This is a genomic window from Aeromicrobium sp. PE09-221 (assembly GCF_002174305.1).
In the GTDB taxonomy this organism is placed as follows: domain Bacteria; phylum Actinomycetota; class Actinomycetes; order Propionibacteriales; family Nocardioidaceae; genus Aeromicrobium.
In genome coordinates this window covers 173,015-230,685 of record NZ_MIJB01000009.1, presented here as the reverse complement: position 1 = coordinate 230,685, position 57,671 = coordinate 173,015, and the positions used below count along the sequence as shown (strand labels likewise).

General features: G+C 68.0%; 54 protein-coding genes (2 of these 54 running past the window's edge). 13 read left to right on the top strand and 41 right to left on the bottom strand.

The features are described from left to right. Positions 1 to 124 carry the end of a hypothetical protein gene (locus BHE97_RS05650; protein WP_087623033.1) on the top strand. 599 nt of this gene lie to the left of the window's left edge, so 124 of the gene's 723 nt are visible here — the last part of the coding sequence; its start codon lies off the left edge, out of view; its stop codon occupies positions 122 to 124. A gap of 169 nt (positions 125 to 293) precedes the next feature. Next, entirely contained in the window at positions 294 to 1,166 is an 873-nt protein-coding gene (locus BHE97_RS19710) for a hypothetical protein (RefSeq protein ID WP_140399984.1), read from the top strand. A 316-nt stretch (positions 1,167 to 1,482) separates the two neighbouring features. Here the strand turns inward: BHE97_RS19710 and BHE97_RS05640 are convergent, their stop codons facing one another. From BHE97_RS05640 to BHE97_RS20065, 10 genes are all read right to left on the bottom strand, one after another. Further along, positions 1,483 to 4,125 carry a hypothetical protein gene (locus BHE97_RS05640; RefSeq protein ID WP_140399982.1) on the bottom strand — a complete coding sequence of 881 codons (2,643 nt, stop codon included), beginning with the start codon at positions 4,123 to 4,125 and terminating at the stop codon, positions 1,483 to 1,485. An 11-nt stretch (positions 4,126 to 4,136) separates the two neighbouring features. Then, positions 4,137 to 4,538 (bottom strand): pilus assembly protein TadG-related protein, encoded by a 402-nt coding sequence (locus BHE97_RS05635; protein ID WP_087623030.1) that lies wholly within the window; start codon positions 4,536 to 4,538, stop codon positions 4,137 to 4,139. Next, entirely contained in the window at positions 4,535 to 4,909 is a 375-nt protein-coding gene (locus tag BHE97_RS05630) for a TadE/TadG family type IV pilus assembly protein (RefSeq protein ID WP_236757538.1), read from the bottom strand. The genes BHE97_RS05635 and BHE97_RS05630 overlap by 4 nt, the downstream gene beginning before the upstream one ends. Positions 4,910 to 4,929: 20 nt before the next feature. Next, positions 4,930 to 5,328 carry a TadE/TadG family type IV pilus assembly protein gene (locus BHE97_RS05625; protein ID WP_236757537.1) on the bottom strand — a complete coding sequence of 133 codons (399 nt, stop codon included), beginning with the start codon at positions 5,326 to 5,328 and terminating at the stop codon, positions 4,930 to 4,932. A 4-nt stretch (positions 5,329 to 5,332) separates the two neighbouring features. Beyond that, positions 5,333 to 5,545: a hypothetical protein gene (locus tag BHE97_RS05620; RefSeq protein ID WP_087623028.1), complete on the bottom strand. Its 213-nt coding sequence runs from the start codon at positions 5,543 to 5,545 to the stop codon at positions 5,333 to 5,335. An 18-nt stretch (positions 5,546 to 5,563) separates the two neighbouring features. Continuing rightward, positions 5,564 to 6,472 carry a type II secretion system F family protein gene (locus BHE97_RS05615; protein WP_087623027.1) on the bottom strand — a complete coding sequence of 303 codons (909 nt, stop codon included), beginning with the start codon at positions 6,470 to 6,472 and terminating at the stop codon, positions 5,564 to 5,566. Next, positions 6,469 to 7,338 (bottom strand): type II secretion system F family protein, encoded by an 870-nt coding sequence (locus BHE97_RS05610; protein ID WP_087623026.1) that lies wholly within the window; start codon positions 7,336 to 7,338, stop codon positions 6,469 to 6,471. Before BHE97_RS05610 ends, BHE97_RS05615 begins: the two co-directional genes overlap by 4 nt. Next, positions 7,335 to 8,642, bottom strand: coding sequence for an ATPase, T2SS/T4P/T4SS family (locus tag BHE97_RS05605; RefSeq protein WP_087623025.1), 1,308 nt, complete (start codon positions 8,640 to 8,642; stop codon positions 7,335 to 7,337). Before BHE97_RS05605 ends, BHE97_RS05610 begins: the two co-directional genes overlap by 4 nt. Continuing rightward, positions 8,642 to 9,421, bottom strand: coding sequence for a hypothetical protein (locus BHE97_RS05600; protein WP_087623024.1), 780 nt, complete (start codon positions 9,419 to 9,421; stop codon positions 8,642 to 8,644). The genes BHE97_RS05605 and BHE97_RS05600 overlap by 1 nt, the downstream gene beginning before the upstream one ends. 79 nt (positions 9,422 to 9,500) lie before the next feature. Further along, entirely contained in the window at positions 9,501 to 10,265 is a 765-nt protein-coding gene (locus tag BHE97_RS20065) for an SAF domain-containing protein (RefSeq protein WP_170931286.1), read from the bottom strand. A gap of 129 nt (positions 10,266 to 10,394) precedes the next feature. Here BHE97_RS20065 and BHE97_RS05590 point away from each other — a divergent pair, with 129 nt between their 5' ends. Both BHE97_RS05590 and BHE97_RS05585 read left to right on the top strand, forming a co-directional pair. Continuing rightward, positions 10,395 to 14,936, top strand: coding sequence for an FtsK/SpoIIIE domain-containing protein (locus BHE97_RS05590; RefSeq protein ID WP_170931285.1), 4,542 nt, complete (start codon positions 10,395 to 10,397; stop codon positions 14,934 to 14,936). A 209-nt stretch (positions 14,937 to 15,145) separates the two neighbouring features. Then, positions 15,146 to 16,447 (top strand): HNH endonuclease signature motif containing protein, encoded by a 1,302-nt coding sequence (locus BHE97_RS05585; protein ID WP_087623022.1) that lies wholly within the window; start codon positions 15,146 to 15,148, stop codon positions 16,445 to 16,447. 139 nt (positions 16,448 to 16,586) lie between these two features. On the opposite strand, the gene BHE97_RS05580 is transcribed toward BHE97_RS05585, so the two are convergent. Genes BHE97_RS05580 through BHE97_RS05570 form a run of 3 tightly spaced genes read right to left on the bottom strand, consistent with a single transcriptional unit; the run spans position 16,587 to position 18,405 of the window. After that, positions 16,587 to 17,477 carry a hypothetical protein gene (locus tag BHE97_RS05580; RefSeq protein ID WP_087623021.1) on the bottom strand — a complete coding sequence of 297 codons (891 nt, stop codon included), beginning with the start codon at positions 17,475 to 17,477 and terminating at the stop codon, positions 16,587 to 16,589. 4 nt (positions 17,478 to 17,481) lie between these two features. Continuing rightward, positions 17,482 to 18,093, bottom strand: coding sequence for a DUF6318 family protein (locus BHE97_RS05575; protein ID WP_087623020.1), 612 nt, complete (start codon positions 18,091 to 18,093; stop codon positions 17,482 to 17,484). Between the two features lie 6 nt (positions 18,094 to 18,099). Continuing rightward, on the bottom strand, positions 18,100 to 18,405 hold the full coding sequence (locus BHE97_RS05570; protein WP_087623019.1) for a WXG100 family type VII secretion target: 306 nt from the start codon (positions 18,403 to 18,405) through the stop codon (positions 18,100 to 18,102). Between the two features lie 189 nt (positions 18,406 to 18,594). Here BHE97_RS05570 and BHE97_RS05565 point away from each other — a divergent pair, with 189 nt between their 5' ends. The 3 genes from BHE97_RS05565 to BHE97_RS05555 are packed head-to-tail and all read left to right on the top strand — an operon-like array spanning position 18,595 to position 21,384. After that, a complete protein-coding gene (locus tag BHE97_RS05565) occupies positions 18,595 to 18,927 on the top strand; it encodes a hypothetical protein (protein ID WP_087623018.1) in 333 nt (110 codons plus the stop codon). A gap of 1 nt (position 18,928) precedes the next feature. Then, on the top strand, positions 18,929 to 20,887 hold the full coding sequence (locus tag BHE97_RS05560; protein ID WP_087623017.1) for a hypothetical protein: 1,959 nt from the start codon (positions 18,929 to 18,931) through the stop codon (positions 20,885 to 20,887). Further along, positions 20,887 to 21,384 carry a hypothetical protein gene (locus BHE97_RS05555; protein WP_087623016.1) on the top strand — a complete coding sequence of 166 codons (498 nt, stop codon included), beginning with the start codon at positions 20,887 to 20,889 and terminating at the stop codon, positions 21,382 to 21,384. Before BHE97_RS05560 ends, BHE97_RS05555 begins: the two co-directional genes overlap by 1 nt. 44 nt (positions 21,385 to 21,428) lie before the next feature. On the opposite strand, the gene BHE97_RS05550 is transcribed toward BHE97_RS05555, so the two are convergent. Genes BHE97_RS05550 through BHE97_RS05530 form a run of 5 tightly spaced genes read right to left on the bottom strand, consistent with a single transcriptional unit; the run spans position 21,429 to position 26,841 of the window. Further along, positions 21,429 to 22,544: a cysteine desulfurase family protein gene (locus BHE97_RS05550; RefSeq protein ID WP_201791322.1), complete on the bottom strand. Its 1,116-nt coding sequence runs from the start codon at positions 22,542 to 22,544 to the stop codon at positions 21,429 to 21,431. Positions 22,545 to 22,546: 2 nt separating this feature from the next. Then, positions 22,547 to 23,383, bottom strand: coding sequence for a carboxylating nicotinate-nucleotide diphosphorylase (gene nadC / locus BHE97_RS05545; RefSeq protein WP_087623015.1), 837 nt, complete (start codon positions 23,381 to 23,383; stop codon positions 22,547 to 22,549). Continuing rightward, the gene (gene nadB / locus BHE97_RS05540) at positions 23,383 to 24,882 is read right to left on the bottom strand and encodes an L-aspartate oxidase (protein WP_201791321.1); all 1,500 of its coding nucleotides are present in this window, start codon (positions 24,880 to 24,882) and stop codon (positions 23,383 to 23,385) included. Before nadB ends, nadC begins: the two co-directional genes overlap by 1 nt. A gap of 10 nt (positions 24,883 to 24,892) precedes the next feature. Continuing rightward, complete coding sequence (gene nadA / locus BHE97_RS05535) at positions 24,893 to 26,152, bottom strand: quinolinate synthase NadA (protein ID WP_087623014.1); 1,260 nt, start codon at positions 26,150 to 26,152, stop codon at positions 24,893 to 24,895. Next, the gene (locus BHE97_RS05530; protein WP_087623013.1) at positions 26,149 to 26,841 is read right to left on the bottom strand and encodes an NUDIX domain-containing protein; all 693 of its coding nucleotides are present in this window, start codon (positions 26,839 to 26,841) and stop codon (positions 26,149 to 26,151) included. Before BHE97_RS05530 ends, nadA begins: the two co-directional genes overlap by 4 nt. 166 nt (positions 26,842 to 27,007) lie before the next feature. On the opposite strand from BHE97_RS05530, the gene BHE97_RS05525 reads away from it, so the two are divergent. Continuing rightward, a complete protein-coding gene (locus BHE97_RS05525) occupies positions 27,008 to 28,171 on the top strand; it encodes a GNAT family N-acetyltransferase (RefSeq protein WP_087623012.1) in 1,164 nt (387 codons plus the stop codon). A 77-nt stretch (positions 28,172 to 28,248) separates the two neighbouring features. Here BHE97_RS05525 and BHE97_RS05520 read toward each other — a convergent pair whose 3' ends face one another. The 11 genes from BHE97_RS05520 to BHE97_RS05470 all read right to left on the bottom strand — a co-directional run bounded on the left by BHE97_RS05520 (position 28,249) and on the right by BHE97_RS05470 (position 43,241). Beyond that, positions 28,249 to 31,656, bottom strand: a complete 3,408-nt coding sequence (locus BHE97_RS05520) for an error-prone DNA polymerase (RefSeq protein WP_087623011.1) — start codon at positions 31,654 to 31,656, stop codon at positions 28,249 to 28,251. Positions 31,657 to 31,760: 104 nt separating this feature from the next. Continuing rightward, complete coding sequence (locus BHE97_RS05515) at positions 31,761 to 33,278, bottom strand: DNA polymerase Y family protein (protein WP_087623010.1); 1,518 nt, start codon at positions 33,276 to 33,278, stop codon at positions 31,761 to 31,763. Then, the gene (locus BHE97_RS05510; protein WP_087623009.1) at positions 33,278 to 33,919 is read right to left on the bottom strand and encodes a hypothetical protein; all 642 of its coding nucleotides are present in this window, start codon (positions 33,917 to 33,919) and stop codon (positions 33,278 to 33,280) included. The genes BHE97_RS05515 and BHE97_RS05510 overlap by 1 nt, the downstream gene beginning before the upstream one ends. Positions 33,920 to 33,983: 64 nt before the next feature. Continuing rightward, on the bottom strand, positions 33,984 to 35,705 hold the full coding sequence (locus BHE97_RS05505; RefSeq protein ID WP_087623008.1) for an ABC transporter ATP-binding protein: 1,722 nt from the start codon (positions 35,703 to 35,705) through the stop codon (positions 33,984 to 33,986). Positions 35,706 to 35,784: 79 nt separating this feature from the next. Further along, complete coding sequence (locus tag BHE97_RS05500) at positions 35,785 to 36,759, bottom strand: ABC transporter permease (protein ID WP_087623007.1); 975 nt, start codon at positions 36,757 to 36,759, stop codon at positions 35,785 to 35,787. Continuing rightward, on the bottom strand, positions 36,752 to 37,678 hold the full coding sequence (locus BHE97_RS05495; protein ID WP_087623006.1) for an ABC transporter permease: 927 nt from the start codon (positions 37,676 to 37,678) through the stop codon (positions 36,752 to 36,754). The genes BHE97_RS05500 and BHE97_RS05495 overlap by 8 nt, the downstream gene beginning before the upstream one ends. A gap of 118 nt (positions 37,679 to 37,796) precedes the next feature. Next, the gene (locus BHE97_RS05490; protein ID WP_087623005.1) at positions 37,797 to 39,407 is read right to left on the bottom strand and encodes an ABC transporter substrate-binding protein; all 1,611 of its coding nucleotides are present in this window, start codon (positions 39,405 to 39,407) and stop codon (positions 37,797 to 37,799) included. 203 nt (positions 39,408 to 39,610) lie between these two features. Next, positions 39,611 to 40,558 (bottom strand): electron transfer flavoprotein subunit alpha/FixB family protein, encoded by a 948-nt coding sequence (locus tag BHE97_RS05485; RefSeq protein WP_087623004.1) that lies wholly within the window; start codon positions 40,556 to 40,558, stop codon positions 39,611 to 39,613. 15 nt (positions 40,559 to 40,573) lie between these two features. After that, a complete protein-coding gene (locus BHE97_RS05480) occupies positions 40,574 to 41,356 on the bottom strand; it encodes an electron transfer flavoprotein subunit beta/FixA family protein (RefSeq protein ID WP_170931284.1) in 783 nt (260 codons plus the stop codon). Between the two features lie 173 nt (positions 41,357 to 41,529). After that, positions 41,530 to 42,459: a hypothetical protein gene (locus BHE97_RS05475; protein WP_140399978.1), complete on the bottom strand. Its 930-nt coding sequence runs from the start codon at positions 42,457 to 42,459 to the stop codon at positions 41,530 to 41,532. Between the two features lie 2 nt (positions 42,460 to 42,461). Further along, complete coding sequence (locus BHE97_RS05470; protein ID WP_087623002.1) at positions 42,462 to 43,241, bottom strand: enoyl-CoA hydratase-related protein; 780 nt, start codon at positions 43,239 to 43,241, stop codon at positions 42,462 to 42,464. Positions 43,242 to 43,407: 166 nt separating this feature from the next. On the opposite strand from BHE97_RS05470, the gene BHE97_RS05465 reads away from it, so the two are divergent. Beyond that, complete coding sequence (locus BHE97_RS05465) at positions 43,408 to 45,420, top strand: fructose-specific PTS transporter subunit EIIC (RefSeq protein WP_087623001.1); 2,013 nt, start codon at positions 43,408 to 43,410, stop codon at positions 45,418 to 45,420. A 30-nt stretch (positions 45,421 to 45,450) separates the two neighbouring features. Next, positions 45,451 to 45,708, top strand: a complete 258-nt coding sequence (locus BHE97_RS05460; RefSeq protein ID WP_087623000.1) for an HPr family phosphocarrier protein — start codon at positions 45,451 to 45,453, stop codon at positions 45,706 to 45,708. A 102-nt stretch (positions 45,709 to 45,810) separates the two neighbouring features. Here the strand turns inward: BHE97_RS05460 and BHE97_RS05455 are convergent, their stop codons facing one another. Next, positions 45,811 to 46,830: a DUF418 domain-containing protein gene (locus tag BHE97_RS05455; RefSeq protein WP_087622999.1), complete on the bottom strand. Its 1,020-nt coding sequence runs from the start codon at positions 46,828 to 46,830 to the stop codon at positions 45,811 to 45,813. Further along, on the bottom strand, positions 46,827 to 47,312 hold the full coding sequence (locus tag BHE97_RS05450; RefSeq protein ID WP_087622998.1) for a GNAT family N-acetyltransferase: 486 nt from the start codon (positions 47,310 to 47,312) through the stop codon (positions 46,827 to 46,829). Before BHE97_RS05450 ends, BHE97_RS05455 begins: the two co-directional genes overlap by 4 nt. Before the next feature lie 60 nt (positions 47,313 to 47,372). Here BHE97_RS05450 and BHE97_RS20350 point away from each other — a divergent pair, with 60 nt between their 5' ends. Next, positions 47,373 to 48,233, top strand: coding sequence for an NUDIX hydrolase (locus tag BHE97_RS20350; protein WP_201791319.1), 861 nt, complete (start codon positions 47,373 to 47,375; stop codon positions 48,231 to 48,233). A gap of 80 nt (positions 48,234 to 48,313) precedes the next feature. On the opposite strand, the gene BHE97_RS05440 is transcribed toward BHE97_RS20350, so the two are convergent. The 8 genes from BHE97_RS05440 to BHE97_RS05410 form a co-directional block, all read right to left on the bottom strand. Then, positions 48,314 to 49,273 carry a hypothetical protein gene (locus tag BHE97_RS05440; protein WP_087622997.1) on the bottom strand — a complete coding sequence of 320 codons (960 nt, stop codon included), beginning with the start codon at positions 49,271 to 49,273 and terminating at the stop codon, positions 48,314 to 48,316. After that, the gene (locus tag BHE97_RS05435) at positions 49,270 to 50,001 is read right to left on the bottom strand and encodes a hypothetical protein (protein WP_087622996.1); all 732 of its coding nucleotides are present in this window, start codon (positions 49,999 to 50,001) and stop codon (positions 49,270 to 49,272) included. The genes BHE97_RS05440 and BHE97_RS05435 overlap by 4 nt, the downstream gene beginning before the upstream one ends. Positions 50,002 to 50,055: 54 nt before the next feature. Next, a complete protein-coding gene (locus BHE97_RS05430; protein WP_087622995.1) occupies positions 50,056 to 50,976 on the bottom strand; it encodes a tetratricopeptide repeat protein in 921 nt (306 codons plus the stop codon). Between the two features lie 58 nt (positions 50,977 to 51,034). Continuing rightward, complete coding sequence (locus BHE97_RS05425; RefSeq protein ID WP_236757536.1) at positions 51,035 to 51,574, bottom strand: PH domain-containing protein; 540 nt, start codon at positions 51,572 to 51,574, stop codon at positions 51,035 to 51,037. 7 nt (positions 51,575 to 51,581) lie between these two features. Next, positions 51,582 to 51,743, bottom strand: coding sequence for a hypothetical protein (locus tag BHE97_RS20060; protein ID WP_170931283.1), 162 nt, complete (start codon positions 51,741 to 51,743; stop codon positions 51,582 to 51,584). Next, positions 51,737 to 52,762 carry a methylmalonyl Co-A mutase-associated GTPase MeaB gene (gene meaB / locus BHE97_RS05420; RefSeq protein WP_087622994.1) on the bottom strand — a complete coding sequence of 342 codons (1,026 nt, stop codon included), beginning with the start codon at positions 52,760 to 52,762 and terminating at the stop codon, positions 51,737 to 51,739. Before meaB ends, BHE97_RS20060 begins: the two co-directional genes overlap by 7 nt. 6 nt (positions 52,763 to 52,768) lie before the next feature. Further along, positions 52,769 to 53,959, bottom strand: a complete 1,191-nt coding sequence (locus BHE97_RS05415) for an acetyl-CoA C-acetyltransferase (RefSeq protein WP_087622993.1) — start codon at positions 53,957 to 53,959, stop codon at positions 52,769 to 52,771. Between the two features lie 82 nt (positions 53,960 to 54,041). Continuing rightward, entirely contained in the window at positions 54,042 to 54,467 is a 426-nt protein-coding gene (locus BHE97_RS05410; RefSeq protein WP_087623102.1) for a pyridoxamine 5'-phosphate oxidase family protein, read from the bottom strand. Between the two features lie 57 nt (positions 54,468 to 54,524). Between BHE97_RS05410 and mce the strand changes: the two genes are divergently transcribed. Together mce and ccrA are read left to right on the top strand one after the other, a co-directional pair. Beyond that, entirely contained in the window at positions 54,525 to 54,974 is a 450-nt protein-coding gene (mce, locus tag BHE97_RS05405; protein ID WP_087622992.1) for a methylmalonyl-CoA epimerase, read from the top strand. Positions 54,975 to 55,065: 91 nt separating this feature from the next. Continuing rightward, positions 55,066 to 56,403, top strand: coding sequence for a crotonyl-CoA carboxylase/reductase (gene ccrA / locus BHE97_RS05400; protein ID WP_087622991.1), 1,338 nt, complete (start codon positions 55,066 to 55,068; stop codon positions 56,401 to 56,403). A gap of 153 nt (positions 56,404 to 56,556) precedes the next feature. On the opposite strand, the gene BHE97_RS20585 is transcribed toward ccrA, so the two are convergent. Then, complete coding sequence (locus BHE97_RS20585) at positions 56,557 to 56,844, bottom strand: hypothetical protein (RefSeq protein ID WP_087623101.1); 288 nt, start codon at positions 56,842 to 56,844, stop codon at positions 56,557 to 56,559. A gap of 134 nt (positions 56,845 to 56,978) precedes the next feature. Continuing rightward, positions 56,979 to 57,671: the 3' portion of a 3-hydroxyacyl-CoA dehydrogenase family protein gene (locus BHE97_RS05390; RefSeq protein ID WP_087622990.1), read on the bottom strand. It continues 501 nt past the right edge of the window; the window shows 693 of its 1,194 coding nt (coding positions 502-1,194); the start codon falls outside the window, past its right edge; the stop codon is at positions 56,979 to 56,981.

Here is a 57,671-nt window from a genome sequence, read left to right as displayed (position 1 = left end):
GGCGCGCGGCGCCGAACTGCCAGGCACGCGCCTCAACAAGATCGCCTTTCTCGTCGAGCGCTGCCGGCGTACCTCGGAGTTCCCGCCGCACGTCCTCGATGAGGTGCGGCGGCGCCTGCGCTGACGTTTCGTTTCGACTCGGCGGCTCAACCGAGTCCACCGATCGCCAAAGGACTCAGAACGAATAGCTTGCAATCATCAAGAATCACAGTTAATATAACGTTTTACAAAATCACGGGGGAGAAATGCCAGGTTTACGCAAAGTCATCATTTCGGCTACTGCTTTTTCGATCTTGACGCTGCCAACATCAGCCGCCGGAGCCTCAGTAGACGATTCACCTCCCAGAATTGTACTAAGTTCGGGAAGTTACATTTTCGGTGGCGCAGTCGGAGGCGTTGAGGCTCATGGACTTTTTCGAAATAGGCCACCAGAGATCTTATATGTAGACGATAGCGTCGAATCTTTCACTGCTACCGTATATTTTACGAACACTCCAAGTTACGGGATTGACGGACACCCCATCACGGGCACTGCTTCTCTGGAGTATAGGTGGATAGCCCTCGATTGCGAGAGCGGCGGGTTCACTCGTCCTATCTCGGACTGGACATCTGTGACAATACCAGTCTCTCCAAACGCACATATTACTAATGTTCCGCCCCCTACTGCTACTCACTCAGCAGAAATTTCTAGAACCTCCGTCTCCGACTGTTCGCTGCTAAAGACCGAATTACGAGAGACCGACCCCGACACCACGCTGGGCTCGTCCAGCCCGCTCATACAGCTGAACTTCGAAGCTCTGGGCGATCTTCCCAATTTCGATCCAGAAACCGAGCCGGATGGCCGCATCGCAATGTATACCCTGGCTGACTCCGGTGAGCTTGAGGACGTGAAGACCACAGGCAAGATAGAGGAGCTGGGATCCGGAGCCGTTAGGTACTTCTTCACTCGTTGCAGCCTCGCGCGGGAGGCGCTCGGTTTAGTCGACAGCCCTGGAGCCGGGGTGGTTAAGATCCGGACCAGTCTCGAGGGGGTTCTCGGCGAGCTGACCGGAGTGCTCGCGAAGCATTCTGACGCGAACGACATTACCGCCTGGGCGGCTAGTGAGCTCTCGGAAGAAATGATCGGCAATGCGGAAGCAGTTCCTGAAGATGATCTTTGTAGCTGATCACCAAATATCACTCATCCGGTGATATCTTTCAATCAGTCACTCAGAGCTGTCTTCGTGATGTCGGATGCGGTCAGGCTCGAGAACGATCCTGACCGCATCCGACATCACGCAATAGTCAAATATCGCTCATGCGCCTAGCTATCGACCGACTAGGCAATCTTGCATTTCCATGAAGCAACGCCCTAAGCACTCTCTCAATGGAACCGACCGATCGCGTCTTTAGCGAGTGAACTGCGGATACATCTCGCCGCAGGTCAAGTCCGACCGTGAGGGTCCTACAGCATATCATCGTCAGTGATGCCTTCAGCCCGACTCAGGCGAGGTCGAGGTGCTGGCGCGGGTTCAGCTCGGCGATGAGCTCCTCGGTGGGGGCCTCCAACGGCTCGCCGCCCAGCGCTTCACGGAGACGCGCGACCGCGGCTGCCACTCCCCCGGCACCGTCGCGCGCGTGTCGCTGGCGGATGACATCGCGCCACAAGCCCTGATGGGCGGGCACCAGGCCCAAGCCGACCTCGGCTGCTGCGATGGCACCGTCGGGGTCGCCATCGTCTCCGAGCAGCTCGACCAGACGTTCCGCCGAGTCGACGATGAGCGCCGTCATCTCGTGCACGGTGCCCTCGCGGTGCGCCCAGGCGTAGGTGCCGGGACCAGCGTGGCGCAGCGGAACCCCTCGGACGATATGGAGCGCACGCTTCAGACCATCGATCTCGTCGCGCGCGTTCGCGGCACGACGCGCGTCGCGCACCAGGGTGCGGAAGGCATCCCAGTCCAGCACGACCTCCGGACCCAGCAGCAGACGGCCGTCGGCATCCTCGGCCAGCAGAGGGGCATCCTGCGCATCCGTGCCCAGCCAGCGACGCGCGCGTTCGATATTGGCATCGCGCACATCGGCGGATATCCCGCGCGGCCAGACCGCCCCGGCCAGCACCGTGGGATGGACTCCTCCCGGGTGGAGGGCGAGGTACGCGAGGATCTCGGCAAGCAACTCGCTGCGTCCGTCCGTCGGCCCATCGGCACCGGCCACCTCGACCGAACCGAGGAGCATGACGCGTTGCTGCGCCGCAGCCCAGGCCGCGGCATCCACCCGACGCGGGGGCTCGGAGACCGGCAGCCGGTCGTCATCGCCACCCAGGCCGCGATCGGTCTCCCGCGCGGCGGACACGAGTTCCAGCACCCCGGCGACCTCCCGCTCGGAGAGGCGATGCGCACTCACGGTGATGCCCAACTGGGGCGCGCTCAACGTGCCGTTCTCGTCGATGCTGAGGCGCCAACGGGCTGCCGGATGGTCCCCGACGGTCACCATGGAGACCGCGCGACGCTCTCCACCGGTCAGGCGCCCCATCGTGGCGGCGACATCCTCCGAGAGCGGATACGACGATGCGATGAGATAGGAGGAGCCGAGCGGCCGACGGGACGTGCGGCCCACGAGCGGCTCGCCCTCGGCACCGACCACATGGGCGACCTCGTCGACCACCGACGCGAGATCATCCGTGAGCGTCACCCGTTCGTCATCGAGGGCCTGCAGGCCGTCCGGCAGCCCAGCTCCGACGACCACCATCGACCCCGACCAGGGCGACGTGGCGGCCTGTACCGCGATCGCATTGGTGACCTGTGCCGCGAGGGCATCATCGCCTCCGACGGAGACGATGCCTCCCGCCGCTTCGAGGTCGATGAGGACGTCACGGCCCAGGTCGTCGAGACCGAGCGAGACGAGGGCCGGATAGGGGCTGGTGCCGGGCTCGAGCTCGCGGCGGTCCTCCGCCACGTACCGCCACCGCTCACCGCCCTCATGCGCCTCCCAGCCGGGCAGCGCCTCCGGCATCGCCGGGGCGAGGCGCAGGTCGACGTTCTCGTCATCGACGGTGACCGAATAGACGGACGGCAGCGTGCTTCCCTGGCTCTCCGCGGCCCGGGCAAGCTGGGCTAGGGCGGCCTCCAGCAGGGCCGATCTCGCCTGGCTCGCGGCGACGCGCAGCAGCGCCTCCGTGTCGAGTGCATCGTCATCGGGACGGCGCCCGATACCGGAGCGTCGCGCCACCGCAACAGCACCGAGCACCCCGGCGGCGAGCAGGCCGGCACCGGTCCACCAGGCGGTGGAGGAGTCGGCAGCGTCGGCGGCGGTCGCCGACGCCTGGTCCGCCCCTTGTACATCCGCCGTCGCTGGTGTGGCGCTGGGAGCGGCTACCCGTTCAAGCCCCGATGCGTCCTCGGGCATGATGAAATCCCACCCAGGCTGGATCAGCCGGGCGAGCTCCAGGCGGCCGCCGTCGGGCTGCAGCCGATCCTTGTTGAGCTCGTAGATCTCCTTGTAGCGGAAGCCGTCCCCGAGATGCCGCTCCGCGATATCCCAGAGATTGTCGTGATATCCGTTGACGGGCGCCTGGACGGTGTAGACCTTCTTGCCGACCAGGCTGTCGTCGGCCGAGGCCACCGGTGCCTCCGGCACGTCCTCGACGAGGTCGAGCTGTTGTTCGGCCATCACGCTGGCGGCGACCGTCGGTTGAGCAGCGGTATCGACGGCGGTGGCCGCCTGGGCCGGACCGGCGACGAGACCCGTCACCAGGAGGCCACCGACCAGGATGCGGGCCAGATGCTGCAACGGTCCGGCACCGGGGACGCGTGAGGCGAGGCCTCCGCGCCGCGCCGCGATGATCTCCATCACGACGCACACGATGAACAGCAGCCAGACCAGCCACACCACCGCGACGAGCACCGTGATCAGGTCTTCCACGCCCAACTGCCGGGCGAAATCACCCAGCGACGGCACACTCGTGGGGATCGGCGGCGGGGCGCCCAGCACGAGCAGGAGCACCGGCAACCCGATGACGAGTGCGAGCAGGCCGACCGCCGAGAAGGCCTTCTCACGCGGGGACGGCTCGTGGACCGGCCGATCGTCGACGAGTCGCTCGAATCGTGACGCGTCGGGGGCGGTGTCGTGTGTCGTCTTGTCGTCCATCGGGTAACCCATCAGTTCATGGCGGCGACGGCGGTCGCTCCGGCGCTCACCGGGTAGGAGTCGATGTTGATGATCGAGAGGATGATCGTGTCGGTCGAGTCTCGCACGTCAACCGAGACTTCCGTGCCGTCCACGGAGACGCTGTACTGGCCGGCGCTGTAACCACGCCCTGCGAGGAAGCCTGCGGCCGCCTGGCGGGCCTGTACCGGGTCGATCGAGACAACACCGGAGGATCTCAGGCGAGCCACGTCGACGGCATTCGCGCCAGCACGGGCAGCCTGCTCGGCATCGTCGGCCACGCGCATCCGGGTATTGATGCCGACACCGCCGTCGATCGCCAGACCGGCACACAACAGCAGGACGACGGACATGCCGACCACGAAGACCGAGGCGGCCCCTCGCTCATCCCTCATCCGGTCCTCCTGTACTGATCGATCGGCGCACTGGACTGGCCGGTGAAGCGGCGTTCGCCCGAAAGCCCGATCATGCCCAGACCGGTATTGCTGACCAGACACGAGATGGTGATGTCGACCTGTCCCCCGGCGACGAAGCTGCCGCCGAAGCGCTCGAGCTCGCAGCGCGAGAGATTGTTATCGGCACGTTCGGCCGCGGAGATGGCGGCTGCCCGAGCCGAGGAGGCATCGCGTTCGAAGGAGGCCGCGCGGGCGGCGTCACGGGCGGCGGACTCGATATCGGCCTTGACGGAGACGTAACGTCCACCGGCGACAACGAGCAGCATCAGCATGACGAGTATCGGGATGGCCAGTACCACCTCGACCGACATCGAGCCCCTTTCGTGCCGACTCATGGGGTGTCCTGTTCGAACTGCTCGATCCGGCCCTCGGAGGATTCGGAGACCCGGGGGGCGATCTCATAGGGCAGCAGCTGGTTGGCGCGGCCGGTGACGGTCGCGCGCATGCTGGTGCCGTCGACGATCTCGACCGTCACCTCGATATCGCGCAGGGTGCCACCACCGAGGTCGGCGGCGAACTCATTGCCGCGTTGTATCCCCTGGTCGGGGTCACCGGTCACGCGAGCCACCCGAGCGGCCTCGCGGGCTGCCGAGGAGGCCGCGGACTGCGCGAGGTACACGAGGGAGAACTGGACGGCCAGCACGATCACGAGCATGAGCAGCGGCATGTAGAGGACCAGCTCGATCGCGCTGACCCCCCGTTCGTCCTCTCGTCGCCGCTGCTTGATCACGAGATCAGGAGCCCTCGATCTCGTTACCGACCTCCTGCGCCTTACCGCGGATGATAGGCACGAGGATACCGGCGATGATGCCCACAAGTCCGACAACAATGGCGGCGATGATCACCCATTCCACCGCGGAGGCCCCGCGTTCCTTCGAACGGGCTCGCTCATAGTGCAGTCCGAGAAGTGTGACGAGAAACTGTAGAACGATCCGATGCTGAATCATGATCTCTCCTTGAGGGGGTTACAGCCCGAGAATGCCCGCGAGCGCGGGGTATATCAGGAAGACGAGGAAGCCCGCGCACAGCAGCAGCTGTGCCACGAGCATGGACTGGGACTTGGCCGAGGCCTGGCTCTCGGCATCGGCGAGCTCGCGCTGGCGCATCGAGGCCGCCCGGGCGGTGAGCGACTCGCGCACCTTGGCGCCGTCCTCGGCAACCAGGGCGAGAGCCGCGGCGAGGTCGCGGAGCTCTTCGACACCGAGCTCATCGCCCAGGTCTCCGAGCGCGGCCCACGGGGTCATGCCCTGTAATCGGGCGCGTCCCATGGTGTCGCGGATGAGCACCATCGCCCAGCTGTCGCTGAGCTCGGAGGCTCCCTTCAGCGCCTCGGGCACGCCTCGGCCGCCCGCGAGGCTCATCGAGACGAGGTCGAGGAAGGAGCTGAGGACGTGCCGGAAGTCCTGGCGTCGTTCTTTCGCCGTGGACGACAGTTGGAGCTGGTTGACCACCACACCCAGCACGAAGCCGAAGAGCGCACCCCACAGCGGGATAGAGAGGTCCATGCCACCGAGGAGGATCACCGGTGAGAGCGCTACTGCCGGGGCGAAGATGCCCGCGACGCCCGCCAGGACCGTCATACCGAGGTGGGTCTCCAGCGTGCGGCCGGTGACCGCGAGGTCCGCGCGCATCCCCTTGGGCAGCTCGTAACCCCGGGTAGCCATCCACGCGTTGATCCGCACACCGATGCGCCGGGCGCGCTCGGACTGGCGGTCGGCGAGCCTGTCGGCGACCGCGTCGCGACGCGAGCGGTTGCGGTCGGCGTCCAGGCGGGCCAGCTGGACGGCGGCCGAGGTGGAGAAGGCCGGCCGGCGGCTGACGAGCAGCAGCACACCGAGACCGACGAGCGCGCCGGAGAGCAGGATGAGGGTCATCGGCCGGCTCCCGCCTTGCCGAGCAGGAAGCGATCCGGCAGCTGGAAGTCCGAGAGCCGGCGCATCCAGGCGAAGCCGATCGCGAAGAGCCCGACCACCACCGCCAGCACCAGCTGGCCGATGGGAGTGGAGTAGGGCTCGACATAGGTGCGGTTGAAGACCGCGAGTCCGAGCACGAAGGCGACCGAGACACCGACGACGATCTGCACGCTGCGGCGGGTGGAGGCACGTCCCGAGGTGATGCGGCGACGCATCTCCAGTTCCTCGCGAGCCGATGCCGCGAGCGAGGTCAGCACCTCGCGCAGACCCGGGCCGCGCAGCCGCGAGTTGAGCATCAGGGCCGCCACGATGATGTCGGCGCTGGGATCGTCGAGGTCGTCGGCGAACTCCTGCAGGGCGACCGGCAGGGGTGTGCGGACGCGCAGCCGGTCCGAGAGGGTCCGCAGCTGCGGGGCGATGGATGGTGCGGCGGCGTAGGCGGTGGCGGGGATCGCCTGTTCGAGGCCGACGGCACCCGCGATGGTGTCGCGCAACGACTCGGTCCAGCCGGCGAGTCCCTCCAGCCGGGCGATCGCCCGGCGCTCGGCCCGCAGCCCGCCGAACAGCAGCGGCGCGAAGAAGGCCAGCAGGCCGACGGCAACGGCCATCACCGGCCAGCGGGTCAGCACCAGGGCGAGCAGACCCGCGCCGATCGCGATCGGCCCGCGCGTGCCGAGGGCCTTGAGCCGCGGCCCGAGCGAGGACGGCGCCTTGACCACCCGTCGTTCGTCGTGTTCCTGCAGGCCCCACCAGACGAGCAGCCCGCCGAGGCCGATCACCGCACCGAGCACGATGATCGCCAGCAGCTGGACCGGGAGCCAGCTCACAGCGTCTGCTCCTCGTAGTAGGCAGGACGGTAGCCGTGGAGCTCCAGTTCGTCGACACAGCTGACGGCGGCGGCCGGCACCGCGAGCCCATCGGGCCCTTCGGCGAAGACCTCGCTCGACAATACCCGGCCGTCGACACCGTTGACCTCGCGCACCGAGGTGATCAGGCGTCGCAGTCCTCCGCCGGTCGCGTACTCATTGCGACGCTCGACGAAGATCACGAAGTCGATCGCTCCCGCGATCAACATCATCGTGGCGTCGGCGGGAAGCCGCTCCGCGGACTGGATCGCATAGGTGCAGATGCGGTTGAAGACCTCGAGCGAGGAATTCGCATGGATTGTGGAGAGCGAACCGTCATTGCCCTGGCTCATCGCATTGAGCATCGTCACGATCTCATCGCCGAGCACCTCACCGACGATGACCCGGCTGGGGTTCATGCGCAGCGAACGGCGCACCAGTTCCGCCATGCCGATGGCACCGAGCCCCTCGGAGTTGGGCAGACGCTCCTCGAAGGCCACCACATTCGGATGGAGGTCCGCGAACTCGCCGAGGCCCAGCTCCAGCGCCCGCTCGACCGTGATGAGGCGCTCCTGGGCGGGGATCTCATTGGCGAGGGCCCGTAGGAGGGTCGTCTTACCGGCATTGGTGGCACCGGCGATCATGATGTTCTTCCGCGCTGCCACCGCGGCGGAGAGGAAGGACGCCAGATGCGGGGTCATGGTGCCGTTCTCGACCAGCATGTCCAGGCTCGCCCGCCCGATCCGCGCGCGGCGGATCGAGAGCGCCGGCCGTTGGGTCACGCCCATGACGGCCGATAGGCGGCTGCCGTCGGGGAGCCGCAGGTCGAGCTGCGGATTGGCGGTGTCGAAGGGGCGGCTCGTCAGGCCCGAATAGGCGCCGAGCACCTGCACCAGCTCGATCAGCTCGTCATCGCTGTCCGCCACCGGAGGCATCCGGCGCTCGTCCCCGTTGGCGTAGCCGACGAAGACATTGTCGTAGCCGTTGATGTCGATGTTCTCGACCTCGGGGTCATCGAGCAGCGGCTGCAGGCGGCCCACGCCGTACAGCGCGGCATGGATGCCGTCGGCCAGCTCTGCTTCGTCGGCCGATGACATCGGAGATCGGCCGGCGGCGATCTCGGCGCGCGCATGGGCCTCGAGCACCCGCGAGATGAGGGCCCGCGCGAACTGGCGTTCGTCCTCGCTGCTCATGGGAGGGAGACCGGAGGCGGCGTCCTCGCGGCGCTGCTTCGACAGCGCGTCGGCGACCTCCTCGCGGAGACGACGCAGAAGCTGCTGGTCCATCACGCCTCCTGCAATTGCTGGGCCCGGTCGCCGGTCAGCTCGAGCAGGCGCCCGGCTACAGCCCGCACCGAACGGAAGTACTCGGTGCGCGCGAGTCGGCGCGACAGTCCCTGCGCGATCATCGCAACCGACTTGGGCTCATCGGCCACCGTGCCGAGCACGGTGGCGCGGACGCCTTCGGAGTCGAGCAACCGGCCGACGTCCTCCTCGCCGTGCCGGTCTCGGGCGTCGCCCACGAGCACCACGCCGGTCGGTGCTCGCGGCCCCTCGTCGATCCCCGCCGAGCGCTGCATCCGCACGAGTCGCTCGCGCATGTGGGCGATCCCCGGCACGTCAGCCCGGGCGACGAAGACGTTGGCAGCCGAATTGGCCAGGACGCTGGCCACCGGCGAGCCGGCGGTGAATCGTCCGCCATCGGCGATGACCGTGCCCTCGAAACGCTGCAGGGGTGTGTGGAGGTGCGGCCAGGCCGGACCGAGACTCTGCGCCTGTGCCGGACCTTCAGCTCCGAGCAGCACATCGACGCCCATCGAGGTCGGCACCAGATGCTCCCCCAGGTCGAGATCGGTGCCACGGCGCAGGGCGGCGCCGAGGGAGACGAGACCGATCGAGTCATCGAGTGCGCGGCCTTCGGGTGTGCGGGCGAGCAACGCGATATCGCCGCCCACAGGATCGAGGTCGGCGACGATCGCCGCGCCTTCCCACGCCTGGGCCAGGGACAACGCCAGCGTCGTCACACCGGGTGATCCCTTGGCCGAGACGAGCGTGACGATGCTCATGCCGTCACCGCCTGGAAAAAACGCACACTAGGCCGATGGCGCCATGAGAAGGCCCTCATCGTTCGCTCGCTGCGCTCGCTCATTCGTCGTCACCTCCGAGCGTGTCCAGCCGGTCGGCGTCCTCCTCGGGGCTGAGTCCGCGTTCGATCAGCGAGAGACCGAGGACATCATTGCCGGCGGCATCGACCACGGCGTCAGCGGCCCCACTCGGGACGAGCAGGCTCGCGGTCGCTCCTGCCTCACCGCCTCCGGCCAGGCCGCCTCCCCCGTCGCCCGACGAGGTCTGCAGCACGATCGCGGTGGCCAGCGGCCGTACGGGACTCTGCCCGTCGCCGAGCCGTGCGACGCGGACCAGATCACCGGACCGCAGGCCGACCGGCACCCGGCCCGGGGCGAGCGTGACGCCGACCTGAGCCACATCGCCGGAGAAGGGCGAGGACTGGACCAGCATCGTCGTATCGAGCAGCTGTCCCTCCGACAGAGCCGTCTTGGCATAGGTGCCGACGATCTCGTCCACCTGGCCCGCGGGGATCAGGAGACCCGAATCGCTGGCGACATTCGTCTGCGCCAGCATGTCGGTGGAGATCTGCGTCCCCGCGGGAACATCGGTGCTCAGCACCACGACCGGGTCGCGGGAGTCCATGCGCAGGGCGAGGAGGCCGGCGAGCGCCGCGCCACCCACGATGAGCAGCACGCCGATGACGGCGATGGCCGGCCGGCGGCGCTTGGGCGGTGCAGGGCGGCCATCGGCCTTGGACTGGCTGCGCGAGCCGATACCGCGCTGTGCGCGCTCGCGTTGACGATCGTCGACGGACGTCCCCGTGGACCGGGTGTCAGTAGCCACGCGGTGCTCCCCCTCTGACGTGAAAGTACGACGGTCACGACGCGCAACCGCAATGGCGAGTGTAATAGCGCGCGATGACGCGGGCACATCGGCATTCGTCACATGCCCCACCCGCGTAGGCTGTGCGCCATGCGCCTGCTCATCACGGCGGAGTCCGCGTCGAGCCGGAAGCGGCGCGACGTCATCGTGGGTTACACCCCCTCCAGCACCGTCGCGGACCTGGAAACCCAGTTGCACGAGGTGCTCGAAGGTCGACGCCATGCCGATCTCAGCAATGTCGTGGAGCTCACGTCCAAGCGTCCAGGGTCTCCATCGTCGCCGCAGGGAGGTCTCTACCTCGGCGACCGCCGTCTCGACCCCGACGAGCCGATCACCACCTCGGGTGTGCGTCACGGTGCCGTCCTCGGCCTCGGCGGGCCGAGCTCGCATCGCGGCGAGGAGCCGGACGGCGTCGTGGAGATCCGCATCAGCTCGGGTATCGGAGCCGGGCGGGTCTACCGCCTCGGCATCGGCACCTCGACGATCGGCAGCGCCGCACACGCCACGATCCGTCTCGCGGAGGGGCCCGAGATCGCTGCCCGGCTCGAGGTCGGCCCCCGTGGGGACATCCTCGTGACCCCGGATCCGGCCGCGATCGATGAGGAGATGACGGTCCCCTTCCGACGCGAGCCCGCGACGGAGCCGATCATGCTCAGCGCCAGCACGGTCACGACTCGCAAGCGGCGCCGTTTCGGCCGTAAGAAGAATGCCGAGAGCATCCTCGAACGAGGTGAGAGCGTCGATCCGACGGCACCGCTCCCGCTGGTGCGGCTGGAACGCCGTCCTCTCACGGAGAGCAGGGTTTGGGAGCCCGGGGCCGTGCTCGGCATCGGGGACGTCCTGCTCGACCATGTGCCGGTCACCACGGCCGATGCCTCGCTGTCGCCGGCCGCCTCCTCCCCCGAGCTGGACTACAACCGTCCGCCCCGCCTGCATCCGGCCGAGCGCGTCCGCGAGTTCAAGCTCCCCACCGAGCCACGCCGCCCGGACAAGATGCCGATCCCGATCATCATGGTGCTCTCGCCGATCCTCATGAGCGGCACGATGTTCTTCGTGACGCGGTCGATGTACTCGCTCATGTTCATGGTGATGATGCCGATGATGATGCTGCTGAACATGACCGGCTCGCGTCGGCAGCAGAAACGCCGCTACCTCGATCAGCTCGCGGACTTCCATCGACGCCGCGCGGATGTCGAGGAGGCCGCGGTCGCCTCACTGCTCGATGAGCGTTCGCAGCGGCGCAGCCTGTATCCCGACCCTGCCTCCGTACTGCTCTTCGCCACCGGACCGCGTGCTCGGCTCTGGGAGCGGCGCCGGTGGGATCCGGACTTCCTCGTGCTGCGTGTGGGCACCTCTGATGTGGCCTCGGATGTGATCGTCAAGGACTCCACCCGCGAACAGCACGAGGGACCGCTGCGCTGGACGGCACCGGACGTTCCGGTCGCCGTGCCGCTCGCCACCGCGGCGGTCCTCGGCATCGCCGGCGAGACGGCGGACGTGCACCGCACCACGTCGTGGCTGCTGGCCCAGATCGCGACGCTGCACTCCCCCACGGATGCCCGGCTGTGGATCTTCACCTCGTCGGCGCGCGCGGCGTCCTGGGAGTGGACCAAGTGGCTGCCGCACGAGCGCGCCGGGGACGATCATCCCCGTCCGGTCCGGCTCGCGCATGACGAGGACGATCGCGCGGCCATGATCGGCGAGCTCACCGCCGAGGTCGAGCGCCGCAAGGAGCTGGACACCGACGAGCGGGAGGGTCTGCCGTCCATCGTGGTCGTGCTCGACGGCGCCCGCGAGCTGCGCATGGCACCGGGCATGACCTCGCTGCTCAAGTCCGGCGCTTTCGTCAACGTCTACTTCATCTGCCTGGACCGCACCCCGCGCGAGCTGCCCGAGGAATGTCGCTCGGTCGTCGAGATCGACGGACCGCTGGCCAACCTGCAGACCACCGCTGAGCGGCATCTGGACGGTATCCGCCGCGATGTCGTCGACGAGGCCTGGCTCGACCGGCTCGGCCGGGCGCTCGCACCCATCCGCGATGTCAGCACCGAGGACCTGAGCTCGTCCCTGCCCGCCGCGAGCCGGCTACTGGACGTGCTCGGGATGCCACAGCCCGATGGCGAGTCGCTCGCGCGCCGCTGGTCCGGAGGCGGTCGCACGACGCGCGCGGTGATCGGCGAAGGACTCGACGGGCCCTTCACCATCGATGTCCGTGCCGACGGCCCGCACGGTCTCGTCGCCGGCACCACCGGTTCCGGCAAGTCGGAGCTACTGCAGACGATCATCGCCTCGCTGAGTGTCGGCAATCGGCCCGATGAGTTCAACTTCGTGCTCATCGACTACAAGGGCGGAGCGGCCTTCAAGGACTGCCAGCATCTGCCGCACACCGTCGGCATGGTGACCGACCTCGACGGCCATCTGACCTCCCGCGCCTTGGAGTCTCTCGGCGCGGAACTGCGGCGACGCGAGCATCAGCTGGCCCGGGCCGATGCCAAGGACATCGAGGACTATCTGGCAACCAAGGGCCCCGATGACGAGCCGATGCCGCGCCTGCTCATCATCATCGACGAGTTCGCCGCTCTGGTGGCCGAGCTCCCGGATTTCGTGAACGGGCTGGTCGACGTCGCCCGACGCGGTCGCTCGCTCGGCGTACACCTCATCCTGGCGACCCAGCGACCGGCCGGCGTCGTCAACGCCGAGATCAAGTCCAATACGAACCTGCGGATCGCCCTGCGCGTCACCGATGCCAATGACTCCGAGGACGTCATCGAGTCGAAGGTCGCCGCCGAGATCCCCAAGTCCTTCCCCGGCCGTGCCTACGCCCGGCTCGGACATTCCTCGCTGATCGCCTTCCAGAGCTCGCGGGTCGGCGGACGTCCTGCGGGCGACGAGCGTCCAGAACTGGTCTCGAGGGCGTTCGGGCTGGGCGATCTGCGCGCCCTGGCCCCGCTGTCGGCCGAGGCCGAGGAGGACGCGACGATCCCGACCGATCTCACCACCCTTGTGCGCGCCGTCACCGCGGCGAACGAACGGCTCGGGCTGCCCGAGATGCGCAAGCCGTGGCTGCCGCCGCTCCCGCAGACGCTGACCCTCGACGATCTCGACGACTCCGCGCCGGCCGATCCGGAGGCCATCGTCTTCGGCCTCGCCGACGTGCCGCACCGCCAGGAGCAGCGAACGGCCACCTGGGATCTGGTGCGCGGCGGCCATCTGATGATCGCCGGACAATCGCGTTCAGGCCGATCCTGGGCGCTGCGGACCATAGCCGCCTCGATCGCACGGACACACTCACCGGCCGATGTCCACGTCTACGGCATCGACGCCGGCAATAACGCGTTGCTGCCACTGGTCTCACTGCCGCATGTGGGCGCGGTCATCACCCGCACGCAGACTGACCGCCTGTACCGGCTCTTCGACTTCCTGGGCCGCGAGCTCACCCGCCGTCAGCAGTCACTCGCGAGCCAGGGATTCGCCGATGTCACCGAGCAGCGCGCGGCGGTACCGCCCGAGGAGCGTCTCCCCTATCTCGTCGTGGTGCTCGACCGCCTCGAGGGCTATGTGAGCGCCTTCGACTCCCTCGACGGCGGCGTCCTGGTCGAGCGACTCGTGGGCCTGCTGCAAGAGGGGGTCGGAGCCGGTATCCGGCTCGTGATCGGCGCGGATCGCAGCGGAGTGCTCGGTCGGATCGCCCTGCTCGTGGAGGACCGGATCATGCTCTCGATGAGCGATGCCAGCGACTTCTCGGCGATCGGGCTGGCGGCCCGCGCAGTGCCCTCCTCGATGCCGCCAGGTCGTGGCTTCCGGGGCGGCGAGCGACCCGAGGAGCTGCAGTTCGCCATGCTCGATGCGAGCGGTGAGGGCACCGCACAGGTCCGGGCGCTCCACGAGATCGGACGGCTGGCGGCGGAGCGCCATCCGGACATCCCGCGGGCGCAGCGTCCGCAGCGTATCGACGAGCTGCCCGTGGCGATCAGCCTCGAGGAGGCGCGTCAGCTCGAGCGGACCCCGGCCCAGGACAGCCCGACCTTCGTCCCCATCGGTGTCGGGGGCGACACCCTCGCGCTGGTGGGGTTCGACCCCCTCGTCACGGGTCCGGGCTTCCTCGTGGCGGGACCACCACGCTCGGGACGCAGCACGTCTCTGCGTGTCGCGGTGGAGCACCATCTATCGCAGAGTCGCGAGGTCGTGGCCTTCGCCCCTCGCATCTCGGCCCTGCGAGAAGTCGAGGGACGACGCTACCGGCTGATGACCGGTCAGGAGTCGATCGAGGAGATCCGTCAGGTGGTCTCAGGTCTGCGGACCCACCATCTCGTCGTCGTCGACGATCTCGACGTGCTCGGTGCGGACTCGCCGCTGGCGCAGTTCCTCTCCGAGACGCTGACGGGGATGCGCGACTCCCCCAATGCCATGATCGTCGCCGGCGGCATCGATGAGCTGGCGAGTTCCTACCGCGGCCTGCCCGCCGATCTCAAACGGGGCCGGACCGGCTTGGTGCTCGCACCGCGGGCGGCCAACGACGGCGATGTCGTGAATGCGCGCTTCCCGCGCTCCGTCGGTGCCTCGGTGCCGATCGGGCGAGGGCTGCTGGCCACCCCCACCGGATTCCGGTGGGTCCAGGTGCCGCAGCCCTGAGTCTCGGCCCGTGAGAAGGCGCTGGGCGCTACTCCTGGGTTGCGCGTGAGGTGTTCGATGTCATCGACGCGCCGGTTATCTGCGTCTGAGACGACCGACATTGTCGCTAGTGCTCCCCCCCTTCACACTCAGTCCTGTGGAAAGTCGCTGGACGTGTCAGTGGGACCTGCGATGATGGGAACATCAGTTCGACATATGTGGAGGTTCCGATGAGCGTGGTGGTGGATCGTCTGGCCGGTGGTCCGGCCGCGATCGCTGCTGCACGGGCGCAGCTCGTCGAGCTGGATGCGGCCGAGCTCGTGGAGGCTCACCGGGTGGGGCAGTCGATTCTGCGTGAGGTGCAGGCGTTCCTGCTCGCGGTCACGGCCGAGGGCTCGCGCCAGAAGGCGCACGAGCAGACCTCCGCGCCCTCGATGGATGCTCTGATCGCCGAGACTTCGGGCATCACGCGACGCGACGCTGTCCGTCAGCGCCAGCTCGCCGAACGTCTCGAGACTGCGCCGGTGCTGGCCGAACAGCTCACCAAGCCCGGCATGTCCACCGACAAGGCACACGTCGTGGCTCGCGCGATGGACGATCTTCCTCGCGACCTGTCCACGGCCGACCGTGGTGTCGTCGAACGCGATCTCGCTGAGGCGGCACCCGGCATGAGCCTCGAACAACTGCGCCGCAAAGCCCGCCGCGCGGTCGAGATCGTCGACAAGCCCCGCGCCGACACGATCGAAGACCGCACCCTCACCCGCCAGGAACAGACGGCACGGCGCAAGGCCAGCTTCTGGATGACCCGTCCCGATGACGACGGCATGGTCAAAGGTGGATTCGAGATCGACGCGTTCACCGGCGACATCCTCCGCTCCGTCCTCGAATCCAAAACCTCCCCGCGCTACCGCGGCACCCCTGACAGCCAAGGCCCCGAGACAGCCCTGGTTGACGAGGTCGTCGACCAACCGTCGTACCCCGAGAAGCTTGGCCGCGCGTTCTGCGACGTGCTGCGGCACCTGCCCAAGGACGGCTACGGCAACCACGGCGGCGTCGCCGCCACCCTGATGGTCACCGTCACCGAAGACGCCCTACGCGGTCGCACCGATCAGGCCGGAGTCACCGACCACGGCACCCACATCTCCGCCGGGCAGCTACGGATGATCGCCTGCGAAGCAGGCATCCTCCCCGTGATCATGGGCGGCGACTCGGTACCCCTCGACCTCGGCCGCAGCGGGCGACTCCACACCGAAAAACAACGCCGAGCCCTTGCCCTGAGGGACGGGGGATGTGCGTTCCCGGGCTGTGACAGACCATCGTCATGGTGCGAAGCCCACCATGTGAGGCCCTGGTCTGAAGGCGGACCGACCAGCGTCGACGACGGGGTCCTGCTCTGCGCGCATCACCACCACAAGATCCACCACAGCAGATGGCGTGTCGTCATCAATCCCCGCGACCGGCTCCCCGACTTCCACCCACCCGGATCCACCGCGCCCACCCGCAACACCCGCTACCGACCCCTCGTCGCCTAGACCGTCACGCCAGTAGGGGCGGCGTTGCGAGCGCCGCATCCGTGGGATGCTCCGCCATCCCCAAGGACTCCGCCCAAGGAGGCGCCCCACAGCGGAGCGCCCACGGGGGTGGCGCACCGTGGCCTACTAGCGCGATCTCTTAACGCACCTTCTTGACGATCGACTGCAGCTCGCCCACGCCTAGGTCATAGGGGCCACCTGAACCGGAGATGGTGCCGGGCATCTCGAGCGTCTGGCCATTCGGCAGCGTCGCCACCACCGTGTAGTCGACCGTGACGCCGATCGCATACGAGCCGGAGCGCCGGTACGCATGCTCGACGGCGCCTTCCTGGCCGACCTCCGCGTCGGCGATGCCGGCACCGGTCGCGGAGACGCCGTCGCCGAAGTTCCAGGTGACCTCCTCGGGTGAGAAGGTCAGCGGGATGTCGAAGCCGAGCACATCGACGTTCACCTGCTGCTCGGCATCGTCGACGTACATATTGGTCGGGAAGTTGACATAGCTGCGGGCACCGGGTTCGGTGACGATCTCCACCCCAGGGGCGACAGCCCGAGCGCTGTCGATGATGTCGTCGATCGTGATTTGCCGCGGCGCATTGGCAGGCGGAGGATCATGGGGGCCTCGACAGGTCACACCCTCGTTGCTGAACTGAGGGCCGTTGGGGAAGCCGCCATCGGGATCGCGATACCGCACATAGATCCAATAGCGGTTTTCACCTTCAGGGCACATCGCCGAGAAGCCGGTGCAGAGCGCATCGTCCATCTGGTACTCACCCGTCTCCGGGTCGGTGATGGTGATGCCGTTGGACGGGCAGTACGGCACGTACACGTACTCCGGATAGGGCTCCGGATCGGTGAAGATCGGCTCATTACCTCCGCCACCACCGCCTCCCGGGTCGGTGACCGATCCACCGGGGTCGGTGCCGACGAGGTCGCCGTCGTCCCAGTCCCAGTCGGTACCTGCCGTGGCCGGACCGACCGCGAGGAACACGGTCATCACGGCCGCCACGGCGACGAGAAGGAGTCGGCGCACGATGTCATTCCCCTAGATCGAAGTTCAGCAGCAACCATTCCTCGCCCGTCCACTGGAGGTTGAGCGAGGCCGGCACGCCATCGGCGGCCGGCAGCGGCTGGACATCCTCCGGATCGGCGCTGTTGACGCGCTGACCCTCGGGGATGTCCATCGCCACCGAGAAATTGTAGTAGACGTCGTCATTCACCTGCAGATCCGTGAACGTGAAGGTCGGCTCGGAACCGGCGATCTGCAGCTTCTTGCTCTCGGCCGAGGCGAAGCGCTGCAACGAGGCACAACCCTCACAGGTGCTCTCATCGGCGATGTCGAGCACCGGACCGGCATCGCCGGTCGCGTAGGCGTAGAAGATCAGCTCCATCGCGTACTGGGCGAACTCCTCAGCGCTCTGCTCGGAATCCTCCATCGAGTCGGGCGCAGGAGGCACCTCAGTGGCGCTCCACTCCCAGTCCTGCTCCTGCACCGGGGTGCTCTCCGCGCTGGCCTCGGGCAGATCGGAACCCTCCCCATCGGAGCACGCGGCGAGGGACACCGCCAACAGCACGGCGGCGACACCGAGACCACCTCGTCGCCGAGCGAACGAGGAGTCGGTGCCGCGCGCCGTGTCGTCAGGCCGCACAGTCGATCAGCGCGGGGAGGTGAGGGGCGAGAGCACGGGATGCTTGTCCTGCTCCTTGGCGCCCTCGGCGAACTTGTTGTGCTGGAAGGCCACGTCAGTGCCGGCACCCGCGAAGGCCTGGCACAGATTCGTCAGCGTCTGCTTGAACTGGACCCAGGACTCGTTGAACTGGGCGGCACCGGCCGACTGCCACTCCTCATTGGCCTGGGTCAGCGAGGCGTCGACATTGGTGATCATCGTGTCGGTCTCCTGCATCGAGCGCTGAAGCGTCGTGTAGAGAGCGTGCAGGTCTTCGATCCGTGCTCCGGCCATCTGGATTCTCCTCAGTACGTTGGTCCGTCCCCCGAACCCCGCCGAAGGACCGCTGCGTTGACAAGACAGTACCGAACTCTACGATCTCTTCGGCAAGCGCGCCCACTCAGCGGCCGATCGAGGCCGGTACTGGTACCTTCTGTGTGAGCTTTCAGTGTCTTTCCAGCTTCACTGTCGAGGGGTGGATCGGTGACCGACCAAGAGGACAATCTGTACAAGGCCGCACTCGGCCGCGCGCGAACGCGGATCGGGCAGGAACGCGATGCCTTCGACATCGGGGGCGATCCCACAGCGGCGATCACCCGCGCCATCGCGACCGACGGGGGCTGGGACTGCAGCGAGGCCGACGGCTGGCTCGAAGACCTCTCCCACCAGGTCAGCGGCCTGCGCGAGGCCTTCGATCAGGCATGGAATGACATCAACTCAGCCTACGAGGGCCAACCCGACAAGGTCGACGAAGGCGACTGGCGGGGGCGGGCGTACTACACGCTCCAGGGCCCCCTGATCCTCCAGGCCTACTGACATGACCGTACGCATGAACACCGACGCCCTCGACTCGGCCATCTCAGCCGTCGAGGAGCTCGCCAACGACATCGCCAACGCCCGCACCGCCTGCATCAACGCCGTCCCTTACCGCGGACCCTCGCTGCCGAGCCTCACCGGAGGCTCGGTCACCGTGACCGCACCGGAGTGGCTCCGCGAACAGAAGACCGACCCCCTGGGGGTCGTGCTCGATCTCGCCCGACTTCTCGACACCGAAGGTGACGGGACTGTTGTGTGGACGGGTTCCACCGACGGCTCGATCCAGGACATCAAGGAGGAGCTCGGCCGGCAGATCGCGGCGCGAGCCGAGGATCTGGAGGATATCGACTCTCCGGAGGATCTCGACGCCTTCCTCGAGACGCTCGGACTGCTCGACACCTATGCCGAGGATCCCGATGTCACCGGCGCCTTCGTCACTGCGATCGGCCCGGAGGGCCTCAATCAGCTGATCCAGCGGGCGGGCTCGATGACCGGCCCGTATGCCGAGTATCCGAACCCGAACGGCATCTACGAGGACTCCTCCTACGGCGAGGAGTTCGAGCGTATCGTCGCGATGCAGGACACGCTGGCCGAGACGCTGAGCCAGAGCGTCGCCACCGCATCGCTCGCCGGCAAGCTGCCGGACGACTTCGGGTCCGACTTCGTCCGGGGCGGGGATCCGCGGTCCGCCGCCATCCTCTTCGACTATGCGGCCCGGGGCGGGCACGAGTTCGGATCGGAATTCCTGGTCTCCGCGGGTGACGCGCTCCTGGAATGGGAGAACGGCGAAGGCGGGATGTACTGGAGCAACTTCCCCGGCGGCGACCAGCAGTACGGCACCGCCGATCTCAATGCCCTGCGCGACCCGACCGTCGCGTGGATGGAGGCCCTCTCGCTGAGCACGGAGGGCTCGCAGGAGGTTCTGCTCGACACCGACCGAGCCGCCTACCTGCTGGAGCGATTCAGCCCGATGGAGGACGTCAACGGTGAAGCGGCCGGAAAGGTCCTGCAGACCGCCACGGTCGATCAAGCCCTCGACCCGGGTGATCGCGGGCGCGATGCCGCCACCATCTCCTCGTGGGCCATCGAGCACTTCGGCGGCGACGCCGAGCCCCCGGACGGCATCAAGGAGGAGCTGGGGGGCATTCTCGGCGTGTATATCTACGACGTCTACGAGGCGATCCCCGGCCGCGGCCTGGATATCGAACCGGGAACCTATGTCCGGCCTCCCGGTGACCGCGGTGACGGCTGGCCGGTCCACGGCATCACGATCAATAACGAGGATCTGCGCGGTCTCCTCGGAGATATCGGCGACAACGACAGCGCCGTGTCGATCATCGGTTCGGCGGCGAACAACTACAACCAGGTGCGTATCGACGACGCCGTCCAGTCGGCGATCGCCGACGGCGGTCAGGTCGGCGGCGACGATCCCATCACCATGACCACCGGCACCAATGCGGCCAATCTCGGCTTTCTGTACGACGGATTGCTCGAGGGCGGCATCAGCTCCGCCGAGGACGATGCCGCCCAGCGGCGGCGGATGGCCGAGCTCCTCCTGTTGCCCACGAATGCGATCGACGTGCCCGGGGGGCCGGTGGGCACCTACGTGGTGGGAGAGATCAAGAAGCACCTCACCAATGAGTTCGTCGGCGACGGTGTCAACGAGGCCATCACCGGTGCGAACGATGTCTTCACCCAGCTGTCCCGCCAGACCTGGCTGCAGACCTTCGAGACCATGCTCACGGCCGAGGGGGGCGACCAACTTGATCTCGGCGATGCCCGGGACCAGTGGCCGACCAATGCTGCCGGCAATCCGATACCGACCGAGGACCTCTCCGACCAAGAGGTGCTGAATCTGATCCTCGCGATCCAGGACGGCGATGGTGGATACGCGTCCACCGCCCTGTCAGAGGCCGCGGCCCAGATGGAACGCCACCTCGACCGGTACGGCGTGAGTTGATGCGACGCGCGTCCTGGCTCGGCCTCCTGGCGGCGACGGTCGGCATCTCCGGCGCCGTCACCGCCTGCGGGTCAACACCAGCGTCACCCGAGCGCGCCTGCTCGATCGACGGTGCGACCGTGGAGAAGCTGACCGGCACCTCGGAGTTCTCCGCGGACGACGCCGAGATCGGCAGCGACCTCCCCCTCGGCAAGCAGAAGGTCGACGCCTCCTGTGACATCGGCATCGGCGATCACACCATCACCGTCGTGGCAGTCGTCCTCACCCCCCAGGATGCCGAGAGTCTCGGCGAGACGTACGCCGCATCGCCCCACACGTTCTCGGATGACGAGGGCGTCGGCGTCCTCGGGGATCACATCGGCGGCTACCTCTGTGGACGCGTCGACACCCGCATCGTCTTCGACGACGAGCTCGAGGCGTCCTATGACGACGCCTCCATGCGTACCGCCCTCGCCGAGGTCGTCGCCGAGGTCGGCTGCTACGACGGCGAGGGCTGACCTCAGCTGACCCGCCTTCACGGCATTCCGGGGATCCGGCGGGGTCAGCGACGCAGCACGGCGGCCAGCTCGCGGGCAGTCGCCATCACGTCCGCCGCATCGGTGCGAGCGCCGAAGGTGAAGCGAACCGCCGTCTGAGCGGTCGCGGCGTCATAGCCCATGGCCGTCAGCACGTGGCTCGGCTCATCGCTCCCGGCCGCGCACGCCGAACCGCTCGAACAGTAGACACCGCGGCGCTCGAGATCGAGCAGGATGGACTCGCCACTGCGACCGGGGAACACGAAGGACGCGTTGCCGGCCAGCCGTCGGGTGGCGTGCCCGGTCAACCGTGACTCCGGCGCCTGGACGAGCACCTCGTCGATGAAGCGATCGCGCAGGGCGGTCAACGCCCCGATGTCATCGCTCGCGGCGAGATCGAGGGCGGTGGCCATCGCCACCGCCGCGGCCACATTCTCCGTCCCGGAGCGACGATCGCGCTGCTGACCGCCGCCGTGGATCAACGGTTCGAAAGGCGTCCGGCGGCGCAGATAGAGCACACCTATCCCCTTCGGTGTGCCCAGCTTGTGCCCGGCGAGGCTCAATGCCCGCACTCCGAGACGCGAGACGTTCAGGTCGAGTGTGCCCGCCGCCTGCACCGCGTCGGTGTGGAAGGGGATGTCGTGCTCGGCGGCCAGAGCGCTCAACCCGGCGATGTCCTGCACCGTGCCCACCTCGTTGTTGGCGTACTGGATGCTCACGAGGGTCGTGTCCGGTCGCAGCCGCGACGCGAGTGCCTCCTCGACCACGATCCCCTCGTGGTCGACGGGGATCCGTTCGACCTCGAAACCCAGTCGCTCCAGCCACGCGGCTGATTCCAGCACTGCGGGATGCTCGATCGCGCCCACCAGCACGTGCCGCCCCCGGGGTTCCGCGAGCGCGATGCCCTTGATCGCGGCATTGTCGGACTCCGTGCCCCCGGAGGTGAAGAGGATCTCGGCGGGCCGAGCGCCGAGATGCCCGGCGACCCGCACGCGTGCCTCGTCGAGCGCACGAGCCGCGGCCTGTCCGAGCTCATGACGACTGGCCGGATTCGCGAACTCCCCGGTCAGGTGCGGCCACATCGCCTCCAGCACCTCGCGTCGGACCGGTGCCGTCGCCGCTTCGTCGAGATAGACCGGCACGGTCAGCTCCGTACGTCCAAGCCGAGGTCGAGGGCGGGTACGCCGTGGGTCAACGCTCCGACGCTGATGACGTCGACCCCCGTTCGGGCGATATCGCCGATGGTCTCCAAGGTCACTCCCCCGCTCGCCTCGACGAGGGCGCGACCGGCGACGAGGTCGACCCCACGGCGCAGGTCGTCGAGGGAGAAGTTGTCGAGCATGATCGTGTCGACACCGCCCGCGAGCACCGGCTCGATCTGCTCCAGACGATCCACCTCGACCTCGATGTGGGTCGTGTGCGGCAGCCGGGCGCGGGCCTGCCGGATCGCTGCGGCGATGTCGCCGACCAATGCCAGATGGTTGTCCTTGGCCATCACCGCGTCCGACAGCGAGTAGCGGTGATTGTGTCCGCCCCCGCAACGCACGGCATGGCGTTCGAGGGCTCGCAGGCCCGGTGTGGTCTTGCGAGTGTCGACCACCCGCGCGTGAGTGCCCTCGACCGCCGCGACATATCGTGCCGTCAGTGTGGCGATGCCGCACATCCGCTGGACGAGGTTGAGGGCGATGCGTTCAGCGCGCAGTACCGATCGCGCGGTGCCTTCGAGCGAGGCGAGCACCTCGCCGGTGTCGAATCGAGCACCTTCGTCGATATGCACTGTCACAGCGACGGTGTCGTCCAGGGCAGTCATGGCTCGGACGAAGACCTCGCCGCCGCTGAAAACACCCCGCTCGCGCGCGACCAGATCGGCGATGGCGACCGAGGTGCTCGGCACGAAGACCTCGGAGGTCAGATCCCCGAAGGGGGCGTCCTCGTCGAGGGCCGCCAAGACGACCTGGTCGATCTGTCGGGGCGTGAGCATCAGGCCTCCAGCCGCACGGCCGAATGCCGCGCTGTCGTCTCGGGCGCAGGCGCGTCGGCCCGCCAGTGGGCACCTCGGGACTCCTGGCGCGCGAGGGCGGCATGGGCGACCGCCCGGGCCACGAGGAGCAGGTGGTCGTCCTCGGCGCTCTTGACATCGCTGGCCGGTCCCATCGACCACGCGTCGAGGGTCCCGATCGCGTGGTCGAGAAGATCGCGATCACGCTCGAGGCCCACGTTCTTCCACATCAGCCGCTGCAAGTCGTCACGTCCGGCGTGTTCGCGCGGCCGGCCGACTGGAACCAGCACGCTCTCCCCGTCGAAAGGCTGCTGCACCGGCCATGGCAGGTCCAGTGCCTCCACCGCCCGCCTTCCCATGACGGCGCCCTCCAACAGGGAATTCGATGCGAGCCGATTGGCGCCATGTAATCCGGTGCAGGCGACCTCGCCCGCGGCGAAGAGACCCCGGACCGTGGTCCGTGCGGAGGTGTCGGTGACGATGCCGCCCATCAGGTAGTGCGCTGCGGGCGTGACGGGGACGGGAACCTCTGCCCAATCGACCCCATGTGATCGGACCATGGCGTCGATCCCGGGGAACCGCCGGGCCAGGAAGTCGGCCCCGAGTGCGGTGGCGTCCAACCCGGCGGGGGCGCCATTCTGTTCTCGCATCCGTCCGGCGATGGCGCGTGCCACGACATCGCGGGGAGCCAGTTCAGCATCGGGGTGGACGTCGGGCATGAAGCGCCGCCCCTCGGCATCGCGCAGCACGGCCCCTTCGCCACGTACCGCCTCGGAGATCAGCGCGTTGCCGCCGAACGCCAAGGAGGTCGGGTGGAACTGCACGAACTCCAGATCGGCGAGTACCGCTCCGGCGCGCAGTGCCAGCGCGAGACCGTCGCCGGTGGCGACCGCCGGATTGGTGGTGTGGGAGAAGAGCTGCCCGGCGCCCCCGGTCGCCAGGATCACGGCATCGGCCTCGATCGTGCTGCCATCGAGAAGGCGAGCACCGCGAACCCGACCGTCACCCAGGACGAGACCGGAGACGAAGGTGTTCTCGTGGATCCTGGCGCCGGAGTCGAGGAGGCGGCCGGCGAGGGCCCTCGCGATCGCGGCGCCGGTGGCATCGCCATCGGCGTGCAGGATGCGCGCGTGGCTGTGCGCCGCCTCCAGTCCTCGCGCCAGCCGCCCCTCGGCGACATCGAAGCGCACTCCCGCCGCGAGCAGATCGGCGACGGCCTCAGCGCCCGCTCCGCACACCACCTCGGCCGCGGAACGTTCGCTCAGTCCGGCACCGGCCCCTAGAGTGTCCCGCACGTGGGCCTCGACCGAGTCGTCATCGCTCGTCACCGCGGCGATGCCGCCCTGCGCGTAGCGTGTCGCGCTCTCGGTGAGATACGACTTGGTGACGACGGTGACGTCGATCCCGCGGCCACGCGCGGCAAGGGCTGCGGTCAACCCCGCGACACCGCTGCCGACGACCAGAACGTGTTCGATGGACATGGCGACCTCATCAGCGCGGCTTGGCCGCCAGCATCCGCTCGAGCGCGATCTTGGCATCGGCCGCGACCTCGTCTGAGACGACGATCCGGTTGCGGACCTCACCCTCGACCAGTCCGTCGAGCACCCACGCGAGGTACCCCGGGTGGATGCGGTACATCGTCGAGCACGGGCAGACCACCGGGTCGAGGCAGAAGATCGTACGATCCGGGTACTCCGCGGCCAGACGGTTGACGAGATTGATCTCGGTGCCGATGGCGATCGTGTCACCAGGGTCGCTGGCGGCGACGAATTTCCTGATCGCATCCGTCGACCCCGCCGCATCGGCCGCATCGACCACCGGCATGGGGCACTCAGGGTGCACGATGACCTTGCAACCGGGGTGATCGGCGCGTGCCTGCTCGATCTGCGCCGCAGTGAACCGCTTGTGCACCGAACAGAAACCGTGCCACAGCAGCACCTGCGCGTCCTGCAGTTGCTCGACGGTGTTGCCGCCCAGCTCCTTGCGCGGATTCCACATCGGCATCTGTTCCAGCGGGATGCCCATCGCCTTAGCGGTATTGCGGCCGAGGTGCTGGTCGGGGAAGAACAGCACCCGCTGACCGCGCGCGAAGGCCCATTCCAGCACCGTCTCGGCATTGGAGGACGTGCAGACGATACCGCCGTGGCGACCGCAGAAGGCCTTGAGCGCGGCCGAGGAGTTCATATAGGTGACCGGGATGACCGGCAGTCGGCCGTCGGCATCCGGTTCCGTGCCGTACAGCTCGGTCAGCTGCTCCCACGCCTCCTCGACCGAGTCCTCGTCGGCCATATCGGCCATCGAGCAGCCGGCGGCGAGATTCGGCAGGATCACCGATTGGCCCTCGCGGGCGAGGATGTCCGCGGTCTCGGCCATGAAATGCACACCGCAGAACACGATCGCCTCCGCCTCCGGGCGCGTGAGCGCGGCATTGGCGAGCTGGAAGGAGTCACCGACGAAATCCGCGTACTGCACGACCTCGTCCCGCTGATAGAAGTGTCCGAGGATGACGAGCCGGTCGCCGAGGGCGTCTTTGGCCCGGCGGATGCGCTCGTGCAGTTCCTCCTCGCCCATCTGCTGGTACACGACCGGCAGCTGACCGGGGCGCACGATGGGATCGGGGATGGTGTCCTCCTCGGAAGCACCGGGCCCGTAACCGGGCATCAGGTCGAACTCCCACGGCCCCTTGGCCAGCTCCACATCGCAGCTCTGATTCGGCTGGGACTCGATGCGATCGGTGACGGATAGTGTCATGACGTCTCCTCGATGGTGAGGGTGTGACGCGAAAGCGCCGGATTGGAACGGTAGAGCGCGGGGGGCCGATGGCTCGTCCCGGTCACATGGCGACCGGTGGGCTCGACGGTTCCCTGCGCGAGGATCTGGCGACGGAAGTTGGCGGGATCGAGGGTACGACCGAGGACTGCCTCGTAGACCTCTCGCAATTGCGCGAGGGTGAACTCATCGGTGACGAAGGCGTGGGCGATCGGCGAGTAGGTGATCTTGGCGCGCAGCCGGTCCAGGGCGTAGCGCACGATGACATCGTGGTCGAAGGCGAGCCCCTGGACATCGTCCGCGACGAACCATTCCACATTGTCGCCGTCGATCGCCCGGGCGTCCTCGTCCGGACGGACGAGGGCCCAGTAGACGATCGAGACGACACGCTCGCTCGGGGAGCGGTCGACATTCCCGAAGGCATAGAGCTGTTCGAGATGGCGCGGCGCCAGACCGGTCGTACGCAGGAGCGTGGCACCGGCGGAGTCGGCGAGGTCCTGATCGTCCTCCAACGGGCCGCCGGGCAGCGCCCAGCACCCCTCATAGGGCTCACGGATGCGGCGGACCAGCGGAAGCCAGGGCGTGGGGCGTCCGGTGCTCGGATGCGGGCGCAGGGCGAACACGACCGTGGACACGGCGAGCGACAGGCACTGCTGTGTGGTGCTGTCCATGCGCGACCCTCCTTAAGGTGCACATGACACTATGCCCCCGGACTTTTGGTCGCGTCAACCCTAAGAGGTTCCTCAGGTGCGATATTCAGCCATTTGTGGCCCCTTGTGACCGCCTCGATAGGGCCACAACCGGCCAACATCGGGAGGCTGCGGAAGACTTGTCCGCATGCCGACACAGATCCGACCGATCACCCCCGACGATCACGAGCAGTTGAAGGTCCTGCTCACCGAGGCCTTCGGTACCAGTGATGGGGACTGGGCAGGCTTGGCCGCTCAGGGGCAGAGCTGGTGGGGCGCCTTCGTCGACGGGCACCTGGCGGCGACGATCAACCACCGCGAGTACACCTCCTGGTTCCGCGGCGTCGAGGTGCCGACGGCCGGCATCACCGGGGTCTCGATCGCCGCCGAGTATCGGGGACGGCAATTACTGCGGCCCTTGATGGAGGAGCTCACCAGCCATGCGCGCTCACGCGACGAGCGGATCGCCACCCTCTTCGCCACCGCGACCGGCATCTACCGGGGATTCGGCTTCAGCCGTATCCTGCAGGTCGGCAGCGTCGAGCTCCCGGTGGCCTCACTCGCCCGGGTGCGGGGAACCCTCGACCTACGTCGCGCCGGTGACGACGATGCCGAGGTGTTGCATGGGCTCTACGAGCAGTGGGCACGCCGTCACGACGGCCCCCTGACCCGTCGCGGCCCCGCGCACGAGCGCCCGGATCACCGCTTCAAGGACCTCACCGGTACCACCATCGTCGAAGACGCTGGGGAGCCGCGCGGCTACCTGCGCTGGAAGCGTGGGACCGCGGGAGACTGGGCCGACTCGGTCATCGAGGTGCCCGAGCTGGTCGCCCTCGATGCCGAGGCGATGCGCACGGCGCTGACCTCACTGGCCAGCTACGACTCTGTCGCGTCCCGGGTACGGCTGTTCAGCCCAGGAGATGTGGACACGGTGCGCTGGCTGTTGCCCTCGAATGCCTGGACCCCGCTCGCCGATACCGAACCGTACATGCTGCGGGTGCTCGATCCCTCCGCCTTCGACCTGCTTCCCGCTCCCCCGGGTGTCACTGCCACCTTGCCGTTCCTGGTCGGCGATGACGGCTGGGTGCTGCACGTCGACGAGGGCACGATGCGCATCGAGAGCGACCCGGCCGCGGCCACGGGCATGGGCCGCCGGCTGGAACCCGGGGCCCTCGCGGTGAGCTTCGCCGGTGCGCTGGCCAGCTCCGCACAACGCGAGGTGGGCCTGCTCTCGGGTGATGATCGCGATGACACCCTTTGGGACATCCTCTTCACCAGCGGCCGCCGTCTCGCCACCCGAGACTCTTTCTGACACCGTGCAACTTTTGCCGGTTTGTGGCCCTTTTTCGGTGAGAAGCGGGGCCATAACCCGGCAAAAGTTGCACGGGACTAGCGGAAGTCGCGGGCACGGTGCTTGGCGGGGAGCGCGGAGGCGGCCTCGGGGTAGAGCGATTCGATGCGTTCGAGGGTCTCGGCCTTGAGGTTGACCGCGCCGTCGCTGTGCTCCACCACTCCGCGCACCACCACCCCTGCGGCATTGCGCGCCACCCGCCGATGCCGCTGCCACACCGAGCCGAAGACGACGACATTGAGCATGCCGGTCTCGTCCTCGAGGTTGAGGAAGGTGACGCCGCCCGCGGTATAGGGGCGCTGGCGATGCGTGATGAGTCCGGCCACCCGCACCCGGCGACCGGTCTCATAGCCGGCCAGGTCCGTCACCGCCAGCACCCCGTGGCCCCGCAACAATGACCGCAGGTGTTCCAGCGGGTGCTCCCCCGGTGAGATCCCCGTCGCCCACAGATCGGCGGTGGTCACCTCGACCTCGCTCATCCCCGGCAGCATCGGCGGCGCAGCCGTGACCGCTGTACCCTCCAACTGCTCCGGACGGTCGATATAACCGGCGTTCCACAATGCCTCACGACGCGAGAGACCGAACCCATCGAAGGCTCCCGCCGTGGCCAGTGACTCCATCTGGGCGACCGACAGCCGCGCCCGCCGGGCCACATCGGCCATATCGCGGAAAGGTCGTTCACGTCGAGCGGCGACGATGCGCTCGGCATCGGCCTGGCCGATCTGCTGCACGCTCGTCAGCCCGAGCCGCACCGCATGGTGGCCGTCCCGCCGATGATCCCCGAGACGATGATCGGCATCCGGAACGAACGGAGGCACCGGCGGCTGCTCGGTCAGTACACAGGAGTCCATCCCGGTCGCACCGGTGTTCCCGCTGGCTGATTCCAGGTCCGCATGCACCATCGAGGCCTCGATAGCGGGACGGCGCACCTCGACCCCGTGGCGTCGCGCATCGGCGACGAGGGACTGCGATGAGTAGAAGCCCATCGGCTGGGACCGCAGCAGCCCGGCGAGGAAGGCAGCCGGGTAGTGCAGCTTGAGCCAGGAGCTCGCGTAGACCAGCAGTGCGAAGCTGATCGAGTGACTCTCGGCGAAGCCGAAGTCGGCGAAGGCCTCGATCCGGGCGTAGAGGATGTCGGCGACCTCGTCACTGATGCCCTTGGCTTTCATCCCGGCGTAGAGCTTCGCGCGCAGCCGCTCGATCTTCTCGATGCCCCGCTTGGAGCCCATCGCCCGGCGCAGCAGATCTGCCTCGTCTCCGGAGCATCCCCCGATATCGGTGGCGATCTGCATGAGCTGCTCCTGGAACAGAGGCACACCCAAGGTGCGCTCCAGGATCGGCTCCAGCAACGGGTGCAGGTAGTCGACCGGCTCACGCTCCAGCTTGCGGCGGATATAGGGGTGCACCGCACCGCCCTGGATCGGCCCCGGACGGATGAGGGCGATCTCGATGACGAGGTCGTAGAACCTGCGCGGCCGCAGCCGCGGCAGGGTACCGATCTGCGCGCGGCTCTCGACCTGGAAGACCCCGATCGAGTCGGCCCGGCACAGCATGTCGTAGACCCCGGCTTCCTCCTTGGGGATCGTGTCGAGACCCCATCGTTCCCCCGTGTGCTCCGCGACGAGATCGAAGGTGTGTTGGAGGGCGCCCAGCATGCCCAGCCCGAGCAGGTCGAACTTGACCAGGCCCATCCACGCGCAGTCGTCCTTGTCCCATTGGAGCACCGTGCGGTTGTCCATACGGGCGCGTTCGATGGGCACCACCTCGCCGACCGGGCGCGCGGTGAGCACCATGCCGCCGGAGTGGATGCCCAGGTGCCGGGGAGCCCCGGCGGCGCGCGTGGCCAGATCGATGACCGCCTGCGGAGGCGCGCCGGGAGCATCGGGATCGTCGACCTCGACCTTCGACCACGAGTCGATGCGCTTGCTCCAGGCATCCTGCTGACCCGGCGAGTAGCCGAGGGCCTTGGCCATGTCACGGACGGCCGACTTGGGCCGGTAGCTGATCACATTGGCGACCTGGGCGGCGTTGTGACGCCCGTACTCGTCATAGACCCACTGGATGATCTCCTCACGACGATCGGAGTCGAAGTCCACATCGATATCGGGCTCCTCGTCACGGGTGGCGGAGAGGAACCGCTCGAAGGGCAGCTCGTACTCGATGGAGTCGACGGCGGTGATGCCCAGGGCATAACAGACCGCGGAGTTGGCCGCCGATCCCCGCCCCTGGCACAGGATGCCGCGGTCCTTGGCCTCTGTGACGATGCGGTGGACGATGAGGAAGTAGCCGGGGAAGTCCTTGTCCTCGATCACCGCGAGTTCACGCTGGAGTCGTTCCTCGGCCTCCTCGCGACGATCGGCATAGACGCGGTCGGCCCCCTCCCGGACGAGCTTGCGCAGCCAGGACATCGGTGTATGCCCCTCGCCGACGGGGAAGCGGGGAAGCGCCGGGGAGGCCTTGCGCAGGTCGAAGCCCACCTCCTCGGCGATGTGCACCGAGCGCTCCACCGATCCCGGATACCGCGCGAAGCGGCGCAGCATCTCCTCACCGGATCGCAGATATCCCGGTTGCCCGAGCCAGCCGTGCATCTCCACGAGGCTGCGCCGGGACCGCACCGCCGCGAAAGCCTGGGCCAGGCGAGCATCCTCGGGGAGTGCGGCGTGCACATTGCCGGTCGCCACGACGGGCAGCACCGCCTCACGAGCCAGCTCGGCGAGGGCGTCGTTGACATCGGAGTCCTGCGGATACCCGTGGTGGAGGAGCTCGATGACGACATTGTCGGCGCCGAAGCGCTCCACGAGCCTGCGTATCTCGGCCTCCGCCGTCGATACACCGCCGTGATCCAGCGCTCGGCGGACCGCCCCCTTGCGGCATCCGGTGAGCACCAGCACGCGGTCCCGCAACCGGTCGGCGAGGGCATCGAGATCGTAGACCGGGCGTCCCTTCTCGTCGCCCGCGAGCTGTGCATCGGTGATGGCCCCCGAGAGCGCGTGATACCCCTCGACGCCTCGAGCCAGGACGAGGAGGTGCTCGCCTTCTGGATCGGGCCGCCCGCTCTGGGGACCGGTGAGCCCCAGCGAGAGTTCGGCACCGTAGACGGTGTCGAGTCCGTGCACGGTGGCGGCCTCGGAGAAGCGCGCGGCTCCGTAGAAACCGTCGTGGTCGGTGAGGGCAAGCGCGGAGAGGCCCAGCCGCACCGCCTCCACGACGAGGGCATCGGGAGCCGACGCACCATCGAGGAAGCTGTAGTTGCTGTGACAGTGCAGCTCGGCATAGGGCACGGGATCGACAGGACGCTCGACGGACTCGCCTGGGTGATAGGCGACGCGCTTGCGCGACCAGGCCGGACCGTCGCCACCGTCGGGCGGATCGGACGGCCGGATGACCCGCCCGGAGAGCCGGGACTCCAGCTCACGCCAGGACATGTCCGGGTTATGCCACCCCATCGTTCACTCACTCCCTTCGGACAACTTTTGCCGGGTTACGGCCCTCCGTGGGCCGGGAAAAGGGCCATAAACCGGCAAAAGTTGGCCTCGGAGGGGTGTGCTGGTCAGTCATAGCGAGCCTCGGTCCACCATCGACCGTCCTCGACGCACATCAGCCAGGCACTGCCGTCGACGCCGACGACCTGGAAGCGCGCGATCCGGCGGGCCGCGTGCTCGTCCCACCACAGATCGTCGAGCGGCCAGGGGCCCGCCCACCCGGCGACCGGCTGCCACGGCTGGTCCGCCCCGAGACGGAAGCGCGCCGGCTCCCCCGTCAGCCCGCCGCGAGCTGTCACGACGACCGGCTGCCCCTCGGCTCCCACCACCTGGGCGGGCTCGGGTGTGGCGAAGACCCGCGCCGGAGCCGGCTCGGGGATCGACCCCGGCCACGGACGGGCGAGATCGCGCACCTCGGCCGGTCGGTCCCCCCAGGTGCTGACGAGCTGACGCTCCCCCGGACTCGTCCCGCCCTGAACCCCAGCCATTCGTACCGCCTCCGGCCCCGTCAGACTCTGCACCCGCGCCACCACTCGCTCCACTCCCTCATCCACTCCGTCCCCGAACAGGCTCTCCGCGTGGTCGCTCACCTGCTCGACGGCTTCAGGTATCACCCGGATCTCATCGACCGGCGCGGTGACCGCTCCGGGCACCTGCGCCTGCCAGCGGACCCGGTCGACGATGTCCGATGAGGAGAACCAGCGCGGATGCCGCCAGGTACGAGCGTGGGACAGCATCCCGTCACTGTCGATCTCGATGCGTATCGCCGTGGCCACCGCGCCACGGCGAGCCAAAGTGGACACGAAGGACTCAGCCGCCCGACGCATGCTGAAAGCGATCGTCTCGACGCGGTCGAGCGGAGGCTCGAACGGCACCCGGCCGATCAGATCCGGGGGGATCTCTCGCCGCCTGAGGAGTCTCGGATCCTCGCCTCGAGCCCAGCGATGGGCGAGCACCCCGCTCGGCCCGAAGCGCGTGCGGACATCGGCGATCTCCAGTCGCGCATAATCGCCCAAGGTGCGGATGCCCAGCCGGCGCAGCAGATCGGCCATCTCGGGATCGCCGAGCACCGTCACCGGCAGTCCGCGGACGAAATCCGCCGACCCTCCAGGAGGCACGACCACGGAGTCCTGCGGCGGGGCCTGGCGGGCCGCCTGCTCGGCGGCGAAGAGATCATCCGCGATGCCGCACCGGATGTCCCACACCCCGTGTTCGACGAGCTGCTCGGCGAGCACGGCCGCCGCCGCGGTCTCACCGCCGTAGTAGCGCGCCGGCACGGTCATCCCGCACAGCCCCGGCCGCAGTGGCGCCACCTGCGCGGAGAGCTCCTCGACGAGATCGAGCACCGGCTCGAAAGCCCGGGCATCGGCCGCGGGATCGTGGGCGCACAGGATGATATCGGGACACCGCGCCTGGGCGTCGCGCCGACGCATGCCGCGACGGACCCCCTCCTTCCGCGCAGCGGCCGAGCAGGCGACGACGACCTGACCGTCGATGACCGCCATCGCAGCATCCGCGGGGGTGTCCGGCCCGAGGTGACTGACGACGGGCCAGTCCGGGCACCACAGCACCATCACCCGTGCCATCAGCCGACCCTGCGCAACTGCGGTGGCTCATCGGCCACACGGACCCGGCCGTGGTCGTCCGGCAGCCAGAGCTCTCGCCTCCGCGGGGGACGGCCGGTGTGCTGGACCTCGATCGTGGCCCGGCGGGCACGCAGGTGCCCAGCGCCTCGATCGGTGCCCTGCCACTGGACATCGGTCAATCGCAGGTGGGCGCGGGCCCGCGGCCAGGCGGTGTCCCACGCGATGAGGATGCCCTGATGCTCGTGCAGCCGGGCAGCGATCCGCTGAGCATCGCGCGAGGCCATCGTGCGCCCCGCGACCACCACCACGGGGACGACATCGACCAGCGCGGCGGTGACGGAAAGCCAGTCGGCTCCCGGATCGGGCACCAGAACGGTGCGCTCCAGTGCCACGCCGAAGGCCTGTGCCGCCTGCAGACCGAAATCCGTGGCCCCGATGACGGCCGACCACTGCCCCTCCGCCGAGGGCCCGGCCATGAGCAGCATCGCCAACGACGCCGCTCCGACGGTGTAGACCTGTCCGGGCTGCACGTCCACGAGTCCGTTCAGCACCGGATGGACCCGCATCGAGGCCACCTGCGGGCGGCCTTCGAGCTCGCGCATCTTGGCGCGGAGGTCATCGATCAGAGCAGCCTGGGACACCCCTCAAGTATCGAACAGGTGTTCGAACGAGTCAATCCGGAGAGGTCTTCCCCAAGGGCGGTGCTCAGCTGGCGAGATCGATGGAACCACCGGGGATCGCGTCGAGGAGCTTGCGGGTGTACTCCTCACGCGGGTGGTCGAAGACCTGGACGACCGAGGCCTGCTCGACGGCCCTGCCCTTCTGCATCACCACCACCTCGTCGGCGATCTGACGGACCACCGCGAGGTCGTGGGTGATAAAGAGATAGCTGAGACCGAGCTCGGCCTGCAGGTCGTTGAGCAGGTTGAGGATCTGCGCCTGCACGAGGACGTCGAGAGCCGAGACCGCCTCATCGAGGATGATGACCTCCGGCTGCAGGGCGAGAGCACGCGCGATCGCGACGCGCTGCCGCTGGCCGCCGGACAGCTCATTGGGGAACCGTCGCATGACCGCCGAGGGCAGCGAGACCTTGTCGAGCAGATCCCGGATGGTCGCCTCGCGCTCCTTGCTGCTGCCGATATCGTGCGTGCGCAGCGGCTCCTCGATCGACCGGTAGATCGAGTACATCGGGTCCAGCGAGGCGTAGGGGTTCTGGAACACCGGCTGCACACGCCGCCGGAACGCCAGCTGCTCCTTCTTGTTCCGCAGCGTGGAGATGTCCACACCGTCGAACTCCACCGCGCCGCTGGTGGGTTCGAGCAGATCGAGGACCATGCGCGCCACGGTCGACTTGCCGGAACCGGACTCCCCCACGATCGCCGTGGTGGTGCCGCGCCGCAGCGAGAAGGAGACCTCGTCGACCGCCGTGAAGTCGATCGTTCGGCCCAAGCCCCCGGCGGGCAGCTTGAAGACCTTGGTGAGCTCCTTGGCCTCGACGGCGATCCGCGTCGCTTCTCCCCCGAACTCGTCACCCTCGTGCTCGGCGACGATCTCGCCGGCGGTCTTGACCGCGCTCTCGCGGACCTCCGCACGGGTCTGCGCGGTGAGCCGCTGCGAGGCGAGCGACGGGGCCGAGGCGATGAGTCGCTGCGAATAGGGATGTTGCGGGTGCTGCAGGATCTCCAGCGCCGGACCGGACTCGACGACCTGGCCCTTGTACATCACTACCAGGTGGTCGGCTCGCTCGGCCGCGAGCCCGAGGTCGTGCGTGATGAGCAGGACCGCGACACCGAGATCATCGGTCAGCGAGTCGAGGTGATCGAGGATCTGTTGCTGCACCGTGACATCGAGTGCCGAGGTGGGCTCATCGGCGATCAGCAGCTTGGGCCGGGCTGCCAGTCCCATCGCGATCAGCGCGCGCTGACGCATGCCCCCGGAGTATTCGTGCGGGAACTGGCGGGCGCGGGCCTGGGCATCGGGGAGCCCGGCCTCCTCCAGCAGCTCCACGACGCGCTTGTCGGCGGCATTGCCCTTGGCGATGTCGTTGGCCTCGAGGGCCTCCTTGATCTGCGACCCGACTCGCACCAGCGGGTTGAGGTTCGACATCGGATCCTGAGGCACGAGACCGATCTGGCTGCCCCGGATGGCCTCACGCTGGCGACGCTTCAGGTGCGTGATGTCGCGTCCGTCGAAACGGATGGTGCCGCCGGTGACGTGGCCGGTTCCGGGCAGCAGGTCGATGATGGCGTGGGCCGTGGTGGACTTGCCCGATCCCGACTCCCCCACGATCGCGACAGTCTGCCCGGGGTAGACCGTCAGATTGGCGCCCCGGACCGCCGGGATGTCCCTCTTGCCCGCACGGAACGCCACCTGCAGATCGGTGATCTCCAGCAACGGCTCGGTGGCCGCTTCGATTCGTTCACTCATGCCGCCACCGCCTGAAAGAACAACACAATAGGCCGATGGCGGCATTCGTAGGTGTCCATCCTTCGCTCGCTTCGCTCGCTCATGACTTCTTCGCCTTCGGGTCGAGGGCATCGCGGACGGCATCGCCGAGCAGCATGAAGCTCAGCACGGTGATCGCCAGTGCGCCGGCCGGGAAGAACAGCACATGCAGGTTGCGGCCCGAGCGGACCTCGGACTGGGCCGCCGCGATGTCGTTGCCCCAGGAGACGACACTGGTCGGCAGTCCGATGCCGAGGAAGGACAGTGTCGCCTCGGCCACGATGTAGACGCCGAGCGAGACGGTCGCCGTGACGATCACCGGAGCGAGGGCATTCGGGATGACGTGCCGACGCAGATTGCTCCACTTGCTGGAGCCGATCGCGCGGGCAGCGTCGATGAACTCGAGGTTCTTGACCTCCAGCACCGCACCGCGGGCGATACGCGTCATCTGCGGCCAGCCGAAGACCGCGAGCACCAGCACGACGGCGATGACGCCTCCCCAGTATCCGCGACCGGACCACACATTGTTCAGCGCCGACAGCAGCACGATCGCGCCGAGGATGAGCGGGATGGCGAAGAAGACATCGGCGATACGCGAGATGAGCATGTCGGCCCATTTGCCGTAGAAGCCGGCGAGTGCACCGGTCAGCAGGCCGACGAAGGTGACGAAGAGGGTCGTCAGGATGCCGACCGTCACCGAGGCGCGGGCACCGTGGATGACCCGCGAGTAGACGTCATAGCCCTGAGCGTCGAAGCCGAAGGGATGGCCCGATTGCGGCCCCTCCTTGCTCCGGCCGAGATCGGCCGCGCGGGGGTTGATATCGGTGAAGAGCCCCGGGAAGAGGCACACGATGAGGATGAACAGCAGCAGGACGGCGGAGACCCAGAAGATCCAGTTGCTGCGCAGCTGCTTCCAGGCCTCCTTCCACTGACCTTCCGGCGGCGCGGAGGTGTCGACCGTACCGGTCTCCTCCAGCGGCGTCTCGGCCAGCGGGGCGACGAAGCGTTCCTGTCCAGGACGGGCGATCTCAGGCATAGCGGATCCTCGGATCGAGTGCGGCGTACAGCAGGTCGACCAGCAGGCTCATCAGCACGTAGACGAGCACCATCACCGTCACCACCGACACGACGGTGGGGCTCTCTCCGCGTTGGACGGCTTGATAGGCCAGGTTGCCGATGCCCGGGACGTTGAAGATGCCCTCGGTGACGATAGCCCCAGCCATCAGGGTGCCGAGATCGGCACCGAGGAAGGTCACGACGGGGATGAGCGAGTTGCGCAGCACGTGCTTGCGGTTGACGGCGCCTTCGGGAAGTCCCTTGGCTCGTGCGGTGCGGACATGATCGGCACTGAGGTTCTCGATCACCGAGGTGCGGGTGAGCCGCAGGACATAGGCGAAGGAGACCAGGCCGAGGACGACCGCCGGAAGGATCAGCTTCCCGATGGAGGCGTCGCCGCCGACGGTGGCGGGTGCCCAATGGAGTTTGACGCCGAACACCAGCTGCAGCATGAAGCCGAGGACGAAGATCGGGACGGCGATGACCAGCAGCGAGACCACCAACATCGTCGAGTCGAAGATCTTGCCCCGGCGCAGGCCGGCCCAGAAACCGGCGATGATGCCCAGCACGGCCTCGATGATGAGAGCCATGACGGCGAGCTTGACCGTGACCGGGAAGGTCCTGCCGATCAGGTCGGCGACCGGCTGCCCGGAGTAGGAGACGCCCAGGTCCCCGGTGAGGGCGCCGCCGAGGAACAGCAACCATTGCACGATGAAGGGCTTGTCGAGGTTGTACTGGGCCTCGAGATTGGCCCGGGCCGCCTCGGAGACCGGCTTCTCGCCGAACAACGCGGTGATCGGATCACCGGGTTGCAAGAAGACCATCGCATAGATGAGCAATGTGGCACCGAGCACCACGGGGATCGCCTGGAGTAGGCGTTTTCCGACATACCACCACATCGGCACGGACCTCCTGATCGAGGGATCAATCTACTCCCCTACAGCGGATCGCACCGTACGGGAGGGTGAGTACAGACCGATGGGGCGGCGCCTGTCGGCGCCGCCCCATCGGGCCCTGTCACTTGGTGATGTTGTGGTACACCGGGACGTTCTGCCAGTTGAACTCCAGGTTGTTGACGCCCTGGGCGCCGACAGCCGAGATGTTCTGGTTCCACAGCGGGATCGCCGGGAGATCCTGGAAGAGGATCTCCTGGGCCTGCGCCAGGAACTGCGCACGCTCGTCCTCGGACTCCGCGGCGGCCGCCTGGCCGAGGAGATCGTCGAACTCGGCATTGCTGTAATCGCCGTCGTTCGAGCCGGCTCCCGTGCCGTACAGCGGCGCGAGGTAGTTGTAGACCGACGGGTAGTCGGGCTGCCAGCTGGTGCGGAAGGCCGTGCCGATGCTGCGGTTGGTGACCAGCTCACGGAACTCGCCGAAAGTCGCGAAGGCCTTGGGCTCGGCCTCGATCTCCAGGTTGGTGCGGATCTGGTTGACCGCGGCCTCGACCCATTCCTTGTTGCCCGGGCCGTCGCTGTTGTACGAGAGCTCGAAGGTGCCCTCGAAGGGAGCGATCGCGTCGGCCTGGGCCCACAGATCCTTGGCCTGTTCCACATCGAACTCGAGCACTTCGCTGCCCGGGATGTCCTCGGTGTAGCCCGGCATCAGCGGGGAGCTGAAGTCGGTGGCTGCGGTGTTGGCGCCGTTGAAGATCTTCTCAGCGATCTGCTCACGGTCGATGGCCAACGACAACGCCTGGCGACGCAGCTTGCCCTCCTCGTCCTCACCGAAGTGGGCGAGCGAGGACGGGATCGTGAAGCTCATGAACACCGACCCGGGCTCGGTGACGGGCTGCACCTGGTCGTCCTCCTCGTAGCTCGACAGCGCGCTCGGCGGAACGCGGTCGAGGACATCGAGGTTGCCGGACTGGACATCGGTGTACGCGGCATCGGGGTCGGTGTAGAACTTGAAGGTCACACCCTCGTTCTGTGGTGCGCGGTTGCCGTCGTAGTCGCCATTGGGCACGAGCGCGGCCTCGACATCGTGGTCCCAGCTCTCGAGCGTGTAGGGGCCATTGCCGATCGGGCTCTCGCCGAAGGCCTCCATGTCCTCGAAGGCCGACTCCGGGAGCGGGTAGTAGGCCGAGTAGCCGAGACGCTTGGGGAATTCCGCCTCGGGCTCCTTGAGCGTCGCGGTGAAGGAGAGCTCGTCGGTGACCTCGAGTCCGGAGATGGTGTCTCCGCCGGTGGAGTTACCGTCGTCATCGGTGCCCTCGAAGGGCTTGTAGAAGTACGCGCCGAGCTGGGCGTTGTCCGGATCGGCGCCGTAGTTCCATGCATCGACGAAGGACTGCGCGGTCACCGGCGAGCCATCGGAGAAGGTCCACCCGTCCTTGAGCGTGATGGTCCATGTCCGGTTGTCATCGGACTCGATCGACTCCGCGACCTCCATCTCGGTGTCGCCCTCGGGGGTGTAGGACACGAGACCGGCGAAGACCAGGTCGATGATGTTGCCGCCGCCGACTTCGTTCGTGTTGCTCGGAACGAGCGGGTTCTGGGGCTCGGTGCTGAACGACGTGATGACGTTGTCGGAGCTGTCTTCACCGCCATCACCGCCGCAGGCAGCCAGGGTCAGGCTGCCGACGGCGACCAGCGCGATGCCCGCCAGGCGTGTCCGCCGAGTGAGTCGCATGGAATTCCTCCTGTACATGGGTACGCCAGATCAGGCGCATCCTCATTGCTATCACCTGGACCCGCGATGAGAACAGAGACCGAATGCCACCTTAACCAAAGTGTCACCGAACCGATGAACCATCACGAACCATCCGCACAGGTGGTAGCGCGACGAAGACCCCCGGTGGTAAGGCCGGGGGTCTTCGGGAGGAGCTGAGCCGATCAGCCCTTGCGCTTGGTGATCTCCTCGGTGGCCTGCGGGAGGACCTCCTTGAGGTCGCCCACGACACCGAAATCGACGAGCTCGAAGATCGGCGCCTCGTCGTCCTTGTTGACCGCGACGATCGTCTTGGACGTCTGCATGCCGGCCCGGTGCTGGATGGCGCCGGAGATGCCGTTCGCCACGTACAGCTGCGGCGAGACGGTCTTGCCGGTCTGTCCCACCTGGAAGGAGTGCGGGTACCAGCCGGAGTCGACCGCCGCGCGCGAGGCTCCCACGGCCGCGCCCAGGGCATCGGCCAAGGCCTCGACCTGCGAGAAGTCGCCGCCGGTGCCACGTCCGCCCGAGACCACGATGGCCGCCTCGGTGAGCTCAGGGCGTCCGGTGGACTCCTTGGGCTTGCTGGAGGTGATCTTGGCCGTCTTGGAGGACTCGGCGATCTCGACCGCGACGGCCTCGACCGTTCCGGCCCCGCTGGCCTGCTCCGGCGCCGTCGAGTTTGGCTTGACGGCGATGACCGGGACACCCTTGGTGACCTGAGCGGCCACCGTGAAGTTGCCGGCGAAGGCCGCCTGAGTGGTGGTCACCTGGCCACCGTCGACGCTCACGTCGACCGCGTCGATGATCAGACCCGACTCGGTGCGCAACGCCACGCGGGCGGCGATCTCCTTGCCCTCCGTCGAGGAGGTCACGAGGATCGCGGCCGGCGACGTGTCCTTGGCCAGCTGCGTCAGGGCGTCGGCCTTGGGCACGACGAGGAACTCGTCGTAGGCGGCATCGTCAAGTGTGTAGATCTTCTCCGCGCCGTACTCGGCGAGCACGCCGTTGTCGGCGGAGCCGAAGACGACGGCCGAGGGCTCGCCAATCCGGCGTGCGATGGTCAGGAGCTCCAGCGAGGGCTTCGCGACCTTGCCCTCGGGGGCATCGATCAGAACGAGAACTTCACTCATGATTCAGGCTCCTACTCACACGAACTTCTTGGAGGCGAGGAACTCGACGAGCTTGGTGCCGCCGTCTCCCTCGTCGGTGACGATCTCGCCGGCCGTGCGCGGCGGACGCGGCGTGAACGACTCGACCTTGGTCCAGGCGTTGTCCAGCCCGACCTCGCCGGCGTCGACGCCGATATCGGCCAGGGTCCACTCCTCGACGGGCTTCTTCTTGGCCGCCATGATGCCCTTGAAGGACGGGTAGCGGGCCTCACCGGTCTGGTCTGTGACGCTGACGACGAGCTTGCCCGAGGCTTGGATCTCCTGTGTGGCGGCATCGCCGTCACGACGGATGGTGACGGTGTCGCCATCGACCGTGACCTCGGAGGCATAGGTGACTGCCGGGAGTCCGAGTCGCTCGGCGACCAGCGTGGGCACCACGCCGAGACCGCCATCGGTCGAGGCCATGCCGAAGAACACCATGTCGTACTCGAGCTTCTCAATCGCCTTGGCGAGCACCAGCGAGGTCGCGAAGGCATCGGAGCCGGCGATCGCGTCGTCCTCGACGTGGACACCGGCGTCGGCGCCCATCTGCAGCGCCTTGCGCACCGCATCGGAGGCATCGGCGGGGCCGACGGTCAGCACCGTCACCTCGCCGTCGCCGGCCTCGACGATCTGCAAGGCCTGTTCCACGGCGTACTCGTCGAGCTCGGACAGCAGACCGTCGACGTTCTCACGATCAACGGTGTTATCGGCTTCGTCGAACGTGCGGTCGGCGGTCGCGTCCGGCACGTACTTCACAGCGACAACGATCTTGGTCACAAGGACCCTCCTGTGAAATCGGGGCGCGGACCCGGGGCGGGCCCACGGCAGTCTGACGACTGATTCGGGTATCACCTTAGCCTTGTGAAATATTCACACGGTGAGGCGACCCTTGCTTCCGCGATGTTACCCGCAAGTTAACTCCACGGCGAGCCGCTCGGCAGTGGCATGGGTCACCCTCTCGATCGGCGTCGGGTGACGCGCCGGGAGAAGGACTGCACGGCGAAGCCGATCACGAGGTACGCCAGGCCCGCGATGATCCAGGTGACCAGGAGATCGACGGCCGCGGCGTCGTCGCCGGTGCCGAAGGCCAGTGTCCGGCAGATGGGCTCGAGGGCGTCGAAGAGGGCGGCCGGGCGCTCGCCGAGGGCAAGCGTCAGCGCCCCGAGGGCCAGCAGGAGCGATGCGATGCTTCCGAGCGCGACGGCGAGGGTTCCGAGCGCACGGAATCCGCGAACCCCCATGGAGCGCCGGGGACTGGTCGGGGCAGGCACATCGACGGTCCCATCCGCGGCGACGTCACGCGCCACGATATCGCGCGGAGCCGAGGGCAGTCCTTCGGTCATGCTGGCCGTCGGCTCCCCCACGTCATCCGTCGGGGGCTCCTCCTCCGTCAGCGCCTCATCCATCGCGGGCTCCGGCTCGGGTTCCGCGTGATCAGTCGAGGACCCCTCGGTATCGGCCGCGGCGCCCGAGCCGGCGATCTCCGCGGCGGTCAGCGGCGGGCGACGTGCCCGCTCCTCACGCTTCGTGGCCGCACGTGCCTCCCGCTCGGCCGCCTCACGCTCTGCGGTCTCACGCCCCTGACACTCGGCCGATTCACGCTCCACGGCCTTGCGCTGCGACTCGGCCCGCGCGGGCTCCTCCTGTTCGCGGCGACGCAGCCCGGTCGAAGCCGACGAGCCGTCGGCCCCGTCCGGGCTGACGGAGTGCTCCGCGGCCCCATCCGCCTCGACAGCAGCAGGACGACGCCGTGCCGCGGCCTCGGGCGAGGGATCGCTCGACACGGTGCGCTCCCGGTACCGGCGCAACGCCTCGTCCCGGCGGCGGCGCCGCGCCTCGGCACGCAGCTGACGCGCACGCTCCTTGTCGTCGCCGGCCATCGTCACCGCCCGGAGAAGGACGCCTGACCGGGCCCCTTGTCGATGAACGAGGCCATGCCGGTCTTCTGGTCGTCCGTCGCGAACAGCCCGGTGAATCCGGCGCGCTCGATCTCCAGCCCCGTCTGCAGGTCCACCTCGAGGCCACGGTCGATGACGTCCTTGGCGACCCGGAGTGCCAGCGCGGGACCACCCACGAACTGGCGAGCCCAGGCGAGGGCGGCGTCGTAGACAGCATCGGCCGGGTGGACGGCGTCGACCAGACCGATCCGCAGTGCCTCATCGGCGTCGACGAAACGGCCGGAATAGATCAGTTCTTTGGCGGTGGCCGGTCCGACGAGCCGCGCGAGCCGCTGCGTGCCACCGGCTCCGGGGATGATGCCCAACAGGATCTCGGGCTGGCCGAGCTTGGCATTCTCGGCACAGAACCTGACATCGGCGGCGAGGGCGACCTCGCATCCGCCACCGAGGGCGAAGCCGGTGATCGCGGCGACAGTCGGCTTGCCGATCGCGGCGACGGCCCGGGTGAACTCCTGCAGGAGCTGGCCGTGGGACAGCATGGCGGCGTAATCCATCGAGGCCATCTCCTTGATGTCCGCGCCGGCGGCGAAGACACGTTCCCCGCCGTAGAGGACCACGGCCGCGACGTCATCGCGCTCATCGGCCTCGCGCGCGGCCGCGAGGATCTCGCGTTGCATCTGGGCGTCCAGGGCATTCATCTTGGGCCGGTCCAGGCGCAGGGTACCGATACCCTCTGCCACATCGAGCCGTGCGAACTGTGCCACGTCACTACCTCCCTCACGACGCCACCGCGCCATCTCGTGCAGTACCGAAGGCATCGTCGCATGATCGAGGCACCCAGGGTTGACAGGCACGTGACCCACGTCGCAAAATCACATAAAGTCACATAAATGCACGCATATCCACACGTGCGGCAGAGAGAAGAAGACCATGACCGATCTCATCGTCCCCGAACTGGTCGGGCTCGACGTCGATCTCGGCGCGGACGCCCGTGCCGTCATCCCCGCTCTCGCGCAGCGGGTGGCGGACGCCGGACGCGCCGAGGCCGAGGGGCTCGCGCGCGACGCCCTCACCCGCGAGGGTCAGTCCGCGACCGGCCTGCCCGGAGGGATCGCGATCCCGCACTGCCGTTCCGCCGCGGTGTCCAAGGCCTCGCTCGCCTTCGTCCGGCTCTCACCCCCAGCCGACTTCGGCGCACCCGACGGGCCGGCGGATCTGGCCTTCCTCATCGCGGCCCCCGCCGAAGGTGATGCCGACCATCTCGCCCTGCTGTCGGCCCTCGCCCGGGCGCTCGTGCGCCCCGACTTCACCGCGGCGCTGCGGGCGGCGACCACCCCCGAAGAGATCGTCGCCCTCGTCGACGAGGCTGTGGCTCCGGCCGCCCCGGCGGCAGTCACCAAGCCGGAGGAGACGACGGAAACCGAGCAGCAGCCCCAGGCGAGCGATGTCTCGCTGGTCGCGGTGACGGCGTGCCCCACCGGCATCGCCCACACCTATATGGCTGCCGAGTCCCTCGAGCGTGCCGCAGCCGAGGCCGGAGTCGAGCTGCACGTCGAGCCCCAGGGCTCCTCCGGCGGCAAGCGCCTCGACCCGGCCGTCATCGAGCGTGCCGGTGCCGTGATCTTCGCGACGGATGTCGGCGTCAAGGACAAGGGCCGGTTCGCCGGCAAGCCCGTGATCGAGAGCGGCGTGAAGCGGGGCATCGACGACGGACCCGGCATGATCCGCGATGCCCTCGCGGCCTCCACCGACCCGAACGCGCGTCGTGTCGCGGCGGGTGGTTCCTCCTCATCCTCGGGCTCCACCGCCGATGGCGGCTCCTTCGGGCTGCGACTACGCCAGTGGCTGTTGACCGGCGTCAGCTACATGATCCCCTTTGTCGCCGCCGGCGGCCTCCTGATCGCGCTGGGATTCCTGTTGGGCGGCTACGACATCGACGGTGAGGGCATCCTCGGCGAGTACACGCTCTTCAATCCCCCGCCCGCCGCGGAGAATGCCGCAGTCTCGGTCGGCTGGCTCACCTACCTGGGCGCCGTGTTCTCCGTCGTCGGCGGATACGCGATGATGTTCCTCGTCCCGGCGCTGGCGGGCTATATCGCCTATGCGATGGCCGACCGGCCGGGTATCGCTCCCGGATTCGTCATGGGCTACCTGGCCACCCAGTCCGACACCGGCTTCCTCGGCGGCATCGTCGGCGGTCTGCTCGCAGGTGCCATCGCGATGTCCTTCAGCCGTCTGCATCCTCCGCGATGGCTCGCCGGCCTGATGCCGGTGGTCATCATCCCGCTCGTCACCACGCTCGTGGCCGGGCTCATCATGGTCGTGGTGCTCGGCAAGCCGATCGCCTGGATCATGAACGGCCTCGAGGACTGGCTGACCGGTATGTCCGACGGGTCGACCCTCGTCCTCGGCGCCGTCCTCGGACTCATGATGGCCACCGATCTCGGCGGCCCCATCAACAAGTCGGCTTATCTCTTTGCGACCGCGGGTCTCGCCGAGGCCAATCTCGGTGATCCGGATTCCCCGCAGATGATGATCATGGCGGCCGTCATGATCGGCGGCATGACGCCACCCCTCGCGCTCGCCCTCTCGACGCTGCTGCGCCCCCGCATCTACACGCGGGAGGAGCGGGAGAACGGCAAGGCCGCGTGGCTGCTCGGTGCCGCTTTCATCTCCGAGGGTGCCATCCCCTTCGCCGCCGCGGATCCCCTGCGGGTGATCCCATCGATGATGCTCGGCTCGGGTGTCGCAGGGGCGATCGCCATGGGGACCGGTGTCACGCTCGCGGCACCGCACGGCGGCATCTTCGTCTTCTTCGCCGTCGGGAACGTGGTCTGGTTCTTCGTGTCGATCATCATCGGTACTCTCGTGAGTGCCCTCGCGGTGACCCTGGCCAAGCAGATCGGTCGCAAACCCGCCGAGACCGCGTCCACCGGGGCCTGAGCGCCCATCAACCTCCTGAGAGGACCGAACATGCCCAGCAAGACCGTGACCGTCGGATCATCCGTCGGCCTGCACGCACGTCCCGCCGCGACGATCGCGCAGGCAGCCAGCGAGGCGGGTGTCCCCGTGACCCTCGCGACCGGCGGCGGAGACCCCGTCGATGCCGGCTCGGCCCTGCTCATCATGACGCTGGGCGCGAAGAAGGGTGACGAGGTCACCGTCGAGAGCGACGACGCCGCCGTGGTCGAGAAAATCGCCGGCCTGGTCGAGGCCGACCTCGACGCCTGACAGCGCCTCCGCCCCGCCTCTACTCCGCCTCCGGGCGCGACGTGTGCCGGGTTGCGGTCCTCCGTACCCCGCTGCGAAGGGCCACTGACCCGGCACGCGTCGTCAGAGGGGGCGGGACAGGCGGTAGCGGCGAGTGAGGAGGCCGGTGAACCACTCGATCGGCCCCCGGCCGACCCAATGGGCCCAGGCCCATCCAGCGGCGCCGACGCCGAGGACGATGAGCGCGAAACCGCCCCAGTCGTTCGCCGCCGGGATCGCGGCGTCCCGGTTCAGCCAGGCGATCACAGCGATCTGCAGGACATAGAGCGACAGTGCGACGGTGCCGATCTCCTCGATCGGGCGAAGCAGCCGCGCCCATCGCATCCGCACCGCCAGACCGCACAGACCGAGCACCACCGCGACGAGTGAGGCATCGTGCAGCAGGTCGAGGGAGGACCCGGAGCCCGTGTCCGCACCGGGCCGAGTCCGCAGCGCCGTCACGACGAGCTGCGTACCGGCACCTCCGACGACGCCCGCCGCCGACCACCAGGGGTCGGGACGTCGTGCGTAGGCGATCAGTAGCGACCCGACCAGGAAGAACGGCAGCAGCGAGGTCACGCGATAGTGCGGATCGGCGACGAACCAGCGGACCAGCAGATCTCCCACGGACGGATCATTGGCGATGTCCGCGTAGTAGCCGCCCGGCCAGTCGACAGCGCGCCGCACCGCCGTGTTGAACATCGGCGAGAGGACGAAGAAGACCAGCGCGATGAGCGCGACACCACGGCGTCCGAGCAACAGCAGGGGTGTACCGAGGATCAGCAGGCAGCCGAGCATGGCCAGCACGATCGCCACCCAACTGCCCCACGTCTCCAGCCAGATCCCGAGCCCGATCAGCACGACACCGCGCACTAGGTTGTGCACGAGCACCGACCGCGGTCGGGAGGCGGACCGCTCGATCATCACACCGGCGGAGATCCCCATGACGAGGGCGAAGAGCGGCGAGGCGACGTCGTTGACGCGGCCCAGCAGTTCGTCGACCCCAGCGGCCCGGTCCGGCACCAGCACCTGGGCATGCGCGACCAGCATCGCCACGATGGCCACGCCACGTGCCAGGTCGGGGAACGGCCATCGCGAGTTCACGAGCTCGTGCCGAGACGTCGGAGCGGGCCACCCGAGAGGCGGTAGGTGAACCACTCGCGCTGATGCACGGCGCCGAGCGCCTCGTAGAAGGCGATCGACGGGGCATTCCAGTCGAGCACCTGCCAGACGAGCCGAGAGTAGCCGCGTTCCACGCAGATCTGCGCGAGCGTCGCCAGCAGCGCCCCGCCGAGTCCCGCACCCCGATGCGCGGGCGTGACATAGAGGTCCTCGAGGTAGATGCCGTGCGCACCGTCCCAGGTGGAGAAGTTCAGGAACCAGATCGCGGTTCCGACAATCTCCCCCTCGGCCTCCGCCACATGCGCGAAGACCGCCGGCGACGCGCCGAACAGCCGCTCGTGCAGTTGCTCCACCGTCAGGCTGCACTGCTCGGGGGCCTTCTCATAGGCGGCCAGCTCGTGGACGAGACGCACGAGGGCGGGAACGTCATCGGAGCGCGCGACGCGGATCTGAGGATCGGCCATGCCCCGATTCCATCACACGGAGCGCTGGGCGACGGGCGCCGACGCGGTAGCCTCGACGATGTGACTGATGAGGCGCTGCGAGACGGGGACCTGTCGCTGGAACCGACCTCGGGGTCCGCGGAGTTCCACGGCTTCGCGGTCCTCATCGACGACGAGCGCGTGGGCACCGTGGCCCTGCGCCCGGACGGACGGCATGAGGGATCCATTCGCTGGAATCTGGGAGACCGCGGGTCGTTCGCTGCCAGTCGTGCGCTGCGACTCGGAATCCAGCACGCCTTCGCCGAGCTCGGCTGGGAACGGGTCTGGGCGCAGATCGATATCGACGACACCACCGATCTTCGCAGCGCCTCGCTCGCCGGCCTTCGCCGCGAGGGGGTCACCCGTCGCAGCGGGGCGCCCGATCGCGTGCTGGTCGGCCGGCTGATCGATGATCCGCCGGCCCTCAGCCGCGAGGGCTTCGTCTCGATCCTCAATGCCGGTCTGCCGCGTAAGCGGGTGATCGCCCAGGGCCTGCTCCGCGACGAGCGCGACCGCGTGCTGCTGTGCGAGCTGACCTACAAGCGGGAGTGGGACCTGCCCGGAGGCGTCGTCGAGGTCGGCGAGTCCCCCGGTACCGGACTCGTTCGCGAACTGCACGAGGAACTCGGCATCACGGTCGAACTCGGCGCACTCGTGACGATGAACTGGTTGCCGCCCTGGCGCGAATGGGACGATGCCTGCCTCTTCGTCTTCGACCTGGGTCGCATCGACGCCGCGACCGTCGAGCAGATGGAGCTGCAGCGCACCGAGATCGCCGGGGTCCACTGGTGCGATCTCGAGGAGGCGCGGACCCACGCGACCGGCGCCACCGTCGAGCTCCTGGAAGCCCTCGAGGCGGGCGACCTGCCCGCCTACCGCGAGGCTCCCCTCCAGCCCGAATAGCCCCGGCCGTGAACACCAACCCGACGTGGTCTCGATACTGCCCTCGTTCCTCGGACCTCCTCGACCATCGAGCGGTGGGGTCAGTTCGGGTCGGCCGAGGAATCGATGACGCCCCCGGAGGCTCCGAGCGTGCGGGGCGGCTCGTCTGAGCCGTCGGGTGGTACGTAGACGACGAGTTGGTGGGCGTACCTCAGCGATCCCGTGCCGACGACGCCATCGGGCCAGAAGGCGCGCTGCGGCGAGTTTTCGGGCCAGGTGACGCGCAGCCCGCCGTCCACGGTGAAGGTGTTTTGCCGCAGCAGGGTCCCGAAGACCAGCGCCCCACCGTCCTCCGTGCGTAGGGCATAGACCTCCGGCTCGGTCGACCACGACTGCTCGAAGCTCACGCCGTCGAGCTGCTGGTTGGCACGGAGGGCGCCGGCCATCTGCTCGACGAAGGGATCGTCACGCCAGGTCGCCTCCGCCTCGTCGTCCTCGAGGCTCGCCGCGAGCGAGGCGAGGATGTCCTCCGGCGCACCGGCCATCGCGGTGCCGTCGTCGGGAGCGACGCGACGGGCGGCATCACCGGACCGTCCGACACCGGGAAGGCGTGTCTTCTCGGTGATCTCGGCGGTCAGCGTCACGAGCCAGGGCTCACTGGCGGTGCCGCGCTCGAAGACCTGCACCTGGCGGCGCCCGGTGGCGTCGTCGGACACGACCGTGGCGAACCACAGCGGATAGCGCGAGAAGCGCGGCAGATAGGATTCCTCGACCGTGAAAGCCCCGTCGAAAGCGAACTCCTCGCGCTCGAGCTCCTCGGCGATCGTGAACATCCCCGTGTCGATGGCGAGCGCCGATCCCGTCTCGACCGTCGACAGCGGCTGAGGGTCCAGCGCATCGACGGCGGCACCGCGCACGGTCCGGTACTCGCGGACGACATCATCGACCTCCTCGTCCGGCAGCACATGCTTGACGACCGGGGCGTCGGGATCCCGCTCGCCGGGCAGAGCGCAGCCGGCGAGCACCATCAGCGTCGCCACCGCGAGGGTCGCGGCCCTCATCGTCGCTCCCCCGGCGGTACCTCGGTCTCTTCGATGATCTCCACCTCGCCGAGCGCCTCGAGCTCCTCGGCCGAGATCTCTCGCTCGGATCCATCCTCCTCGACCACGACGTAGACGACCTGCTCGTCCTCGCCCGGCTCCCGGCGCAGGAGCAGGTGGACCAGCATCACCACCGCGCCGCCGAGGAGGATCAGGCCGATCGAGCGGGCGAAGATCCCCTCGATGCCGTAGGCCGTCGACAACGTCAGACCGCGGAGATTCGCGTCACCCACCGAGAGTACCGCCACCGAGACGGACTCATCGGGAAGTCTGGCCTGGAGCAGCGCACCTCCCAGGCCCCCCTCGCCGGCGATCCACCAGTCCATCGCCGTGGGAGAGGCCGGCAGCGCGGGCCCACCCTGCGCGGCGGAGGTCTCCACGCTCCAGGGTGGCTCGAAGGAGATGACCTCCAGCCGTTCGGTCCCCTCGACATAGCTCATGACATCGACACTGTTGCCGAGCCCGACGAAGACGGGCTTGTCACCGGGCACTTCGGCGAGGACCTCGATCTGGACGTCCTTCCACGCGATCACACCCGGACGGGTGACGATCGCCGATCCCTCGGTCTCGATCGGATGGGGGCCGGAGACGAAGCGGCTGTCGGGACCGAACACGGCGATACCGGCGATGCCGGCGAGCAGCGCCAGCACACCCGCACCCTGAAGCAGCCGCCACCCGATGATCCGCACGGCATGAACCGTAACCGACAGTGACCCCCTGAACCGAGATGTGCTCGGTTCAGGTCAGAAGAGGGCGGTGGCGAGGGAGCGGCGGGCCGTCGCCACTCGGGGGTCGGTGACGCCGACGACCGTGAACAGCTCGAGAAGTCGCTGACGGATCCTCTCGCGATCGTCGCCGCTGGTGCGGCGGACCAGATCGATGAGACGCTCGAAGGCATCATCGACGTGCCCGCCGGAGACATCCAGATCCGCCACCAGCAGCTGAGCCTCGATGTCCTCGGGACGGTCCGCCGCGGCCTGGCGCGCGGCCTGCAGATCCACCCCCTGGGTACGCGACATCAGCTTGATGCCGGCGAGGCGCTCGCCGATCTCGCTCTCGCCGGGGAACTGCGCCGCGAGCTTCTCGTACTCGGCGATGGCACGGTCGAAGTCACCGGCGGCGAAGGCCTCATCCGCGGCAGCGAAACGCGGATCATCCGCAGGCTCGTCCTCCTCGGTCTCTGCACTCGGCTCACCACCGCTCGGCTGGGCGCGACCCGTGAGCCCGTGCTGTGCCGCGAGTCGGACCAGCTCGTCGAAATAGCGATCCACCTCGGCGGCCTCGACCGTGCCCTGGAAGAGCGGGACGGGCTGACCCTTCACGAGGCCCACCACGAAGGGCACGCCCTGCGCGCCGAGGGCCTGAGCGACGCCCGGGCTGGCGTCGATATCGACGCGCGCGACCTGGATCGCCCCCTGATGGCGCGTCGTCGCGGACGCGAGGACCTCATTGAACTCCTGGCTCTGCGGAGACCGCGGCGACCATAGGCTCAGCACGACGAGATGCTGCATCGAGGACTCGACGACCGCCTGGAAGTTCTGCTCGGTGGCATCGATGACATAGACACCACCGGATCCTGACCCCGCTCCCCCGCCAGGGGGGCTCGACGGAGCCGAGTTCGACAGAGCGGAGAGATCGAAGGCACCGGGGCGCGAGAACGTCATGGATCCATTGTAGGAACCACCTCACCGGGCCGCCTGCGGTGACCTGCGCACCTCTCGGCTAGTGGAAGGCGGTGGGATTGCGAGGACCCCGCAACCCCGAACGCTGCACGACCCGCTGGATCGTCAGGTCCCGGCCGTCGGGATCGGAGATGTAGCGGATCTTGCGCAACCCTTGCGAGCGGGCCGCGGACTCGAAGACGAAGTGGCCGTAACCGAGCATGCGCCCGATCACCGGCTTCTCGACCGTGATGTCGAGGATGCGCGTGATGGGCATCGTGGCGATCTTGACGGTGAAGACGCCCGAGGCGCGGAAGACCCGCATATTGGTGACGACGAAGATGTCGCGATACTCGCGAGCGGCGACATATCCCGCCCACCCGGCGGCGCCGAGCGCGAGAAGGAGGAAGAACCACCCGGCCCCGACCGGGACGACCGCGACGGCGACGTAGATCAGGAAGATCGCGAAGAGCCCACCGATCGAGGGCAGGACGTACACCACCCGGTGCTTGCGCACGAGATCGATGATGTGCTCGCCCTCATCCTCGAGGAGATGGTGCTCGACCTCCTGCTCGAGCATCCGCAGCAGCCAGGCGAACACCGTACCGTCACGACCCGAAGAGCGAGTCGATGAAGATGCCGACCTGGGCGAAGGCACCCAGGGTCGCGTCCCAGGCATCGCCGACAGCACGGGCAGCACCTTCAGGGGCCGTGAGCAGGTAATACAGCACGAACCCAGCGATGGCGAGGACGACGAGCTTCTTCAGCACGGTTCCGTTGTACCGGAGTCGGCATCGCGATCGGTGAAGGCGCGCCCGAGGGTGCCGCCCTGCCCGTCGGGTGTGGCCGCCAACAGCTCGTCGGCGGCGGTGAACGGGTCGGTCCGGCCGGTGAGCACGTCCTCGGCCAACGCATCGAGGCGGTCGTGCCGACCGAGCTCGAAGCGGCGGCTGACCTCGGCGAGGGCGATCTGCTCCACCTCTCGGCGCAGGCGGGCCCGTCGACGATGCTCCAGACGACCGGAGGCGCGCTGCTGCGCGTGGTGCTCGTCGAGGGCCGTCACCAGATCGTCGATCCCCTCGCCCGTCGTCGCCACCGTCAGCACGATCGGTGGCGTCCAGGCATCGTCCGTGCGCTGGGTCATCGAGAGCATCGTGCGCAGCTCGCGACGCGTGGTCGTCGCGCCGTCGCGGTCCGCCTTGTTGACGCAGAAGACATCGCCGATCTCCAGGATGCCCGCCTTGGCGGCCTGGATGCCATCGCCCATGCCGGGGGCGAGCAGCACGACGGCGGTGTCGGCGAGCCCGGCGATCTCGACCTCCGACTGTCCGACGCCTACGGTCTCGACGAGCACGACATCGCAGCCCGCGGCGTCCAGCACGCGGATCGCGTGCGGCGCCGCCCACGAGAGCCCGCCGAGGTGTCCGCGGCTCGCCATCGAGCGGACGTAGACACCCCGGTCCGTGGCGTGTTCCTCCATCCGGATCCGGTCGCCCAGCAGGGCTCCCCCCGTGAACGGGGAGCTCGGGTCGACCGCCAGGACCCCCACGGTCCGGCCCTGGCGACGCATCGCGGTCACCAGCGCCGAGGTGGTAGTCGACTTGCCGACGCCCGGGGCGCCCGTCAACCCGATCACCTGCGCTCGCCCGGTGTGCCCGGCGAGTGCCGCGCTCACCTCGCGCAGCGCCGGCGACTCCGCCTCGACGAGGGAGATCAGACGTGCGACCGACCTGGCCTCACCGGCGCGAGCGCGGGAGACCAGGTCGGCGACGTCATGACGTGGAGGCAGGGCCGCTCAGCCCTGCGGGACGCGGACGATGAGCGCATCGCCCTGGCCGCCGCCACCGCACAGCGCGGCGGCACCCACGCCACCGCCACGGCGCTTGAGCTCATGGACGAGGTGCAGGACCACGCGCGCGCCGCTCATGCCGATCGGGTGACCGAGGGCGATGGCACCGCCGTTGACGTTGACGATGTCCTCGCTGATGCCGAGCTTCTTGGTGGAGGCCACGCCGACGGCCGCGAAGGCCTCGTTGATCTCGACGAGGTCGAGATCGGCAGCCGTCAGTCCCTCCTTCGAGAGCGCCTTCTCGATGGCATTGGCGGGCTGCTCCTGCAGGGTCGAGTCCGGGCCGGCCACATTGCCGTGGGCGCCGATCTCGGCGATCCACTCGACCCCCAGCTCCTCGGCCTTGGCCTTGCTCATGACCACCACGGCACACGCCCCGTCGGAGATCTGGCTCGCGGTGCCCGCGGTGATCGTGCCCTCCTTGGAGAAGGCCGGTCGCAGCTTGCCGAGGGACTCGACGGTCGTGTCACCGCGCACGCCCTCGTCGGCCGAGACGACGATCGGGTCGCCCTTGCGCTGTGGGATCTCGACCGGGACGATCTCGTCGTCGAAGGCGCTGTTCTTCTGCGCGGTGGCCGCCAACTGATGCGAGCGTGCGCCGAAGGCGTCCTGCTCCTCGCGGGTGAGACGGTCGACCTCGCCGTTGCGCTGCTCGGTGAGGGAGCCCATAGCCTGGTCGGTCAACGCATCCCAGAGGCCGTCGTACTCCATATGATCGAGCATCGTCGCCGCACCGTACTTATAGCCCTCCCGCGAGCCCTTGAGCAGATGCGGCGCCTGAGTCATCGACTCCTGGCCGCCGGCGACGACGATGTCGTACTCACCCGCGCGCACCAGCTGATCGGCCAGGGCGATGGCGTTGAGTCCCGAGAGGCAGACCTTGTTGATGGTGATGGCCGGGACGTCGAGCGGGATGCCGCCCTTGAACGCGGCCTGGCGAGCGGGGACCTGCCCGGCTCCGGCGCCGAGCACCTGGCCCATGATCACGTAGTCGACCTGATCACCGGCGATACCGGCCTTCTCCAGGGCACCCTTGATGGCGATGCCGCCGAGATCGGATCCGGACAGCGTCTTGAGGCCGCCGAGAAGTCGTCCGATCGGGGTCCGAGCCCCGGCGACGATGACGGACTGGGTCATGGCACAGCTCCTTCGCGTGACGTTGCGATCACATTACTGCAGAGTCAACTTATGATGGCCGCGTGTGGCGGGGTTCACAGGGTCACATGATCGGGATGTGGACCGGCTCCTCGCCGAAACGGATACGCCGGCCGGTGATGGCATCAGCGTCGATGGCCACGACGTTGTACTTGAAGGTCGGCACCTGGGGGTGGAGGCGGTCGACGCCGAGACGCTCCTTCTCGTTCTCGGACTCGACCCTCCTGGCCCGTCCCTGCACGACCACGCTCACGGCACCATCCTCCTCCACCTCGTCGGCCTCGAAGGCAACGTGGCCGTCGAGCAGGAGGGCCATCAGCTTGGTGCCCTCGGCCGTGCGGAACAGGATCGTCCGATCGGTCACGATGAAGTTGACACAGAAGATGTCCGGTCGGCCGAGTGACGTCACAGCCAGCCGGCCGAGCGAACACGAGGCCAGGAACTCCCAGGCCTCCTCCGGAGTCAGATCGGTGATGGGCGCTTCGTTCATGGCTCCATTGTCCTCCACCCGAGGGGTCAGCGATGTGGTCTGCATTACGCTGCGTCCATGTCCAGCGAATCCCTTGTTCCCGGTCACCTGCTCACCGCCATCGATCACGTCGGCATCGCCGTCGCCGATCTCGACGAGGCCATCGAGTTCTATGCGCGCGTCTTCGGCCTGGAGTCCATCCACGAGGAGGTGAACGAGGAGCAGGGCGTCCGTGAGGCGATGCTCGCCGTCGGCGATTCCGGCTCGTGCATCCAGCTGCTCGCGCCGCTCAGCGACTCCTCGACGATCGCGAAGTTCCTCGATCGCAACGGCCCCGGCATCCAGCAACTCGCTTACCGCGTGAGCGATATCGATGCCGTCTCGGCGACGCTCCGCGAACGCGGCGTCCGCCTGTTGTACGACACCCCCAAGCGCGGCACCTCCGACAGCCGCGTCAACTTCGTGCACCCGAAGGACGCCGGTGGTGTACTGGTCGAGCTCGTCGAACCCGCTACCGGCGGCCACTGAGGCGAGACCTGCGTCACACGACGAGAACATAGCCTGAGAAGTTGCTCGTCGGTAACATCCTGGCAACACCCCGACCTCCGGAGGACACCCCGTGCAGAACATTCTCGACGCCATCATGGCGGGCGACACGACCAGCGACGAGTTCGCGACGATCGAGCTTCCCGAGTCCTACCGCGCGATCACCGTGCACAAGGACGAGGAGAACATGTTCGAGGGCATCGCGACGAAGGAGAAGGACCCGCGCAAGAGCCTTCACCTCGACGATGTCGCGCTGCCCGAGCTCGCGCCCGGTGAGGCCCTGGTCGCCGTGATGGCCAGCGCGATCAACTACAACACGGTCTGGACCTCGATCTTCGAGCCGGTCTCGACGTTCCGCTTCCTCGAGCGTTACGGCAAGCTCTCGGAGTACACCAAGCGCCACGACCTGCCGTACCACATCGTCGGCTCCGATCTGGCCGGCGTGGTGCTCCGCACAGGTCCGGGTGTCAACGCATGGAAGCCAGGTGCGGAGGTCGTCGCCCACTGCCTGTCGGTCGAGCTGGAGAGTCCTGATGGCCACGATGACACGATGATGGACCCCGAACAGCGCATCTGGGGCTTCGAGACCAATTTCGGCGGCCTGGCCGAGCTGGCGATCGTCAAGTCGAACCAGCTCATGCCCAAGCCCGATCACCTCTCCTGGGAAGAGGCCGCGAGCCCGGGCCTGGTGAACTCCACCGCCTACCGCCAGCTGGTCAGCCACAACGGCGCCAATATGAAACAGGGCGATGTCGTGCTGATCTGGGGCGCTTCGGGCGGTCTCGGCTCCTATGCGACGCAGATGGCGCTCAATGGCGGCGCGATCCCGGTGTGCGTGGTCTCCAGCCAGGAGAAGGCCGAGATCGTGCGGTCGCTCGGCGCGGAGCTGGTCATCGACCGCTCGGCCGAGGGCTACAAGTTCTGGAAGGACGAGAGCACGCAGGACCCGAGCGAGTGGCGGCGCTTCGGCAAGAAGATCCGCGAGCTCACCGGCGGCGAGGATCCCGATATCGTCTTCGAGCACCCCGGGCGTGAGACCTTCGGCGCCTCGGTCTACGTGGCACGTAAGGGCGGCACGATCATCACGTGCGCGTCGACCTCGGGCTACATGCACGAGTACGACAACCGCTTCCTGTGGATGAACCTCAAGCAGATCAAGAGCTCGCATTTCGCCAACTACCGTGAGGCCTTCGAGGCCAACCGACTGATCGACAAGGGCCTCATCCACCCGACGGTGTCCAAGGTCTACCCCATCGAGGAGACCGGCCAGGCGGCCCTCGACGTGCATCACAACAAGCACCAGGGCAAGGTCGGCGTGCTGACGCTCGCCCCGGAGGAGGGTCTCGGCATCCGCAACACCGAGAAGCGCGCCAAGCACCTCGATGCGATCAACCGTTTCCGCGGCATCTGATCGACACCCCGCCACGAGGCCCGGTCCCGCCAGGGGCCGGGCCTCGTGGCCTCTCAGAACCGCACTCCCCTCGTCCGAGCCGAATTCGCTCAACGACTCAGAGACCGCAGAATTGCGCCGCTCGGTGGTCCCGCCTGCGGCGAGACCACCGGATCAGACCTGACGCCGCCAGCAGTGGGTGTGCCAGTGCCGGCGCTCGTCCAGGGCATCGGCGGCGAGCAACGGCTTGACCTCCGGCCAGACGACGACATGCGGCGTGGCCGGACGGATCGATTGGAGACAGCCTGGGCACGTGTAGGTCTTAGTCGAGGACGATCCGGTGAGCGAGCGCACCCACCAGTCGCCGTCACGTTTACTCTCCAAGCGCTCGACGCCTGGGCGAGCTCCCGGAGGACCGACGTGACGCTGCGCGCGGGCGGCAGCGGCTTTGCGTCGGGACATGACCCCATCGTACGAGTCCATGAGGAACGAAGGGCGGTAGCCGATCAACCTCTCACCCGCCCGACGAGGTTGACCGGCTACCGCCGTGTCGTACATAGGGTTGATCGCCTACCACCACCGCGAGGGGTTAGCTCTCAGTAGGTGTGGAAGCCCGCCTTGGTCTTGCGCCCGAGCTTGCCGTCCGCCACGACCTTCTCCAGCATCGGAGCAGGCTGCCAGCCCTCGTGGCCGAAGGCGCCGACGAGGGTCTGCTGGATGGCCAGCGACACGTCGTTGCCGACGACATCGAGCAGCTCGAACGGTCCCATCGGCAGCCCGGTGGCCTTCATCGCGTCATCGATCTCCGCGAGCGAGAGACCCTCGGCCTCGTGCAGGCGGATGGCGTCATTGAGGTAGGGGAAGAGCAGGGCGTTGACGATGAAACCGGCGCGGTCACCGCAGGAGACGGGATGCTTGCCCACGGCGAGGCACAGGGCCCGCACCGTCTCGTCGACATCGGCGGCGGTCTCATCGGTCGTGACGACCTCCACGAGCTTCATCACCGGGGCGGGATTGAAGAAGTGCATGCCGATGACGTCCGCGGGCCGCGAGGTGGCAGAGGCGCACTGGGCGATCGGGAGCGATGACGTCGTCGTAGCGAGGATCGCTCCTGGCTTGCAGATGCGATCGAGATCGCGGAAGAGCTCGAGCTTGATGTCCAGGTCCTCGGCGATGGCCTCGACCACGATGTCGGCAGCACCCAGCGCCTCACGCTCGGTCGAGCCGGTCAGCCGGCCCAGCACATCGGATTTGCCGTCCTCATCGATCTTGCCACGGCTGATCGCCTT

Bases quoted from the DNA above. Each gene is read 5' to 3' on its own strand.
- BHE97_RS05640 (WP_140399982.1), bottom strand. From the start codon at position 4,125: ATGGACGACAAGACGACACACGACACCGCCCCCGACGCGTCACGATTC.
- BHE97_RS05635 (WP_087623030.1), bottom strand. From the start codon at position 4,538: ATGAGGGATGAGCGAGGGGCCGCCTCGGTCTTCGTGGTCGGCATGTCC.
- BHE97_RS05630 (WP_236757538.1), bottom strand. From the start codon at position 4,909: ATGTCGGTCGAGGTGGTACTGGCCATCCCGATACTCGTCATGCTGATG.
- BHE97_RS05620 (WP_087623028.1), bottom strand. From the start codon at position 5,545: ATGATTCAGCATCGGATCGTTCTACAGTTTCTCGTCACACTTCTCGGA.
- BHE97_RS05615 (WP_087623027.1), bottom strand. From the start codon at position 6,472: ATGACCCTCATCCTGCTCTCCGGCGCGCTCGTCGGTCTCGGTGTGCTG.
- BHE97_RS05605 (WP_087623025.1), bottom strand. From the start codon at position 8,642: ATGGACCAGCAGCTTCTGCGTCGTCTCCGCGAGGAGGTCGCCGACGCG.
- BHE97_RS05600 (WP_087623024.1), bottom strand. From the start codon at position 9,421: ATGAGCATCGTCACGCTCGTCTCGGCCAAGGGATCACCCGGTGTGACG.
- BHE97_RS05590 (WP_170931285.1), top strand. From the start codon at position 10,395: ATGCGCCTGCTCATCACGGCGGAGTCCGCGTCGAGCCGGAAGCGGCGC.
- BHE97_RS05585 (WP_087623022.1), top strand. From the start codon at position 15,146: ATGAGCGTGGTGGTGGATCGTCTGGCCGGTGGTCCGGCCGCGATCGCT.
- BHE97_RS05570 (WP_087623019.1), bottom strand. From the start codon at position 18,405: ATGGCCGGAGCACGGATCGAAGACCTGCACGCTCTCTACACGACGCTT.
- BHE97_RS05560 (WP_087623017.1), top strand. From the start codon at position 18,929: ATGACCGTACGCATGAACACCGACGCCCTCGACTCGGCCATCTCAGCC.
- BHE97_RS05555 (WP_087623016.1), top strand. From the start codon at position 20,887: ATGCGACGCGCGTCCTGGCTCGGCCTCCTGGCGGCGACGGTCGGCATC.
- nadC (WP_087623015.1), bottom strand. From the start codon at position 23,383: ATGCTCACGCCCCGACAGATCGACCAGGTCGTCTTGGCGGCCCTCGAC.
- nadB (WP_201791321.1), bottom strand. From the start codon at position 24,882: ATGTCCATCGAACACGTTCTGGTCGTCGGCAGCGGTGTCGCGGGGTTG.
- nadA (WP_087623014.1), bottom strand. From the start codon at position 26,152: ATGACACTATCCGTCACCGATCGCATCGAGTCCCAGCCGAATCAGAGC.
- BHE97_RS05530 (WP_087623013.1), bottom strand. From the start codon at position 26,841: ATGGACAGCACCACACAGCAGTGCCTGTCGCTCGCCGTGTCCACGGTC.
- BHE97_RS05525 (WP_087623012.1), top strand. From the start codon at position 27,008: ATGCCGACACAGATCCGACCGATCACCCCCGACGATCACGAGCAGTTG.
- BHE97_RS05520 (WP_087623011.1), bottom strand. From the start codon at position 31,656: ATGGGGTGGCATAACCCGGACATGTCCTGGCGTGAGCTGGAGTCCCGG.
- BHE97_RS05515 (WP_087623010.1), bottom strand. From the start codon at position 33,278: ATGGCACGGGTGATGGTGCTGTGGTGCCCGGACTGGCCCGTCGTCAGT.
- BHE97_RS05505 (WP_087623008.1), bottom strand. From the start codon at position 35,705: ATGAGTGAACGAATCGAAGCGGCCACCGAGCCGTTGCTGGAGATCACC.
- BHE97_RS05500 (WP_087623007.1), bottom strand. From the start codon at position 36,759: ATGCCTGAGATCGCCCGTCCTGGACAGGAACGCTTCGTCGCCCCGCTG.
- BHE97_RS05495 (WP_087623006.1), bottom strand. From the start codon at position 37,678: ATGTGGTGGTATGTCGGAAAACGCCTACTCCAGGCGATCCCCGTGGTG.
- BHE97_RS05490 (WP_087623005.1), bottom strand. From the start codon at position 39,407: ATGCGACTCACTCGGCGGACACGCCTGGCGGGCATCGCGCTGGTCGCC.
- BHE97_RS05485 (WP_087623004.1), bottom strand. From the start codon at position 40,558: ATGAGTGAAGTTCTCGTTCTGATCGATGCCCCCGAGGGCAAGGTCGCG.
- BHE97_RS05475 (WP_140399978.1), bottom strand. From the start codon at position 42,459: ATGGCCGGCGACGACAAGGAGCGTGCGCGTCAGCTGCGTGCCGAGGCG.
- BHE97_RS05465 (WP_087623001.1), top strand. From the start codon at position 43,408: ATGACCGATCTCATCGTCCCCGAACTGGTCGGGCTCGACGTCGATCTC.
- BHE97_RS05460 (WP_087623000.1), top strand. From the start codon at position 45,451: ATGCCCAGCAAGACCGTGACCGTCGGATCATCCGTCGGCCTGCACGCA.
- BHE97_RS05450 (WP_087622998.1), bottom strand. From the start codon at position 47,312: ATGGCCGATCCTCAGATCCGCGTCGCGCGCTCCGATGACGTTCCCGCC.
- BHE97_RS05440 (WP_087622997.1), bottom strand. From the start codon at position 49,273: ATGAGGGCCGCGACCCTCGCGGTGGCGACGCTGATGGTGCTCGCCGGC.
- BHE97_RS05430 (WP_087622995.1), bottom strand. From the start codon at position 50,976: ATGACGTTCTCGCGCCCCGGTGCCTTCGATCTCTCCGCTCTGTCGAAC.
- BHE97_RS05415 (WP_087622993.1), bottom strand. From the start codon at position 53,959: ATGACCCAGTCCGTCATCGTCGCCGGGGCTCGGACCCCGATCGGACGA.
- BHE97_RS05410 (WP_087623102.1), bottom strand. From the start codon at position 54,467: ATGAACGAAGCGCCCATCACCGATCTGACTCCGGAGGAGGCCTGGGAG.
- mce (WP_087622992.1), top strand. From the start codon at position 54,525: ATGTCCAGCGAATCCCTTGTTCCCGGTCACCTGCTCACCGCCATCGAT.
- BHE97_RS20585 (WP_087623101.1), bottom strand. From the start codon at position 56,844: ATGTCCCGACGCAAAGCCGCTGCCGCCCGCGCGCAGCGTCACGTCGGT.